Source organism: Solibacillus sp. FSL K6-1126 (assembly GCF_038003445.1).
In the GTDB taxonomy this organism is placed as follows: domain Bacteria; phylum Bacillota; class Bacilli; order Bacillales_A; family Planococcaceae; genus Solibacillus; species Solibacillus silvestris.
The window spans coordinates 508,015-565,685 of record NZ_JBBOPD010000001.1 but is presented as its reverse complement, the minus strand read 5'-3'; the positions used below and the strand labels follow the sequence as shown (position 1 = coordinate 565,685).

Annotated in this window: 61 protein-coding genes (1 of these 61 running past the window's edge); 18 read left to right on the top strand and 43 right to left on the bottom strand. The window is 37.3% G+C overall.

Going from position 1 to position 57,671, the window contains the following annotated elements; translation table 11 throughout:
- Positions 1–173 carry the 3' portion of a YwbE family protein gene (locus tag MHH44_RS02755; protein ID WP_014824828.1) on the top strand. 25 nt of this gene lie to the left of the window's left edge, so the window shows 173 of its 198 coding nt (coding positions 26–198); its start codon lies off the left edge, out of view; it ends in the stop codon at positions 171–173.
- Between the two features lie 176 nt (positions 174–349).
- On the opposite strand, the gene MHH44_RS02750 is transcribed toward MHH44_RS02755, so the two are convergent.
- From MHH44_RS02750 to MHH44_RS02735, 4 genes are all read right to left on the bottom strand, one after another.
- Entirely contained in the window at positions 350–703 is a 354-nt protein-coding gene (locus MHH44_RS02750) for a VOC family protein (RefSeq protein ID WP_340797738.1), read from the bottom strand.
- 187 nt (positions 704–890) lie between these two features.
- Positions 891–1,955, bottom strand: a complete 1,065-nt coding sequence (locus MHH44_RS02745) for an anti-sigma factor domain-containing protein (RefSeq protein WP_340797737.1) — start codon at positions 1,953–1,955, stop codon at positions 891–893.
- The gene (gene sigI, locus MHH44_RS02740; RefSeq protein ID WP_340797736.1) at positions 1,955–2,710 is read right to left on the bottom strand and encodes an RNA polymerase sigma-I factor; all 756 of its coding nucleotides are present in this window, start codon (positions 2,708–2,710) and stop codon (positions 1,955–1,957) included. The genes MHH44_RS02745 and sigI overlap by 1 nt, the downstream gene beginning before the upstream one ends.
- Positions 2,711–2,827: 117 nt before the next feature.
- Positions 2,828–3,529, bottom strand: a complete 702-nt coding sequence (locus MHH44_RS02735; protein WP_340797735.1) for a hypothetical protein — start codon at positions 3,527–3,529, stop codon at positions 2,828–2,830.
- 363 nt (positions 3,530–3,892) lie between these two features.
- On the opposite strand from MHH44_RS02735, the gene MHH44_RS02730 reads away from it, so the two are divergent.
- Positions 3,893–4,294, top strand: a complete 402-nt coding sequence (locus MHH44_RS02730; RefSeq protein WP_008406329.1) for a DoxX family protein — start codon at positions 3,893–3,895, stop codon at positions 4,292–4,294.
- 117 nt (positions 4,295–4,411) lie between these two features.
- Here MHH44_RS02730 and MHH44_RS02725 read toward each other — a convergent pair whose 3' ends face one another.
- The 8 genes from MHH44_RS02725 to MHH44_RS02690 all read right to left on the bottom strand — a co-directional run bounded on the left by MHH44_RS02725 (position 4,412) and on the right by MHH44_RS02690 (position 12,444).
- A complete protein-coding gene (locus MHH44_RS02725) occupies positions 4,412–5,437 on the bottom strand; it encodes a M14 family zinc carboxypeptidase (protein ID WP_008406327.1) in 1,026 nt (341 codons plus the stop codon).
- A 271-nt stretch (positions 5,438–5,708) separates the two neighbouring features.
- The gene (locus MHH44_RS02720; protein ID WP_008406323.1) at positions 5,709–6,341 is read right to left on the bottom strand and encodes a 3-oxoacid CoA-transferase subunit B; all 633 of its coding nucleotides are present in this window, start codon (positions 6,339–6,341) and stop codon (positions 5,709–5,711) included.
- Entirely contained in the window at positions 6,341–7,039 is a 699-nt protein-coding gene (locus tag MHH44_RS02715; protein ID WP_340797734.1) for a CoA transferase subunit A, read from the bottom strand. Before MHH44_RS02715 ends, MHH44_RS02720 begins: the two co-directional genes overlap by 1 nt.
- Positions 7,040–7,638: 599 nt before the next feature.
- On the bottom strand, positions 7,639–8,265 hold the full coding sequence (locus MHH44_RS02710; RefSeq protein ID WP_340797733.1) for a general stress protein: 627 nt from the start codon (positions 8,263–8,265) through the stop codon (positions 7,639–7,641).
- 100 nt (positions 8,266–8,365) lie between these two features.
- On the bottom strand, positions 8,366–8,893 hold the full coding sequence (locus MHH44_RS02705) for a hypothetical protein (RefSeq protein WP_340797731.1): 528 nt from the start codon (positions 8,891–8,893) through the stop codon (positions 8,366–8,368).
- A 125-nt stretch (positions 8,894–9,018) separates the two neighbouring features.
- Positions 9,019–10,992 (bottom strand): methyl-accepting chemotaxis protein, encoded by a 1,974-nt coding sequence (locus MHH44_RS02700; RefSeq protein WP_340797730.1) that lies wholly within the window; start codon positions 10,990–10,992, stop codon positions 9,019–9,021.
- Between the two features lie 210 nt (positions 10,993–11,202).
- Positions 11,203–11,766: a nitroreductase family protein gene (locus tag MHH44_RS02695; protein ID WP_014824839.1), complete on the bottom strand. Its 564-nt coding sequence runs from the start codon at positions 11,764–11,766 to the stop codon at positions 11,203–11,205.
- Between the two features lie 180 nt (positions 11,767–11,946).
- Positions 11,947–12,444 (bottom strand): amidase domain-containing protein, encoded by a 498-nt coding sequence (locus tag MHH44_RS02690; RefSeq protein WP_340797729.1) that lies wholly within the window; start codon positions 12,442–12,444, stop codon positions 11,947–11,949.
- A gap of 140 nt (positions 12,445–12,584) precedes the next feature.
- On the opposite strand from MHH44_RS02690, the gene MHH44_RS02685 reads away from it, so the two are divergent.
- Together MHH44_RS02685 and helD are read left to right on the top strand one after the other, a co-directional pair.
- Complete coding sequence (locus MHH44_RS02685; RefSeq protein ID WP_340797728.1) at positions 12,585–13,607, top strand: DUF2804 domain-containing protein; 1,023 nt, start codon at positions 12,585–12,587, stop codon at positions 13,605–13,607.
- A 19-nt stretch (positions 13,608–13,626) separates the two neighbouring features.
- Entirely contained in the window at positions 13,627–15,849 is a 2,223-nt protein-coding gene (gene helD / locus MHH44_RS02680; RefSeq protein ID WP_340797727.1) for an RNA polymerase recycling motor HelD, read from the top strand.
- 152 nt (positions 15,850–16,001) lie between these two features.
- On the opposite strand, the gene MHH44_RS02675 is transcribed toward helD, so the two are convergent.
- From MHH44_RS02675 to MHH44_RS02650, 6 genes are all read right to left on the bottom strand, one after another.
- Entirely contained in the window at positions 16,002–16,736 is a 735-nt protein-coding gene (locus tag MHH44_RS02675; RefSeq protein WP_340797726.1) for a LytR/AlgR family response regulator transcription factor, read from the bottom strand.
- A gap of 5 nt (positions 16,737–16,741) precedes the next feature.
- Positions 16,742–18,043 carry a sensor histidine kinase gene (locus tag MHH44_RS02670; RefSeq protein ID WP_340797725.1) on the bottom strand — a complete coding sequence of 434 codons (1,302 nt, stop codon included), beginning with the start codon at positions 18,041–18,043 and terminating at the stop codon, positions 16,742–16,744.
- A 137-nt stretch (positions 18,044–18,180) separates the two neighbouring features.
- Entirely contained in the window at positions 18,181–19,389 is a 1,209-nt protein-coding gene (locus MHH44_RS02665) for an ABC transporter permease (RefSeq protein WP_340797724.1), read from the bottom strand.
- A complete protein-coding gene (locus tag MHH44_RS02660; protein WP_008406307.1) occupies positions 19,376–20,275 on the bottom strand; it encodes an ABC transporter ATP-binding protein in 900 nt (299 codons plus the stop codon). Before MHH44_RS02660 ends, MHH44_RS02665 begins: the two co-directional genes overlap by 14 nt.
- A gap of 119 nt (positions 20,276–20,394) precedes the next feature.
- The gene (locus MHH44_RS02655) at positions 20,395–20,979 is read right to left on the bottom strand and encodes a glycosidase (RefSeq protein ID WP_155889494.1); all 585 of its coding nucleotides are present in this window, start codon (positions 20,977–20,979) and stop codon (positions 20,395–20,397) included.
- A gap of 169 nt (positions 20,980–21,148) precedes the next feature.
- Positions 21,149–22,024, bottom strand: a complete 876-nt coding sequence (locus MHH44_RS02650; RefSeq protein ID WP_065217455.1) for a GNAT family N-acetyltransferase — start codon at positions 22,022–22,024, stop codon at positions 21,149–21,151.
- Positions 22,025–22,334: 310 nt separating this feature from the next.
- Here MHH44_RS02650 and MHH44_RS02645 point away from each other — a divergent pair, with 310 nt between their 5' ends.
- Positions 22,335–24,338, top strand: coding sequence for a sensor domain-containing protein (locus MHH44_RS02645; protein ID WP_065217456.1), 2,004 nt, complete (start codon positions 22,335–22,337; stop codon positions 24,336–24,338).
- A gap of 35 nt (positions 24,339–24,373) precedes the next feature.
- On the opposite strand, the gene MHH44_RS02640 is transcribed toward MHH44_RS02645, so the two are convergent.
- Positions 24,374–24,859: a threonine/serine exporter family protein gene (locus tag MHH44_RS02640; RefSeq protein ID WP_008406303.1), complete on the bottom strand. Its 486-nt coding sequence runs from the start codon at positions 24,857–24,859 to the stop codon at positions 24,374–24,376.
- 64 nt (positions 24,860–24,923) lie between these two features.
- Positions 24,924–25,670 (bottom strand): threonine/serine exporter family protein, encoded by a 747-nt coding sequence (locus tag MHH44_RS02635; RefSeq protein WP_008406301.1) that lies wholly within the window; start codon positions 25,668–25,670, stop codon positions 24,924–24,926.
- 175 nt (positions 25,671–25,845) lie between these two features.
- Between MHH44_RS02635 and MHH44_RS02630 the strand changes: the two genes are divergently transcribed.
- On the top strand, positions 25,846–27,240 hold the full coding sequence (locus MHH44_RS02630) for a polysaccharide deacetylase family protein (RefSeq protein WP_340797723.1): 1,395 nt from the start codon (positions 25,846–25,848) through the stop codon (positions 27,238–27,240).
- A gap of 235 nt (positions 27,241–27,475) precedes the next feature.
- Here MHH44_RS02630 and MHH44_RS02625 read toward each other — a convergent pair whose 3' ends face one another.
- On the bottom strand, positions 27,476–27,859 hold the full coding sequence (locus tag MHH44_RS02625) for a LamB/YcsF family protein (RefSeq protein WP_340797722.1): 384 nt from the start codon (positions 27,857–27,859) through the stop codon (positions 27,476–27,478).
- A 141-nt stretch (positions 27,860–28,000) separates the two neighbouring features.
- Between MHH44_RS02625 and MHH44_RS02620 the strand changes: the two genes are divergently transcribed.
- Positions 28,001–28,255 (top strand): GlsB/YeaQ/YmgE family stress response membrane protein, encoded by a 255-nt coding sequence (locus MHH44_RS02620; protein ID WP_008406295.1) that lies wholly within the window; start codon positions 28,001–28,003, stop codon positions 28,253–28,255.
- Positions 28,256–28,417: 162 nt separating this feature from the next.
- Here MHH44_RS02620 and MHH44_RS02615 read toward each other — a convergent pair whose 3' ends face one another.
- Positions 28,418–28,945: a DUF3841 domain-containing protein gene (locus MHH44_RS02615; protein ID WP_340797721.1), complete on the bottom strand. Its 528-nt coding sequence runs from the start codon at positions 28,943–28,945 to the stop codon at positions 28,418–28,420.
- A 410-nt stretch (positions 28,946–29,355) separates the two neighbouring features.
- Between MHH44_RS02615 and MHH44_RS02610 the strand changes: the two genes are divergently transcribed.
- A complete protein-coding gene (locus MHH44_RS02610; protein WP_340797720.1) occupies positions 29,356–29,616 on the top strand; it encodes a histidine kinase in 261 nt (86 codons plus the stop codon).
- 367 nt (positions 29,617–29,983) lie between these two features.
- Positions 29,984–30,766 carry a helix-turn-helix domain-containing protein gene (locus MHH44_RS02605; protein ID WP_065217460.1) on the top strand — a complete coding sequence of 261 codons (783 nt, stop codon included), beginning with the start codon at positions 29,984–29,986 and terminating at the stop codon, positions 30,764–30,766.
- A gap of 174 nt (positions 30,767–30,940) precedes the next feature.
- Here MHH44_RS02605 and MHH44_RS02600 read toward each other — a convergent pair whose 3' ends face one another.
- The 3 genes from MHH44_RS02600 to MHH44_RS02590 form a co-directional block, all read right to left on the bottom strand.
- Positions 30,941–32,266: an ABC transporter permease gene (locus MHH44_RS02600; RefSeq protein ID WP_340797719.1), complete on the bottom strand. Its 1,326-nt coding sequence runs from the start codon at positions 32,264–32,266 to the stop codon at positions 30,941–30,943.
- On the bottom strand, positions 32,256–32,954 hold the full coding sequence (locus tag MHH44_RS02595; RefSeq protein ID WP_340799480.1) for an ABC transporter ATP-binding protein: 699 nt from the start codon (positions 32,952–32,954) through the stop codon (positions 32,256–32,258). The genes MHH44_RS02600 and MHH44_RS02595 overlap by 11 nt, the downstream gene beginning before the upstream one ends.
- A gap of 169 nt (positions 32,955–33,123) precedes the next feature.
- A complete protein-coding gene (locus MHH44_RS02590) occupies positions 33,124–35,256 on the bottom strand; it encodes a beta-propeller domain-containing protein (RefSeq protein WP_340797718.1) in 2,133 nt (710 codons plus the stop codon).
- Between the two features lie 255 nt (positions 35,257–35,511).
- On the opposite strand from MHH44_RS02590, the gene MHH44_RS02585 reads away from it, so the two are divergent.
- Positions 35,512–36,129, top strand: a complete 618-nt coding sequence (locus tag MHH44_RS02585) for a YhgE/Pip domain-containing protein (RefSeq protein WP_340797717.1) — start codon at positions 35,512–35,514, stop codon at positions 36,127–36,129.
- 408 nt (positions 36,130–36,537) lie between these two features.
- On the opposite strand, the gene MHH44_RS02580 is transcribed toward MHH44_RS02585, so the two are convergent.
- The 7 genes from MHH44_RS02580 to MHH44_RS02550 form a co-directional block, all read right to left on the bottom strand.
- Positions 36,538–36,978, bottom strand: coding sequence for a hypothetical protein (locus MHH44_RS02580; RefSeq protein WP_340797716.1), 441 nt, complete (start codon positions 36,976–36,978; stop codon positions 36,538–36,540).
- Positions 36,979–37,230: 252 nt separating this feature from the next.
- Positions 37,231–37,785 carry a hypothetical protein gene (locus MHH44_RS02575; RefSeq protein ID WP_340797715.1) on the bottom strand — a complete coding sequence of 185 codons (555 nt, stop codon included), beginning with the start codon at positions 37,783–37,785 and terminating at the stop codon, positions 37,231–37,233.
- A gap of 221 nt (positions 37,786–38,006) precedes the next feature.
- A complete protein-coding gene (locus MHH44_RS02570) occupies positions 38,007–38,330 on the bottom strand; it encodes a MazG nucleotide pyrophosphohydrolase domain-containing protein (RefSeq protein WP_340797714.1) in 324 nt (107 codons plus the stop codon).
- 184 nt (positions 38,331–38,514) lie between these two features.
- Complete coding sequence (locus tag MHH44_RS02565; protein WP_340797713.1) at positions 38,515–39,087, bottom strand: hypothetical protein; 573 nt, start codon at positions 39,085–39,087, stop codon at positions 38,515–38,517.
- Complete coding sequence (locus tag MHH44_RS02560; RefSeq protein ID WP_340797712.1) at positions 39,036–40,742, bottom strand: tyrosine-type recombinase/integrase; 1,707 nt, start codon at positions 40,740–40,742, stop codon at positions 39,036–39,038. Before MHH44_RS02560 ends, MHH44_RS02565 begins: the two co-directional genes overlap by 52 nt.
- Entirely contained in the window at positions 40,743–42,968 is a 2,226-nt protein-coding gene (locus tag MHH44_RS02555; protein ID WP_340797711.1) for a hypothetical protein, read from the bottom strand.
- On the bottom strand, positions 42,961–44,127 hold the full coding sequence (locus MHH44_RS02550) for a hypothetical protein (RefSeq protein WP_340797710.1): 1,167 nt from the start codon (positions 44,125–44,127) through the stop codon (positions 42,961–42,963). Before MHH44_RS02550 ends, MHH44_RS02555 begins: the two co-directional genes overlap by 8 nt.
- 133 nt (positions 44,128–44,260) lie before the next feature.
- Between MHH44_RS02550 and MHH44_RS02545 the strand changes: the two genes are divergently transcribed.
- From MHH44_RS02545 to MHH44_RS02530, 4 genes are all read left to right on the top strand, one after another.
- Positions 44,261–44,830: a hypothetical protein gene (locus MHH44_RS02545; RefSeq protein ID WP_340797709.1), complete on the top strand. Its 570-nt coding sequence runs from the start codon at positions 44,261–44,263 to the stop codon at positions 44,828–44,830.
- A 98-nt stretch (positions 44,831–44,928) separates the two neighbouring features.
- A complete protein-coding gene (locus tag MHH44_RS02540) occupies positions 44,929–45,468 on the top strand; it encodes a PadR family transcriptional regulator (protein WP_340797708.1) in 540 nt (179 codons plus the stop codon).
- A gap of 108 nt (positions 45,469–45,576) precedes the next feature.
- The gene (locus tag MHH44_RS02535; protein ID WP_008409062.1) at positions 45,577–45,897 is read left to right on the top strand and encodes a helix-turn-helix domain-containing protein; all 321 of its coding nucleotides are present in this window, start codon (positions 45,577–45,579) and stop codon (positions 45,895–45,897) included.
- Between the two features lie 8 nt (positions 45,898–45,905).
- Positions 45,906–46,769 carry an IS3 family transposase gene (locus MHH44_RS02530; RefSeq protein WP_340797581.1) on the top strand — a complete coding sequence of 288 codons (864 nt, stop codon included), beginning with the start codon at positions 45,906–45,908 and terminating at the stop codon, positions 46,767–46,769.
- Between the two features lie 70 nt (positions 46,770–46,839).
- On the opposite strand, the gene MHH44_RS02525 is transcribed toward MHH44_RS02530, so the two are convergent.
- A complete protein-coding gene (locus tag MHH44_RS02525; RefSeq protein ID WP_065217559.1) occupies positions 46,840–47,514 on the bottom strand; it encodes a serine/threonine protein kinase in 675 nt (224 codons plus the stop codon).
- 244 nt (positions 47,515–47,758) lie between these two features.
- A complete protein-coding gene (locus tag MHH44_RS02520) occupies positions 47,759–48,328 on the bottom strand; it encodes a YdhK family protein (protein ID WP_339263634.1) in 570 nt (189 codons plus the stop codon).
- 160 nt (positions 48,329–48,488) lie between these two features.
- Here MHH44_RS02520 and MHH44_RS02515 point away from each other — a divergent pair, with 160 nt between their 5' ends.
- Positions 48,489–48,815 carry a four-helix bundle copper-binding protein gene (locus MHH44_RS02515; protein ID WP_340797707.1) on the top strand — a complete coding sequence of 109 codons (327 nt, stop codon included), beginning with the start codon at positions 48,489–48,491 and terminating at the stop codon, positions 48,813–48,815.
- A gap of 56 nt (positions 48,816–48,871) precedes the next feature.
- Here the strand turns inward: MHH44_RS02515 and MHH44_RS02510 are convergent, their stop codons facing one another.
- Together MHH44_RS02510 and MHH44_RS02505 are read right to left on the bottom strand one after the other, a co-directional pair.
- The gene (locus MHH44_RS02510) at positions 48,872–49,045 is read right to left on the bottom strand and encodes a Fe3+ hydroxamate ABC transporter substrate-binding protein (protein WP_340797706.1); all 174 of its coding nucleotides are present in this window, start codon (positions 49,043–49,045) and stop codon (positions 48,872–48,874) included.
- A gap of 68 nt (positions 49,046–49,113) precedes the next feature.
- Positions 49,114–49,977 carry an AraC family transcriptional regulator gene (locus MHH44_RS02505; protein ID WP_340797705.1) on the bottom strand — a complete coding sequence of 288 codons (864 nt, stop codon included), beginning with the start codon at positions 49,975–49,977 and terminating at the stop codon, positions 49,114–49,116.
- A gap of 199 nt (positions 49,978–50,176) precedes the next feature.
- Between MHH44_RS02505 and MHH44_RS02500 the strand changes: the two genes are divergently transcribed.
- The 3 genes from MHH44_RS02500 to MHH44_RS02490 are packed head-to-tail and all read left to right on the top strand — an operon-like array spanning position 50,177 to position 52,417.
- Positions 50,177–50,962, top strand: a complete 786-nt coding sequence (locus MHH44_RS02500; protein WP_087617173.1) for a transporter substrate-binding domain-containing protein — start codon at positions 50,177–50,179, stop codon at positions 50,960–50,962.
- 33 nt (positions 50,963–50,995) lie between these two features.
- The gene (locus MHH44_RS02495) at positions 50,996–51,661 is read left to right on the top strand and encodes an amino acid ABC transporter permease (RefSeq protein WP_008406276.1); all 666 of its coding nucleotides are present in this window, start codon (positions 50,996–50,998) and stop codon (positions 51,659–51,661) included.
- Between the two features lie 12 nt (positions 51,662–51,673).
- A complete protein-coding gene (locus MHH44_RS02490) occupies positions 51,674–52,417 on the top strand; it encodes an amino acid ABC transporter ATP-binding protein (RefSeq protein WP_014824863.1) in 744 nt (247 codons plus the stop codon).
- Between the two features lie 48 nt (positions 52,418–52,465).
- Here MHH44_RS02490 and MHH44_RS02485 read toward each other — a convergent pair whose 3' ends face one another.
- The 7 genes from MHH44_RS02485 to MHH44_RS02455 form a co-directional block, all read right to left on the bottom strand.
- Positions 52,466–52,747: a hypothetical protein gene (locus MHH44_RS02485; protein ID WP_340797704.1), complete on the bottom strand. Its 282-nt coding sequence runs from the start codon at positions 52,745–52,747 to the stop codon at positions 52,466–52,468.
- The gene (locus MHH44_RS02480; protein WP_340797703.1) at positions 52,748–53,461 is read right to left on the bottom strand and encodes a pirin family protein; all 714 of its coding nucleotides are present in this window, start codon (positions 53,459–53,461) and stop codon (positions 52,748–52,750) included.
- A gap of 216 nt (positions 53,462–53,677) precedes the next feature.
- Positions 53,678–54,466, bottom strand: coding sequence for an FAD synthetase family protein (locus MHH44_RS02475; RefSeq protein ID WP_340797702.1), 789 nt, complete (start codon positions 54,464–54,466; stop codon positions 53,678–53,680).
- A gap of 19 nt (positions 54,467–54,485) precedes the next feature.
- On the bottom strand, positions 54,486–55,478 hold the full coding sequence (gene dmpG, locus MHH44_RS02470; protein WP_340797701.1) for a 4-hydroxy-2-oxovalerate aldolase: 993 nt from the start codon (positions 55,476–55,478) through the stop codon (positions 54,486–54,488).
- Positions 55,475–56,362 carry an acetaldehyde dehydrogenase (acetylating) gene (locus MHH44_RS02465; protein WP_340797700.1) on the bottom strand — a complete coding sequence of 296 codons (888 nt, stop codon included), beginning with the start codon at positions 56,360–56,362 and terminating at the stop codon, positions 55,475–55,477. The genes dmpG and MHH44_RS02465 overlap by 4 nt, the downstream gene beginning before the upstream one ends.
- Complete coding sequence (locus MHH44_RS02460) at positions 56,359–57,153, bottom strand: 2-keto-4-pentenoate hydratase (protein ID WP_340797699.1); 795 nt, start codon at positions 57,151–57,153, stop codon at positions 56,359–56,361. The genes MHH44_RS02465 and MHH44_RS02460 overlap by 4 nt, the downstream gene beginning before the upstream one ends.
- 14 nt (positions 57,154–57,167) lie before the next feature.
- Positions 57,168–57,641, bottom strand: coding sequence for a flavin reductase family protein (locus MHH44_RS02455; protein WP_340797698.1), 474 nt, complete (start codon positions 57,639–57,641; stop codon positions 57,168–57,170).
- Positions 57,642–57,671: the final 30 nt, after the last annotated feature.

Here is a 57,671-nt window from a genome sequence, read left to right as displayed (position 1 = left end):
TCTATCCTGGCTTGGAAGTTGATATCGTACTAAAAAAAGACCAGCGTACAGGCAAAACAACACGCGGTATCGTAAAGGATTTACTGACAAACAGCAGCTCCCATCCCCACGGCATTAAAGTGCGGTTGGCTGATGGACAAATTGGACGTGTGTGTCAGACCTATCCGAAGTAAGTTTTGAGCTTTCCTCGCCCTAGTGACATAGGTGAGGATTATGAAGTGTAAGTTGAGGATTATTTGGAACTCACTGAGGATTATGTTATTGCAAATGAGGATTAAATTGTTAAATTGAAAATTACTCCACTACTTACATTCGTAGGTAGTGGAGTTTTTTCACCAGTTATCCCCCATTAGCATTGGGAAACCATTAAGATATTCCCATCCGGGTCTTTGAAATTAAAATAGTGGTTATGTTCAATTTCTGTAATTAATTCAACGCCTTTGTTCCTCATAAAGTGAAATGCCTGTTCGATGTTTTTCGTATTTAAGTGGAACGCTGGAGTTTTAAATACCTTGTCTACTGAATAAATTTTGCTATCTAACACAATTCCTGTACCTTCCATTGGTAGAACATAAAGATGACCAAACTGAATTTCTCCATCTGCTGTCACCCCTAAAATATCACAATACCAATCGCGTGCGTTTTCAATATTGCTTACCGGGATAAAGACTGTTCCAATTTGTTTTAAGATAGGATTATTCATAGAACACCTGCCTTTTCAATTTTGGGCTCATTAATTATTCGGCATTCTAAATAAAACTCCTTTTATTTTTAGTCTCCTTATTACACTAAATGCCCATAAAATGAAAAATGAGCCCCTATCCTGTTCAAGGATAAGAGCCATTTCAGTATTTCTATATTGCCAATCTATTTATAAAACTAAAGCACACTTAAGGTGAATTAGGTTGGTCTTTGTTTTTTGAAGCAGCATTTGCTGAATTATCGTTTCCCGATTGCTTCTGTTCATTCTTATTTTCTTTAGGTTGCTGTGATGCAGGGCTTTGGTTACCTTTATCGGAATTTCCATTTCCTAGTTCAGGGTTACTTGATTTCCCCTTCTCTACAGGAGTCTCCTTGGGCTTTTCCTTTTGCTCCCTAATTGGCTTTTCAACAGTTCCGTTCGATTTCTGAACTTTATTTCCGCTTGATTCCTTCGCATTTTCATTCCCGTTAACCTTCTCATTAGCCGGCACTGAAGGGATTGGTTCCTTATTGATAGGAGTCTCCATTTCTCTTTGCTTATTTGCTGGATTGTTTTTCATATCCTCATCAATTTCCGAAGACGGCTTTATTTCCTTCGCCGGATTAAATTGTTGGCTTTCCTTGAATTTATAAACCGACATTTCCTGCATATTGGCCATCGCTCTTTCTTCCGCTGTGCTTTCGCCAATTTTCATAGTCAAATCTTTATTTGCGCTTTGTACATCACGAACTGCATTTCCAACGATTTTTTGTACCTTCTGTTGGTTTTTGCTATTTTCATAGATAATTGTAATATTTACTTGCTCACTGATACCTTTTGCCGTTAATTTCTTCAGAGCTGTGTCCAGCACTTTACTGATTGAGTCACCTATCCAATGATCAGGGCTCTTTTTAGTCTCAACAGATGTACCATTCAAATATCGTAAAACAATGACCTCTCCTGATTCATTAATACCAAGTTCCACTGCCGTGTCTGATTCCAATTGAACGTAGGCCATCACTTCATCACCCATAGGAATTAAAGATGCTACGATAGAAAGAAGAAGGACTGCCGCTATCATAACTGTTCCAAATAATCGCGGCTTCACTCTTCCGCTAAAAAGAGAAGGCGTATTTATTAGATGAAAATCGACTTCATCTCCAATATTCGGCGGTCCACCAATTGGAATTCCACGTAAAAATTCGCCTTTTTCCGTTAGAAATACAGTATATTTTTTTTCTATTTCGAAAACAACACCCCTGTATGTCCGCATCATATAAGTTCCCCTTTTATATATTCCTTTATGTACACAAAGTGACTATTAAGCAGTAATACAACTGCGATTATATATTTCCGCTGTCGTTCGATCGTCTTTCTTGAAACCTCCACAGTCGATTCAAGTTCTTTTACCGGCAATTTTTTATTTGCAATAAGGTAATGATAGAATTCAGGTGTTTCTGCGATGATTTGCGCAATATGAATAGCCGTCTTCCTTGAGTCTATATGTTTTGGAGATGACATGGCCAGCTCTTGAAATGATAGACCATAATTCTTTAAAAGTTTGGTATATTCTATGATTTCTTCACGACGTTCTTCCGCCTGTTGTTCTTTTGAATAGGAGACGATTGACGATCGATCGAATACATACTGTTGGACATCTAAGCCAGTTGTTTTATCTTCATCTTTCAATAAATGAATGACATCGTTTCTCGTTGCTTCTTTTCGAAAATAATCGATAAGCCTCCGCTTTATGATCAAATGTGAAAATGTCGTTAACGATGAATCCTCTGTCGGATTGAATTCTAATACTGCTTCATGAAATCCACTCATCGCAATACTGAATTCGTCATCATGCTCATCAATGGATCGTTTGCATACGAAAGAAGCCGTTTTTTTCATAAACGGAGTAAATTCAATGAGAAGGTCATTCATGACCCTCTCATCCCCATTCTTTGCCTTCAATACAAGCTCATTCAATGATGCATATGATTTTTTATTGAATACTTCTTGCATGAATGACAAAAACATAGATTTCCCTCCGTTCCCATTAGTATCGATTGCCCTGATTTTAATGGGTATAACTTAAATTGAAAAGTAATTTTATATTAAAAATCTGCTTTTCTTTTCATTTTCCCAATTCTTTTATTATTCTTTATTCGCTTTACTTTCTTCTTTTAAAGCTTCACGCTCTGCTTTTTGAATTGCTCTCAGCTCTTGTCTTTGTTCTCTTTGTTGTGCATTTAATTGTGCTTGAGGAGCAGGAGCCTTTTCAGTTTTTTCAGCTTTCTCCTGTTTCACTTTAGCAGGCTGTTCTTGTTTTGACGGCACTTCTTGCTTCACTGTTTCTTGTTTTACCTCTGTTTGCTCAGGAACTATTGTTTCCGGTTGTTCAGGAGCTTCCACTTTTGGCTGTTCATTAGTTTCTGACTGTTTATTCTCCCATTTTTCAATGGAACGTTCCATATTCCGTTTAATTGCTGCTTTAGCAGTTGGATTTTGAACCTTTTCATAGGCTTTTCCAAGCGCATCCAGATTTCCAGCTGTATACCCTTCCGGAGCTTCTGGAAGCACATTTTCTTCTACTTCCTTATCTTCTGTCGCTTTATCTTCAGTTACTTTTTCATCTGTTGCCTTTTCTTCTGTTGCTTTGTCTGTTTCAACCTTTTCAACAACTGGCAATTGAACAGTTTCAATTGGCTCTTTCACTAAATCCGAAGTCAATTCATTTTCTTGTTGAGTCATTTCAATAGCTTCATTCTCTTTTTCATCAGCTAACGCATAGCTTGTCCCAGTTACCGCTAACCCTGCAATAAGTAATGCTACACTTGTTTGTTTCCATTTTTGCATTGTCAATCACCTCAATATTTTTTTGCCCCAATTGTGGACATACCAGTTATTCGGATAGCATTTACTTTTTTAGGGGGTCGGTAAATAAATTTTTATAACTAACCCTTTACACATATCATTGCCCCCCTTACAAATCTAAACAATATCTCAGAATTTCGTCCTTAACCGCTATCTTCGGTCGAAAATACCTATTTTTCTTTTAGTTACGCTGATATCATTGAAACAATTAGATTACTTTATTACACTAAGTTACGAAAAGTAATCAATTAGGTGTGACCTACATTATTGTAGATCACTTTATTTTACACCTTTACACTTACTTTTAATAAGTAATTTACAAAAAGTTATCAGGGGGATTTTTTTATGACAAGACAACAATGGGTATCATTATTTGTACGAGTGGTGTTTGGTTTTATGTTCTTTTACCATGGATTTGTTAAGTTTCAAGGAGGCATCGAGAATACAGCAGGTTACTTCGAATCACTTGGTTTAATGAGTGGTCTTGCATTTGTAGTGGCAATTGTTGAATTAGTCGGTGGTTTATTATTAATTATTGGACTTGGTACTCGTGTAATCGGCGCAGTATTTGCAGTGATTATGATTGGTGCAATCTTCACAGCTAAATTATCACTTGGATTATTTGGTGACGGTACTTACGCTGGATATGAATTAGAGGTTGTTTACGTAGCTCTAGGCATTTATTTCATGTTCGCAGATCGTTCTCCATTATCACTAGATGCTAAATTAATGAACAACGCAGATTAACAGTGAATAGAGAAAAGGAGCAAAAGATGTCCATAACAAGACTCTCTTGCTCCTTTTTAAGTTCATAAGGATACAAGTACCGTAAAAGCGGTTACGGCTTTTGGACTCATTTTCCCGTTATCTTTGAGTATCCAATGTGTCCCAGAAACTGATATCTGCATTTTCAATTGAACGATCTGCTATTGCTTGAACCGCAGCATCAAGTGTTGTAATCGTTTGTTTGATTAAGTAACCATTACTTTTTTGACCGATAACTGCCGATTCATTAAAGTGATCGGACATTCCGCGCATTTCAAATAGCAGTGTAGCAATATCATATTGAACTGCGGCACCATTACGGCCGATATTCTCACCATTACCGCCATTATATTTAGCTAAATGTCCCCATCCAGTAGAATCAACGGCATTAAATACAACGGCCCCCAATTTTTTCGACTTCTCTAGTACTTCCGGTTTTACTTTGTCATTTGTAGGATAAAGCATAGAACCTGATACTAATTTCCCGTCTCGTCTCGCTTGAGTGCCTTGGTGATGCAGGTCAATCATGTAATCAATTTTATACTTTTGTAAAACATTTTTATGAAGAGCCTGAGTTTCCGGGTGCACTTTATCAACATGATCACGATTTAAGTCTGCCCCTACTGCATTGTAGCGTGTTAAATTTCGTCCACCATCAGCGATGTAATCATCAAGTGAAAAATCGACATCTCCCATCGCACCATCTGCATTTAACATTGGCACAATAAGTATATTGACATTATCCAGTACGCCTTTTGTTTTACCTGTTCCAAGATGCTTGATAAATTCTAGTGCACCTTCTGTCGTTAATTGTTCATTACCATGCTGTTGTGTCAAAAATAGGATTGTCGGGTTATTTGGATTTTTAATATATTTCGCCATGTAAATATCTCGTTTTTTTACCGTTTGACCAATCACCTCAAGTTGCATAGCATCTTGTTTCGCATCTTGCTTTTTAAGATAATTAACCATTTCATCGTACGTATATAGGATTGACGTTTGAATCGATTCATTTCCACCATAGTTCGGTCCTTCACCTACAGCATAGGCAGTTAATGAAGCTGGTGTAACAGCTCCCAGTGCCAAAATACTGGTTAAGGATAGTGCTAACGCTTTCTTTTTCATAAGACCCCTCCATTACTTTAATTTTCAAAATTATTAAAATAATAATTCATACTATAAGAATATCCACCAATTCGATAATCGTATATAGAGGGAATCTATCAATTTAATTGCATCAAACATAGAACATTTGTTTTAATTTACCAATAATGGTGTATATTATTTTACTTACTATTTCGCTGTTCTTTTCAAGTTTTTATAGAGTAAAAGTCACTAAACTGTTGTATGGAAATTAAAAATGCGCAAAAAGCTGATCTGCTTTTTGCGCATGATTTTACAGTTTCACTTCAAACATAGCCTCTGTTTTTTCTTCCACATCCTCTAATGTCACACCATCCTGAAGCTCCACTAGCTGCATCTTGCCATCTTGAAAATTAAATACCGCCAGATCAGTAATTAACTGGTGAACAACGCTTTTTCCTGTCAATGGCAATGAGCATTCACGTTTTACTTTCGACTCACCGTATTTGTTCGTATGTTCCATAATGACGATGACCTTTTTCGCGCCGACAACTAAGTCCATCGCTCCGCCCATCCCTTTTACTACCTTTCCTGGAATCATCCAGTTAGCCAAGTCTCCTGCTTCCGACACTTCCATTCCGCCGAGAATAGCCAAATCAATATGTCCGCCACGAATCATCGCAAAGCTTTCCGCGCTATCAAAAAATGTCGCGCCCACTTTTGCTGTGACCGTTTCCTTCCCGGCATTGATCAGGTCGGCATCGACTTCCGCTTCTGTCGGGTATGGTCCAATTCCAAGCAGTCCATTTTCCGACTGTAGCATCACATTATAATGCTCCGGGATTTCATTTGCGATCAAAGTTGGCATCCCAATACCTAAATTCACATATGTTCCGTCCTGTATTTCCTTCACCGCGCGTCGGATAATTTTCATGCGTGCATCCATTATGCTTCCTCCCTTACAGTACGGCGTTCAATGCGCTTTTCAAATGACTCGCTATGGACAATATGTTGCACATAAATTCCCGGCAGATGGATTTCATCCGGATCCAGTTCGCCTGTTTCGACAAGCTGCTCCACTTCGACAATTGTCACTTTACCTGCTGTCGCACAAAGCGGGTTAAAGTTGCGTGATGCTTTACGGAACACAAGATTTCCGGAGCGATCGGCTTTCCATGCTTTCACAAGCGCAAAATCCCCTGTAATCGCGCGTTCTAACAAGTATGTTTTGCCGTCGAATTCCTTCGTCTCTTTCCCCTCTGCGATTGGCGTACCAACACCTGTTGCCGTATAAAATCCTGGTATGCCTGCACCACCAGCACGAATGCGTTCCGCCAATGTGCCTTGTGGAGTTAATTCCACTTCAAGCTCACCATTTAAAAATTGTTGTTCAAATGTTTTATTTTCCCCTACATAAGAAGCAATGATTTTCGTAATCTGCTTGTCTTGTAACAGAATGCCGAGCCCGAAATCATCGACACCGCAGTTATTGCTGACAACCGTCAGATTTTTTGTTCCTTTATCTTTTACCGCCTGAATTAGATTTTCCGGAATACCGCATAACCCGAAGCCCCCCACTAATAATACAGCTCCATCGTCTATTGCCTGAATCGCCTGTTGTACAGAAGCTACTACTTTGTCCATGTCCTTATCCCCTTTCACATCCATACAAAATATTCTACAAAAAGACTGGATTCCCTCTAAAAATCTGTTTTTCTATTGGGAGTGTCTGGCGTGCATGTTCTAATAAACTTCGAAATGTTCTAATATATTTTTATTTGTTCTAATAAACTGACGATTTTCAAATATATTCCCGAGATGTTCTAATAAGTCCGCGCTTTATTCTAATATCCTCGCTGCATTTTCGAATATCCCCCACCGTTGTTCTAATAACCCGCAACATTGTTCTAATAAAATCAGCTCCCGACTCCCCCTAGCACCTTTTCCGAACATAAATACAGTCTACACTGCCACGAATACAACCAATCTTCTAATAACCTCCCCGGACTTTCTAATAACACTCCCACTTCTTCTAATATTCCGGCCCATTGTTCTAATAAAATCAGTCCCGGCCTTCCTGAGCACCTTTCCCAATTAAAAATACAGTCTACGCTGACTCATTTTCTAATACTCTCCCCCAACTTTCTAATAACCCCTTCAATTGTTCTAATAAATTCCTGCTCCTGCTCCCGCCCCCACACAAAAAAGCCAAACCGCCCTAACGAACAGTCTGACTCTCCATTTTAATTTTGTTTTTCATGCGGTGCCTGATAAATTCCAATTTCTTTTGTATTCGGGTCGCGAACAATGCGCTGATCGTCTTGTAACGGAATAATATTCGGATCATCCACATCACCGCTGCGGCCAAAATCTCCTGCAACACTTGTATTCGGTAATGCTTCATATTTTTTCTCAGGCTCAAATGGTACAGGACGTTCATCCATTACCTCTTTGTTAATGAGGTTCGATGGATTAGAACGGTTTGTAATCCAGTCATCGAGTGTATGGCCTGTCCAATCTTCTTCATCAAATGGGTCGGTACCTGTTATGAGCAGTTTCCCGCCTTCTTCAATTATTTTTTCGTATTCAAGCCGCTTGTTTTCCGGTAAACCGAGGCGGCGAATTTTCTCTTCAATTGGCGATTCCTTCGTCAATGCTGTTTTCACTATACTGCGGACACCATTTGTTGTAATAAGTGACACTTGCTGATCGCGTGCGATGGAGTGAAATTCGTCCACATCTTTTGTTAAAACGTAAATATGTGTACCTTCCAATTCATTGTCCGGTCTACGTAATTCCTGGAGTTTTTCTAGCAATTCCTGTTTCGTATAGGCAACATCAATCTTCTGTTTCGGCTCATCAAAAAACATTTGCATCCCTCCATTAAATTATTCGTAAGTACCTTTTCCCCATCTCCCTCATACAAAACCTTTTCCAAAAAATGCATAAAGGATTTTTGCCCCAATCAATTCAAGTTAGCGTTTCAATTTTTTCATAAATTTCTTTCAGCATAATATCATAACGGTCTCCGTTTAAGTAAAAATTGAATACGTCGACATCACATTTGATTTCTGACAATTCCTCTCCCACTAGTATTTCATTATGTAAATAAAGCGTTGAATGTGAACCATTTATCAGATTTTGAAAGTGCAGTGTATCGTAAGTTATGTTTTCTTTCGTAAAAGCAAAATGCCCTTTCGCTGCACCATAATAGATGATTGGAATCAGTGCATCCTTATATATCTTAATATATTCATCCTGGGAAGCTTGTTCAAAAACAGTAGGCGTAATAAAAAGTGCATCATATTCCAAAGCCGGATTCGTAACCGCTTCTTCAAGTGTTTCAAATGTAATTTCTACAATATCTATATTTGTATTGTAACTGTCGTTGAACTCCCCTAAAACGGCAATTTTTAACGGCACCCCTTCATACGCGACTATTTCCTCCGAACACCCTGCCAATAATAGAAGCCCGAGCAGAAATAATACTTTTTTCATTTATATCTCACCCTTTCTTAGAAGAATTGTATACTACGTTACCATCAAACCTTCCAAATTATTCGGAAGAGAATAATTAAAGGAGCTGCCAGCACGATGTGGCAACTCCTTTTGCTTTTTACACTTTATACTTTATATTCTTTCACAATAGCGTCCAACTTCTCGGCCAGTTCAGCGAGTTGCTCTGTCGTTGACGCAACATTTCCCATAGTGGCACTTGTTTGAACAATTGTAGCCGTTGTTTCTTCTACGCTAGCTGTAGTTTCTTCTGTAATCGCTGAAATTTCCTGCATGGAATCATTGATATTCTGCCCTTCCTTGTTCATCGCTTGTAGCTGAACAAGCACTTGCTTCATAAACTGATCCATTTGAAGTACAGAGTGTTCGATTTCCCTGAACGTTTCGGCAGTACCTGCAAGCTGCGATGAACCTGCTTCAACTGTCGTAAAGCCTTGCTGTAATGAATTGCTCAATTCTTTCGTCCCATACTGAACTGTACCGACAATCGTTGTAATTTCCGTTACCGATTTGGCTACTTGCTCGGCAAGTTTGCGCACTTCTTCGGCTACAACGGCAAACCCTTTACCATGTTCGCCGGCACGAGCTGCCTCGATTGACGCATTTAATGCAAGCAGATTCGTCTGGTTTGCGACATCTTCAATAATTTTCACAAATGATGAAATCTGCCCAACCCGTTGTCCTAAATCCCCCATTTTTTCAATGGCTGTCTGCATCATGTCATGAATTTGTTCCATCTGGCCATTTGAAGTTTCCATCATTTTTGTACCTTCCGATGAAAGGGAAAGAACGTTATGCGATAGCGTTTCAAGTTTTGTTCCTTGCTCGGTTGTTTCCTTCAATGTTTGAGAAAAATCTGTTACCGCGTCATATACTTCGGTGATTTCATTTGTTTGAGTCTCAATCCTTCGCGACAGGGCTTCCATCGTTTCGGCAATCGCCAGTGCACCAGTAGATACTTCATTTGTCGATTGAGCAAGCATTGTACTTTGCGCTTTGACACTACTTGATGCAAAAGAAACTTCCGAAATTGTCCCATGCAACTGTTCCTGCATCACTTTCATATCCGTCATTAACCGGCCTATTTCATCGTGACGATTATGTTCGTCCAAACGCTGCGTCAAATCGCCTCTACTTAGTACATGCATCAGTTGTGATGTATGCATGATCGGCTTTGTTATTGAGCGACTAAAGAAAAATGCAACAAGGACAGCAAGAATGATTGTGATGATTAAAATTGCGACACTAATGTTGATCATGCTGGCCATTGCGGATTGCGTTTCTTCTATATTTTGTATGAGATGAATGCCGCCAATTACCGAGACTGCAGCCGGGTCTTCCATTGGTAAAAAGCTTTCGATTATATGGTCGCCATCATTTTTATACTGACTTGATTTTCCGGCAAGAACATCCGAAACTGCCTGACCGTTTAGCTTTGTGCCAATATTTGCTTGTTCGGATGATTCAACAATTTCACCCTCTCCATTAAGAAGTTGAAGTGACATACCCGGGAATAAATTTTGAACTTCTGCAATAAACTCATTGCCAAGGCCTATTTGCAATGTCCCGACGATTTGCTCATTCACCTCTATCGGGGCAAATGCTCGTACAGCCAATCCGCTTGAACCATACTCAAATCCGCTGTAAGCATTTCCTTCTAGTGCGCCTTGAATTGCGGGAATATCTGACTTGTCATCACCGAATTTTGTAGGGTTATGACCTCTTAAATATACCTTGCCTTTTTCATCGCCAATTTCCATGACGGCCAGTTTATGTTGCGCATTTAATTTATTAAACAGTGCTTCACCAGCAGATTGAACAGCAGCACGATCAGTATTCATGAGCAATTGCTGAATTTCCGGATCTTTGGCATACAGCTCTGCTAAATATTGCAAGTCGGCTGCGGTGTTCTCAAAATATTGTGAAACACCTTGTTCTATTTCATTTTGCTTATCAAATTGAATGTCTTCGAAGCTGTTTGATGTTGCAAAATAATTGTACGTAACCGTCGTAAACACAGGAATAATTCCAACTAACAACAAGATTATCATTAGCCGGGTCTTTAAACTTTTAAATTGCATAGTATCTCCTTTGGTGAAATCTCTCCGTATCCCCGAATGAATTTCTCATCTATTATTTTTATATACAACATTCAATTTTATAATGTAACTATCTCGATTCCCAATTAAGTATAAGTAAATAATGTTGCATAAATATAATATTTAAGTATTTGAGTAGGTTCCATAAAAAAATGCATCAGGAAGTCACCGCTTCCTCATGCATTCAATCCATTATTGGCCAAACTCCGTTACGAATTCAGAAAGGTCTTTTCGTGTTCTTACATTTGGAACATTATCGTAATAACCGAACTGGAACATCGAAATGACACGCTCATGTGGCTGTGCATTTAATGCTTCACGGAATTTCGGATTGTCTAAAAAGCCCGGAGTTTTCCAGCACGTGCCGATCCCTTTTTCCCACGCCAGCAGTTGCACATTTTGTAAATAGCAAGCGGCTGCCGCGTAGTCTTCCAACCGTTCTTTTTGACGAACATCTTCTGTCACAAGCACAAATGCATAAGCCCCTGCCAATGTGAATTTCTTCATTTGAATAGCAAGCGCATCTTCTGAAAGCTCCTGCCATTTAGGAACTGCAAGGTCTCGAAGCAGTTCATGTACTTTTGGCAGCTGCTCCTCTGCACCTACTACAATGCGCCATGGCTGACGGTTGCCGTGATTCGGTGCCCATTTTGCATCATCCAAAATTTCCATTACTGCCTTTTTGTCAACTTGCTGTCCGTTAAACAGTTTAATCGAACGGCGTTGTAATACTGCGTCTCTTACTGATAAAGTCATCGCCAAATCCTCCTTCAATTACTACTCTTACATTAGCATGAATGATCTCTATTTAACATATTACATTGAGGGAATTCTATTAAAAAGGTTCATTATAAGGCAGGTTTCCACAATTCGGTTAAGCCACGTATTAAACAGGCGGGGAAATTCCGCTTATTCCTTTCCCCTCCCTATAGCCCTTCAAAACTCATCTTCAATATGGTAATAGTAGTACTGCATGTTCGGAGTATAGGCGGTGGAGTCTTCATACGTATAGATGCGGTCGCTGCTGTTGGATGTATGGGCATTTACATACGGGACCCCCTGCTCAATTCGCGTCACAATTGTACTATGATCTATCCGACCATCCCCGGTAAAATCGTAAAAAATTAGATCCCCAAGCTGCAGTTCACTTGCAGAGCTTACCCTTGTCGCGCGTAAGCCTTGCGTCGACGTTTCCAAATACCAGCGAAGGGAGTGTGCAACAGACCAGCTATAACTCCAGCGCTCCGGTTGTCCGATCATCCACCAGCCTTGCCCACGATTCGGTGCCCCCCGCATTGGAGCCCCTCCAGCACGTAAACATTGGGAGATAAAGTTCGTACAGTCATCCCGAAATACCGGATATTCAGGATTAAAGCTGTCCCACCATCTATTTGCATAAGCCACAGCAGCCATCCGATTATAAGTAGGCAACAATCTTCTCCTTTTTTCACAGCGTATGTCGAGTACTTTCTAATTATGAAAGTGTTGTGAATGTAGAGCAAAAATCCCCTGTTTTTGTAAATCTTTGATACAATTATTTTATTGAAATTATGAAACGGTTAGGGGGAATTATGATGACACAACATGCAGAAAGGGAAATTTTTCTTCCTATAGCCCTTTGCGATAAAAAAGGTAATTTAAATCCGGAAGCAATCGGTTTTGCACGTAGACCTATTATCGACAGTAATTTGTCAGGGCATTTTATGCGCAAGAAAAAATGGAATTACTGGTGTGTATATGGTGAGGAAATTTTATTTTCCGCGACAATCAGTCATATGGATTATGCGGCTGTATGCTTTGTTTATTTCCTCGAATACGAGACACAACGTTACTTTGAAAAAACAATCTTAATTCCACTTGGGGCAAAAGTAAAAATGCCGACGCAAGTGCTGGAAACAATTCAATATAAAAATACGGAAATGTCCATCCAACTTACATACTTCAATCGCGAGACCCATTTAACAGTGACCGCGCCTGATTTTGATGGTGACCCTTTGCATGCAGAGCTCACAATTGCACATCCGAAAGGCGATGACTCCCTCAATGTGGTCATTCCATGGAATCGCCGTACATTCCAATTTACGGCGAAACATCACACGTTACCAACTTCGGGTTCTGTAAAAATCGGGAACCGCACCTTTACGTTTACACCGGAAGAAAGCTTTGCTGTACTCGATTATGGCCGCGGTGTTTGGCCTCGTGAAGCAACATGGAATTGGGGCATGGCATCACAAAGAGTTCGTGGTCAGCGGATTGGTTTGAACTTTGGCGGTAAATGGACGGATGGAACAGGCATGACCGAAAATGCCATTTTTATCGACGGGCATATGACGAAAATTCATGAAGATGTTCTGTTTCACTATGATCGCACCAATTTCATGCATCCGTGGACGATCAAAACGAAATTCAGCGGACGCGTCAACTTAACTTTCACACCATTTTTTGAACGTGTAGCAGAAACGAATGCTAAACTCATCGTTTCCTCTGTCCACCAAATGGTCGGTTATTATGATGGATTTATTCAGCTTGATGATGGCAAAACACTGCATATCCAGCAAATGCTTGGCTGCATTGAAGAACATGTTGCAAAGTGGTAACGCGTGAGGGGGAAATTTAATGACAGCTCAAGATTTTAAACAGGAACAACAGCGCCTGCACGAAACGATCCATTATATGGACCGGATATTAAATAGCTCAAAAAGAGATATTGAGACGGCACAGGAAAATATTCGTACTGCGATGGCCAATGTGGAATATTTGGATTCCAGTGACAGCTTCCTGAACATTTTAATGAATACCCGTTTTTTCGAGCTTGCCCGTAATCAAAAAGAAGGGTTGGAAGCGATTCGTCAAAAACCGTATTTTGCACGAATCCATTTTCAGCGTGAAAACGAAGATGAGGAATTTCTTTATATCGGAAAAACCTCGCTTTTCCACAGCGAAACACATGAACCAATCATTGTTGATTGGCGCTCCCCTGTCGCAAACGTCTACTACGATGGCCGGCTTGGCGATATTACATACGATGTCCGGGATGAAACACATTCCGGTCATTTGTTTGCCAAGCGCCAATATAAAATTGAAAATGGCGAGCTGATCAATTACCGTGATGTCGATTTAACAACAAATGATGAGCTCCTCCAGGAAGCGCTCGAAGGAAAAGCCGATGTCCGGTTAACGGAAATCGTCTCCACTATCCAAAAAGAACAAAATGAAATTATTCGCGCACATTTACGCCAGCCGATTCTTGTACAAGGTGCGGCAGGTTCAGGTAAAACAACAATTGCCCTCCACCGGATTTCGTATTTCCTTTATACGATGGGCGAGCATTTCAATCCAGAACAGTTAATGATTCTCGCACCGAACCGGTTATTTATCGATTATATTGCCGATGTATTACCGGAGCTTGGCGTCGATAAAATTTGCCAGACAACATATGCGCAATATGTGCTTGATGCACTGAACCTAAAATTAAAACTTCAAAATCCGAATGAACAACTCGAGCAGCTCATCGCAAACCCTTCCGTACAGCAAGAGTATGCCATGATTTCGAAAACAAAAGGCAGTGCATTTTACGAGCTCATGATGAACCGCTATATAGAGCACCATGAACAGCAGCTTGCTTCCTTGTTTGATGATGTATTCATTGAAAAATACCGGATTATGAAAGGCGAGCATTTACGAAAGCTGTTTTTGGTTGAATTCCATTATATGCCTGTGGAAAAGCGGCTTGAACGTATTAAAAAGGTGATTCAAACAGAGGTAAAGCGGAAAACTGCAGCAGTGCTCGCTACATTGAATACGCGCTATGAAGATGCAATCGGTCGTGCGCTAAATGGGATGCGTGACGCAGAGAAACGCCGTCGTACAGTGACAAAACTGATTGATGAAAGGGATGCCCGTGTTCCAAAAATTAAGCAGGAAGCAAAATCCGTTGCAACAGTTTATATGAAGAAGTTCCAAAAAGTGAAAGTGAAGCAGTTGTACCGAGAGCTTTTGACGAACCGTGAATTATTGGGTGAAGTGGCTCCGGAATGGCCCTTGGAAGATGTTGCTCATTTTATAAAGGCTCACCAGAAAGAACGGTGGGTGCTGGAAGATTTGGCTGCCCTTTACTTTTTGCAGGCAAAGATCAAAGGTATTGATGATAAGTGGAAAATGCGCGTCGTGTTTATCGATGAAGTACAGGATTACAGCTATTTTCAGCTTGCTGCCTTAAAAGCGGGGCTTGAGACGGATATGTTTACAATGGTTGGCGATCTCGCTCAAGGAATCCATAGCTACCGGTCCCTGACAGAGTGGCAGCCTGTACTTTCTCTTTTCCCGCGCGCAACGTATGCAACACTTCAAAAAAGCTACCGAACAACAATTGAAATTATGGATGTTGCCAATGAAATCCTGATGCAGATGGATGAGGATTTACCTCTAGTTGAACCTGTTGTCCGTCATGGAAAAGAGCCTGAATTTATTGTCGCGGAAGGGTTTGATCCCGCTATTATTCAAGACGTGCTTGTAAAAATCCGCGACAATCAGCATCAATCCATTGCGCTTATTTGTAAGACAACACATGAAGCCGTTCAGTTAATCGGACAGCTTCAAAACTCCGATGTTCCGGCTCAGTTACTCGATGAGAATTCAGCAATCGATCAGCAAAAACTTCTCGTCATCCCAAGTCACTTGGCAAAAGGGTTAGAGTTTGATGCGGTCATTCTCACGTCATTTGACACACCATATGATGACAACCCTCTTGACCGGAAACTGCTGTATGTAGCCTTAACCCGCGCCATGCACGAGCTTTATTTGATTGGCCCTTCGAAAGAGGCTTTTTTAATGAAGTGAACGTAGGTATGCGTTTATTAACCTAACAAATTAAAGAGTGTTCTCATATAGCTCTTTAGTTAATTCCGCTGTTCTTTGTGCCCGCCTTTATACCGTTACGCTAAAGAGGCGGGCTTACAGTGGAAAGCGCTGTATCCAATCCCCTTCACCCTTCAAGTAAAAGTAGTTTCCTTTAACAAACCTTTAATAAGCCTTGCTGATGCATAGCAAAGTTCACCATTATCTAAATTAATAGATCTTTCTTTTGAATCAATGTTTTTTATCTTACTTTTATTCACTATAAAAGATTTATGACAGCGGTAAAAATCAGGATGTAACCCTTCATAATTTTTTAACCGTCCGTAAAATTCAATATGTTCATTTTCCAAATGTAAGATAATTTTATGGGAGTCTGGAGAAGCTTCAAAAAAATAAATGTTTTGAAAATCGATATTATGCGTACGTCCCGTTGTTTTGATTTGCAGTTTTTGAATGTTGTCTTGTTCACCCAACTTTAAATAACGTCGATGAGCCTCTTTTAAAGTTGACAATAACTTTTCCTTTAACGAATCCGGATTATCTTTAATAATAAAATCTAGTGCAGCCAATTTATAAATAAACGTAAGAAAGCTCATTTCTGCATGTGTTGTAATATACACTAAGTTGGCAATAGGATCCTCTTCCCGAATTTTGCTTCCTAATGTAATACCTGTAATTTCGTCTTTTAAATTGATATCCAAAAAATAACAGTCCGCCTTGTCTTCTTGTAAAAATGATAAAACATCATGAGGGTTAGCTGTAGCAAGTACTACTTTTATTCCGTTATCTTCCATCATAGCGTAGTTCTCGATTATTTCTTTCGTTTTCTCCAATTGAACTCGATCATCTTCACAAATAACAATATTCATATAATCTACCCCTTTTTAAACTCCATTTCCTGAATAAAATAAGGAGGGCTAATTTTTGTATTTAAACTAACATTTTGTAATTTATTTTTCATTTGACGTAAATTAGCTAAGCCTATACCTCGACTCTCTCCCTTAGTTGAAAAACCCTCTTGGTAAATTTCATGTACTTTTATATTTGTAGATTCATCAAATTTGTTAGTTACGACTAATAAAATGGCTTCATTTATTTGAATAAAGGCAACGCGTACTTGGCCATTCTCGATTTCCCGTGCTGCTTCAATTGCATTGTCCAGCACAATACCTACCATACGATTTAAAATAATCGGATCTACCGGTATATCATTGATTTCTTCCACAATTTCAATATGAAAGGGAACGTGATGGGATTGTGCCTGTAAGATTTTTGTCGTTAATAACCCTTTCAAACTATTTATTTTTAGATTATTCAACACCATCATCGCTTGCTGATTTAATTGTTCCTGATGATTCGTTTCTAATATATGGCCATAAAAGTATGTATGGAGACCCTCATAATTTTTGTCATCAATAAATGTACGTAAAGAAGATAAGATATTAACGTAATCATGTTTAAACTTACGCATATCCTGATTAATTTGTTCAAGTGAGGCAACATAGGATTCGAAATTATTTATTTCTTGTTCCCGTTGTTCCATTTTAAATTGTTTAATTGCTAAAAAGACAATGACAAAAATACTGATTGTCAGTAATGCTAGATAAATCAAAAACATTGCCAAATTATTCTGGACGCTCTCATTAAAATTTTTATGGTCAATATTCATGATGTTGATATACATAAACACTACTGTAATTACACTGAGAAACACTAGTATATAGGATACGTAATGATGGAATACCCATCGATTAATCAAATATTTAGCAATGCGTTTATAACAAAAAGCAAAAAGTAAGCCCAATAAAATGAACAATATCGTAAAGCTGAAAAATGTTAGTTGTTCATTGTTGATTCCACCAAGCAAATAGAAAATCACTATACTTGAAATATTATCCGAAATAACTAAAAAAATAAGGGCCATAAATACATGAAAAATATGAATAACGACACGGGTTTTGCGATAAATCATTATTGCCAATATAGCTAAATAATATAAAATCGAGATTGCATCAAAAAATTGAAACAATATAAAAGTTGGTAAAAATATAATTAGTAAAATCGTTAGTAATTGTTTTTTTGACCATGACAGGTCCAATACATATGTGCTAAAAAATAGTAACATTATATATTGAATTATGAACAATAAAATGAATTCAATTGTAAGTCCATCCACTCATTACCACTCCGTTATAATTTTACTTTATATCCATTATATACTAATTAATAAAATTAAAAAGTTTTTCCAAAAGCTGCTATAGCTCTTGAAAAAACTCTTATAACCTTCTGTGATAAAGGAAAACCGAATACCTATTATTTAAATTGAAATAATTGTTTTATTGTTAAACTATCGGATTTCAGAACGCCTTTTGGATAAATTTTTGCAGCTACACCGGCAAATAAGGCAATAAATAAAATCATGATCATCAATGAAACGATAATTTCAACCGGAGCAATTGTATTATAGACAATACGAATCAATACGCTCATTGGTGCTGTAAATGGAATGTACGAGGTTACTTTTGTCAACGTCCCTTCCGGATAATCCATGACAAACAATATTTCTACTGTCAAACTGGCCATTAATAAAATCACGATTGGCATTGTTGCACTCGATAAATCATCCGGACGGCTTACCATCGATCCTACGATTGCAAACAAAGTCGCATAGATGAAATATCCAATGATGAAGAAAATGAGAATATATGCTGCTGTTTCCCAAGTAATTGTCTCTATTACAGCCTGGACAAATGAACCTTCAGGAATATTAAAAACCCCTAAGTTTGCCCATAACAGAAGGCCTCCGATAAAGATAAATAATTGAGCTAAGCTTGCTATTCCAATACCTAAAATTTTGCCGTACATCATCGGTACTGGCGCTACCTTTGTAATCATGACCTCCATCACTCGGGAAGATTTTTCAGAGGCAATTGCTGTTGCGACATTATTCCCGTATGTGGAAATGGCTAAAAACATAATCGCAATCAATCCATAGACAATAAGTAAGGCATTTGGCTCTGTTTCATATAATGATTCAAAGTTAGTCTGCAATGGTGCGTTTAATGCCTGAACAACTGTCGGATGAATGGATTGAGCTTCCACAATAGACGCCACTCTCTTTTGTTCAATATAAGATTCTAACGTGAGCAGTAGTTCATTGTTCACTTTTGGCATAAAAATATTTAGCTGCATTAAGTCCAATCGATCTTCCAATACAAAAAAGCCTGCGAGTTCTTCTGTTTTAATCTCTTCTTTTAGGCTCTCTACCCTTCCATCGTTTACAATCTGCCAATTCCCAACCACCCCAGATAGCTCTTGTTCGGATAATTCTAAAGATGTTCGATTCACAAGTTTATATGTTTCTTCTGAACTGTCCTTCGTGAAGCTGTTAAGAATCGACGGGGAGGCAAATAGCAATACACTTAATACGAGCATGCCGAGCGTAATATATATATATGCTTTTGTCTTCACAGCTTCTTTGAAAACGGTGCTGAATACAATATTGAAATTACGCAATGACATCGCCTCCCGTCCGTTCAATAAAGATTTCATGCAAGCTTGGATCTTTTAACGAAATCCCCTGAAGTTCGAATTTCTCGCCAAACTCCTGAATGAGCTGATATATTTTTTCGCTTCTTGGAATTCGTAACTTATAACGGTTGTTTTCCTCGGTGAAATCATATTGTTTAAGCGTAAGATAGTCCTTCAAGTCGGCAGCTGAAGTTTCCAGCTCCAAGTAACGGTAGTCATAGGAGCTCTTTACATTTGCCAACTTGTCAGAAACAATCATATTCCCATCCTTTAAAATACAGATTTGGCTGCAGAATGATTCAACTTGTTCCATTTGGTGGCTGCAAAAAATGATTGTTTTCTTTTTAGCGATTAATTCTTTTACGACTCTTTTTAACATATCTGCATTAACGGGATCTAACCCGCTAAACGGCTCATCTAAAATGATAAAATTCGGGTCATGTATTATCGCAGTAATTAATTGTACTTTTTGCTGGTTCCCTTTCGACAATTGTTCGGTACGCTTTTTCGCCGCATAAGAGATTTCAAGCTTTTCCAACCACTTTAGTGCCTCGCTTTTCGCCTCTTTTTTGCTCATACCTTCCAACATACCAAAGTAAATAATTTGATCTAAAACATTCATTTTAGCGTAAAGTCCACGTTCCTCAGGTAAGTAACCTATTTTCAAGTTTTTCTTTGAGAAAGGCTTTCCTTTCCATAAGATTTGACCACTATCCTTAGGAATCAGCTCTAGCATCATACGTATGGTTGTTGTTTTTCCTGCACCATTTCTGCCTAGCATACCAAGGATTTGTCCTTCTTCTAATTGAATGGAAATATTGTTCACTGCTTTTTTATTGCCAAAGCTTTTATTTAAATTTTTAATTTGAAAGGTCATTTGCACCGTTCCTCCCTTAGCTGAACATTTTAATAATAGAAATAACGACGACTCCAATACCAACTCCAACTACAGTTCTTAAAATATTTTTCATTTTTTTTGCCTCCTTTTATGTTTAACTACGTAATGATTTTCTGTTCAAATGCCTTACTGATCGACTCGATATAATTCGGTACTTTAAAATAGGTATTAATCCGATAAAGTGACTGATCAATTTCTTCTGCTGACATCCCCCGTTTATGCTGGATGAACTCAAATGTATGACCAACCGCTAAATCTCTTAGAATTTTTTTATCCAACTCTTTTAATGAAACCTCAAGTAAATTTGATATATTACTCTTAAACGATTCCATCAGTAGTACAAATTCGTCCAACCTTGTATTTTTTGTCACACTTGCCCAGCGTTCTTCATCTTTTAATAGATGGTAAACCTCCCCCATTCTTGAATCTACAAGAAGCATAATGTCTACTTCGGGGCCCTTCACTTTTTTTAAACTTTCAATAATCAGCGCAAAATGCTGGTTTGTTGTTTCAATTACCACTACATCAATACACTGTTCTTTAATCTTTTTCCGTAATGCCTGATTAAAAAGAGGAGCTTGAATGGCATAAGTATCTACTTGCCAAGCCGGGCGCTTATCACGAATCGCTATTTGTAATGCTTCGATAAACAAAGTAGACATTGAAACAATCAATACTTTCAAAATATCCCCCCTTTGGTAATTGCCTGATTTCACTATAATTTTGTTTGTCTGATTAATGTTTAAAGGATCTTCAAAACCAAGAAACCAATCATTATCGTTCTTTTTTCGCATAAAAAAAACGTTCATATAATCATGAACGTTTGCTTCGTAAGCACTTAAATCTACTGGCTTACAATCCAATATAAATATAATAATCAAGCTGGGATGACTTCATAAAACCGGCTTTTTCATATACATGAAGGGCTGCCATGTTTTCGACTTCCACATCGAGTAAAATTGTCTTGTCACCTGACCGAAGCGCATAATCTTTCACGAAGTTTAAAATTTGTGTACCGATTCCTTGGCGCTGTCTTTTAGGGGAAACAGCAAATGCCGTAATCCATTGTACTTCGCCTTCTTTACGAGTCGTCACTGTTCCCACAACTTCACCTTCAATTTCGGCTGTCCACATGACTAGGCCTTCAGTCGTTGTATTAAACTCGATCAATTCCAATGACTCCTCACGCATATCGCCAAACGCATCACTGAAAATCGTGACAAGTGCTTCGGTATCCTTTTGCATAAATGGGCGTAAGGTAACAGCTCCATCTGTTTGCAGAACTTCTGCACGGGCTTCCAATGTCGCTTCAGAAAAGCTGTATAAATACCCATTCTTTTGAAGAAATTCTTTGCCGTAATGAGAACCTTCCATGATTAATGCAAGTTCTCCTTCACTTTCACGCATCGCCATGCCATCTTTCAGCACATTCAAAATTGCCGTACCAATTCCAAGGTGACGGTACATTGGTGCAACGAGCATTGACCATTCATACGTATTTAATCCCATCATATCGACAGCAGTACCTGCTCCGACCAATAAATTCTTTTCATCATCATATACAAGAACATAAAATCCCCGTATTTCATAGCTTTTCGCTATCGGTAAATTCATTACTTGATTTAATACTACGCCATCACAGACGGCCGCTGTTTTACATAATTTCTGTAATTCTTCATATGTTTCTTCATCTAACGGAAACGACACTGTTATTGCCGATAAATTCATTCTTTCTACTCCAATTCTAACTACTATAATTTCTTTATTTTAGTAAAGCTATCGAAGTAACGCAATACTCACGCATGAATCCCTTCAAATTTATCTTTTCACAAATATTCTTTTCATTAAAAACAAAAAAACTTCATGATACAATTATTCTAGTAAAGATGCATAAATTTAACTACTTATTACCCAATAATAAGGTATAATAATCCTATGCATGATTAATTTTTACAAATAAAAATTCATCTTAAATGACTAAACTATGTTATTTAATTATAATTGCAATATGAATTAATTAATTAAGGAGACTTAACTTATGACAAAAGAACAAATCTATTCTACTAGTACTGAGCCACTACTAGATACCCCTTTCCCTTCTTTTGTACTCTCACCTAATGGCACACTCGTCCATGAAAATATCAGTCATTTGGACTATATATCAAAAGAGACAAAAGAACTAATAGGTAAGTCCATACACGACACGCTTTTTTCAGAAGTAGGTGACGATGTCATTGAAACCATTTTAACCGGTTCGGTAGCGTTATGTTTGCACAACATCCCTCTTTCATTAAAAGGACAATCTTCCAAAATATGTACCCTTTATACGAAGCCGACAGTTTTCTTAAATGAACAAGCGATTTCTGTTCTTTGTATTCCAAATGAAGAAGTTCGTTTAATGGATGAAGAACAGCAACATTTAGTGGACCTTAAAAATGGGATCCACCAATCATTCATGACTGTTACACTTGACCAGGACGGCTTTATCACTCAAACAAATCAGCAATTTTTAACAGCAAGCCACTGGACACCAAAACGGGTCATCGGTAAAACATTGTGGCAATTGTTCCCGCAAAATCCCGAATCAGAAAAAGTTGTTTTAGAAATTTGGAAAACATTGCAAAACGGACAAGTTTGGCAAGGTGAAGTCGAGCAATTGACAAAAGATGAGCAACTTTACTGGGTACATTTAACGGCCATTCCAATGATGGGTCAAACATCTGAAAAGAACGAGTATTTGCTGATTGAGCGAAATATTACAAAAGAGAAAAAAATTCAGTTTCAGCTGGAGAAAATCGCATATATTGATACAGAAACAGGAATGATGAATGTTCATCGTCTGGAACAAATTATCGGGGAAATGATTGAAGAAGACCGGCATTTTTCATTTGTTTACTTAAGTATTGATAAGTTTTACACAATTAAGGATTTGCATGATGGCGTAGCCGGAAATTCCCTTATCGTAGAATTTACGAAACGCATGAAAATGTATTTCCAAGATAGTACGATGGCTCGTATTAATGAAAGTGAATTTGTCGTAATTACACCATTGCCAGAATGGTTTACACAAGGTTTCCTGAATTATTTACAGCAAAATCCAATCTACAGCGGAAATGTGGCAGTTCCCCTATCATTAAGCGGCGGGATTACACGCTTCCCGGAAGATCAAATGACTTTCTCTCAATTAATGAAGGCATCATTGGCTACGATAGCTTCTGTACGCAGTGCGGGCGGTGACAGCATCGTCTCTTTATCAAAATCTTCACATGCTGCATTAAACCGCAGATCGATTGTTGAAAAGCGATTACTACTTGCATTAGATCAGAAAAATCTTCATGTTCTATACCAGCCTCAAGTTGATTTAAAAAGTGGTAATATTACAGCTGTTGAGGCATTAGTGCGTTGGGATGATGAGGAAATCGGCGCAGTATCACCTGATGAACTGATCCCTATCGCGGAAGAGACAGGTCTAATAAATAATATCGGTTCGTTTATGCTGGAAAAAGCATGTGAACAGGCGGTCCTATGGAAAAATGCGGGCCATGCAATTAAAGTGAGCATCAACTCTTCTGTACGCGAATTCCGTGATAAAAATATGGCCAAGTCAATTTTGGAAACACTTGAACGTACTGGCTGTCCGGCAAATTTACTGCAAATCGAAATTACCGAAAAGTTTGCATTGGAAGCTGAGGCCGAAACAGGAATTATTAAGCAAATGCGTGCACTTGAAAAAGAAGGCATCGTCTTTGTGCTTGATGACTTTGGAACAGGTTATGGCTCATTCCGTTACATGCAGCTTTTACCTATTTCCATTTTAAAAATCGACCAGACATTTATCCACTCGCTGAAATCGAAAAAAAACCAGCAGCTCGTAAACGGTATGGTACAACTAGGAAAATCAATGAATCTGACGGTCGTTGCTGAAGGTGTGGAAACAGAAGAACAAATGCAATTCCTGACAAGCATCGGCTGTGATTTCATCCAAGGTTACTTTGTAAGCAAACCAAGCTCTACAGAAGAAATTTCTTCGTTATTACTGTAATCAAAAAGCTCGTAAGGCAACTGACGATCAGTGCTTTACGAGCTTTTCTTTTTTATTTTAGTAAAGGATTGAATCGAAGTCCTTCCTTTTCTCATTAAACGCAAAATGATCTGCATTATTACCTCAGCAAATACAAGTCCCATCGCAATCGCTCCGGAAATCATAAATGCACGCATTCCATTTTCCAAACCTGCAATATAGTCGAGCTCCATCACATTTCGCATCGTGCTGTATGCAATGCCACCAGGGACAAGCGGAATAATACCAGACACACTAAATATGATCATCGGCATCCTAAACTTGCGTGCAAAGAAATATGCTACTAATGAGACGACAAATGCCCCAACAAAGGATGCTCGAACATCATCCAGTCCGCCTTCAAACAGAACATAATATACTGCCCAGCCTACAGCACCGACGAAGCCACATGCCGGGATCGTTTTGATCGGGGCATTAAAAATGACACCAAAACAGGCGGTCGCTATAAAACTGATAACGATTTGAGCTAAAACATGCTCCACCAACGAACGCTCCTTCCATTCGATCATACCTTGGAATGATCGCACTCCGAAATTGATTCACTAACTAGAGAGAAAGCACAAGTGCAACACCTGAACCAATCGCAAAAGCTGTTAAAAAGGCTTCGGCACCCTTTGCCATTCCTGCAGTGAAATGTCCTGCCATTAAATCACGGACTGCATTCGTAATGAGCAGACCAGGCACAAGAGGCATGACCGATCCGATTATAATCTTGTCGATTTCCGTACCGACATTAAAATGCACTGCTAGGGATGCAATAACACCTACCCCTACCGATGCTAAAAACTCGGAGAAAAATTTCACGCGGGTCATATTATGAAGAATCGTCACAATATATAAACCGACGCCCCCTGCAACAAAGGCAGCTGGGATATCCGATAATGTTCCTTTAAAGAGCAATAAAAAAGCACTGCTTGCTAAACATGCAGCCAAAACTTGAATGGAAATAGGGAGGAAATAATTTGTTTTTTCGATCTTCTTTAACTCGTCATACGCCTGCTCTAGTGTTATCATTTGAGATGTAAGCTTACGTGAAACATTGTTTACGAGCACAATTCGATGTAAATCCGTAATTCGTGTTGGAATCGATGTAATTTGAGTTGGCTGTGTTTTACCTAGAGAGAAAATAATACCTGTTGGCGTAACATAGCTTTGTGCATTCATCATATTTTGAGAACGGGCCATTCGTAGCATCGTGTCTTCCACTCGATATGTTTCAGCACCGCTTTCAATCATAATACGACCTGCAAGCAAAAAGCAGTCAAGCGCCAGTTCAGTATTTTCAGCATTCATTTAAGGGACCCCCTTCCACTTCTTAGCTCATATTACTTGAAGCACTCGGAAAATAACAGTCTTTTTTCATGCAATTTATGCTGACAGAACAGCGTATTTCCTTAATATTTACAGTGACCATCGTTTTGGTCAATATGATATAGATTACCCCATTTAGAAAGGAACCCGATGCATCATGACAAACCCTTACAGAAAACGGCGTGGTCCTTGGATTGATTTAACTCTTATTGGTGCTATCGGTTTTTTAGGTGCCATTATCGTTTTTTTAACTTTTTTAAGCGATGATCCGATTTTTCCGCACAGTGACAAAACATCCGCTAAAGAGCATACCATTACGGAGGAAGCATCAAAATTCCCGGGAATAAAAATTGTCACAGATCGTTCAGACAACAAAAAAATGCCTTATACCGTTCAATATCCATTAACGGAATATGAAGCTTTTAATAAAGAGATTACGACTTATATAGAACGATCAAAACAATATTACATAAACATGATGCGCCTGCAGCAAGAAACTAAGAAGTTAACAGGCGATCTGACGATTACTGTTGAAACATTCGAGCACGATCATTATTACTCCTTTGTTTTAACGAATAATATGATTTTAAATGCCGACGAGAAGCAAACAACGGTTGAAACATTTTTAATTGATTATGAAACAGGCGGGCTGATTGATATTCGCGCTCTATTAAATAAGGATTTAGAAAGTCTAAAAACATTTGCAGCACACATCCAATCGGAAATGCTTAAAAATCCGGCTTACAAAGAGTATGTATTAGAAAAAGAGCTTGCATTCGCGACAGAGCCGAAATGGCGTTTATTTAAACATTTTGCATTGAAAAATGACTCTCTATTCATTTATTTTAATGAAGGGAAAGTGACAAAACCGGAAGCAGGTATACCAGTAGTTGAAATTCCTTTATCATTCATCAACCCGCTTTTAGCATCTGATTTCCAAATAGCAATGCAATCCGAAAATACGATTATTCCTAAAAGTGATAAGGGCTCATCTAAGAAACGGATCGCCCTTACATTTGATGATGGTCCACACCCGGAAGTAACAAAACAGATTTTAGCGCTTCTGGAAAAGTACAATGCAAAAGCAACGTTCTTTATGCTTGGCAGCCGAGCACAATATTATCCTGGCTTAGTACGGCAAGTGCGTGATAGCGGTCATGAAATCGGCAATCATACGTGGACACATCCCGTTTTAACGAAAATGTCTATTACTGATATTGAAAAGGAGTACAATTCCACAGAGGAAGCAATTATTCATGCGATCGGTGAAAATTCTACAGTATTCCGTCCTCCTTACGGTGCCATTAACGATGATGTTCGTAACGCAATCCCATGTAAATCTGTCAACTGGACGATTGATACTCTTGACTGGAAATATCGAGATTCTGAAAAGTTGTTCCCGATGGTAAAAGAAGCATTGCATAATAACGCGATTGTGTTAATGCATGACATCCACCAATCGACAGCAGATGGACTGGAGCCAGTCCTTGCCTACTTACAAAAAGAAGGTTATGAGTTTTTAACGGTTTCTGAGATTTTGCCATATCATTAATTGAAAGTGAATTTTAAGAAGAGTGGGGGTTTATATTCGCCACTCTTTTTTGCGTTAATCCTCACTATTTCGGGAAAATCCTCAGATGCCCGCATTTAATCCTCACTTGAGGGCAACTAACCCTCATTTCCATCAAGATAATCCTCACATTTCACCTAATAATCCTCAATCCAACATTTGAACAAGCAAGTCCTCACTTAAATGAACGAAATGCCTGAACCGTTACCCCCTGCTGTTAAAATTCCTGACGTGCGTGTTTTGCGAATTGCACTGCATGCGCTCCGTCTCCATGCACACAAATACTATGTGCCTGGAGCGCTACTTTCGTTTGCTGGACAGAGGTCACTGTCCCCTCTTTCACCATTTCGATAATTTGTGTAATCGCTTTTGATTCATCAGTAATGAGTGCATTTGGCATAGTGCGGGTTGTTAATGTACCATCCGCCTGATATGTACGGTCCGCAAACACTTCATGTACTGTAAGTAAGCCCAATTTTTCACCGGCAGCAGTTAATTTACTTGATGCCAAACCATATAAAAGTAAATCCAGGCGGAGCAGGCTATTTTCAGCTGGAGCAGCAGCTGCGCTTGTTGGAAACCCTTTTGCAAAACTAGACATTTCTCAACTGTTTATTGGTACAAACGCTAGCTCCTTTAAAATTTTCGAAAATTTTTTCCTCTGAAATGTTTGAAGAAAGCTAATAAAGGTTATAAACCACTATCGCGAAATAATTAAAATAAGAAATAGGAGATGGACAGTATGAGTTTTCTTTGGTTTTTAATAATTGGTGGAGTTATCGGTTGGCTTGCAGGAGTCATTTTGGGTAAAGATATCCCAGGTGGAATTATTGGTAATATTATTGCAGGTATTATTGGTGCATGGATTGGCGGTATGCTTCTAGGAAGTTGGGGACCTAAAGTTTCTGATTTCTATATCTTCCCTGCTATCATAGGTGCCATTATACTTGTGTTCGTTGTAAGCTTTATTATGAAATCTATGCGTAGAGCTTCGTAAGCTTCATACATCTTTTAATTTATCTTTATGCGATTAAGTGAATTAGATGTAAGCATTAAAGCGGCCCTCCTCAATTTGGGGAGGGCCGCTTTTACTTTGTTCTTACTATACTTAACAATCCCCCACTCCGTGAAATCAATAAGTATCAATATAAAGAACCTATTACTTAGCTATAAATCGTTCCACTTTGACAATCTGATTCATTGTAATTTTTGGAGTAACACCCTGCATCCACTCATCATCAAAATTGCCTGCCCATTCTTTAGGACGACTCTCAAGCCAATCCAAATCAAATAACCTCTCCCATGTTTCTTCTATCTCATGTAATAAGTATCCACGTTTATCAAACTCATTATATTCTAATTCATCAAAAGTAATTGGACCTTCATTTAATATAGAATGCCACTCTTCAAACGGAGACCAAAGAACGTTCTCTTTCGGGATATCTAACTTTAAAATGACTCCTTTTGTTCCCTTTTTAAAAAGTCCCTGTTCATTGCGATTAACCCTTCGTTCCCATACCCAGATTGGCGGTACCTCACTTTTATAATTAGGAAGCCGCTTTTCCATTTGATCCATCATCCACTTATAGGCTTCTGGGAACATAGCGTATTTAAAATTTCCTGTTAAGTATCCCTGTTCTCGCATTAATTTATAGGTTGTTAGTTTTTGTACAGTATAAACAATCATAACTATCTCCTCTTATGTAGTCCTGTTAAATTTAATGTCACCTGCTCTATAGTTAATTTACCATAGTTTAAATAGAATACTATTTAACAATCCAGCCCGATTGTTGAAGTTATAATTCCCCTTTAATTTATATTAGTAGTCAATCTATTTTTAATCCTTTAACCTCCTGATTTTAATATTTGAGCAATGGATAATTATTTTGGTCTGTGAAAATAAAAAGATTTCAGGTTGTAATCTCTTTTTACTTAACGGAATAATTCCATCCTATCCCCAGTAAAACGGAATCCTTTTACTACAACTCTTAGTTCTGTTGATGGAGAGAAAAACCTTAAAAAGGTGTTATGAATATTTGTAGAAATAGCACCTAAAAAATATGGTAGAATTATACATTACGGAGGGGTGATGAATAGTTGAGAAAATATTTAAGTATGATTTCATTGTTGATGATCATATTATTTATTGTTTTTGGTTTTATTATCCCACAAGTATTGCATCCATTACCTGATTCATGGGATATATTGATACTAATATCAATGTTAATCGTTTCATTTTTCACTGCAATATTTAGTGTTAAAGGACGTTTAAAAACAATTACTGTACTTTTATCTTCACTAGGAATTTTAAGTTTAATAGCTATCACTATTAGAGGTTTTATTATCATGACTGGGTAGCTTATTCGCACCAGTTTTAGCATTTAATTAGCAAGGCTACATAAATTTGTGGTCTTGCTAAAAAGTGTATAAGTGCTCTGCTCTGTTAATTCAAAGATAACTCATAATTTGTTTAAATTATTAATAATAAAAATTTCCATTTTTTTAAATTAATTCCTCAATATGCCCTGTTATGAAAAATGAAAGGATCATTAATTAATCATCTTTTGTTGTAAAACGCTTTCTAAAGATATGTAGAGAAAAGGCTTTAAAAGCCCATTATAACAACAATGCAACCTCAAGTTGACAATTTGCATCCACCACGTGATAGAAAGAACGGCCATGTTTTTATACATTATAACTAACAAAATGAATGGAGTTGAAATAAATGGAATTTGGTGAAAAACTATTTAAGCTAAGAAAGGAAAAAGGATATTCTCAAGAAGCTTTAGCTGAAAAACTAAACACTTCAAGACAGGCAATTAGCAAATGGGAAAATGGTCAAGGATTTCCCGAGACAGAAAAGATCTTAATGATCGGAAATATCTTTGAAGTATCGATTGATTACTTATTGAAAGATTCTGTTGAGAACAATGAAGGAAATGAAGCAGGTTATTATGTAAGCAAAGAGATGGCAGAAGGTTTTTTGTTAAGCACTCAAAAAACCGCTAAACATATTGCGTTGGGTTTTGGACTTTTTGCATTGGCGTTTGAGCCGTACTTAATTATGGGGACAAATTCAATGCTTGGGGTTCTTTTAATTATTGCCATTGCGGCTCTAGGGATCATTTCTTTTGCGACATTAGGTTTTGATCAAGGGCAATATTCGATTCTCAAAAAAGAAGTTTTATTATTTGATTCCAATTATTTCAAAGAGCTATCAGGGAGATACGAGGGCTTTAAAAGGAAAAATTCCGGAATAATGGTGATTGGTGCTTGTTTACTGGCGGTGGGATTCTTAGCTTTTGCGTTAGAGAACAAATTAGAGATGGGAATTTTGGTTCCTTATTATCCGGTTTTTGTGTTTTTAATAGCTGTTGGTCTATATATATCGGTTCGTGGTCTTACAATTCTTTCCGCATATCAATTATTGGTTAAAAACGATGAGCATACAGGTCGGTTTGGTTTTAAATTAAAACAGAAAGCAAAGAAGAAATTTGAAGAGTTTTAAAGATAAAATTTCCTGTAATATCTAAAAATGAAGGTAAATAATATAAATATCCAATTTCTCATTGAAGGTTAAAAAGGACCAAACCATATAAAAATATGTTTGGTCCTTAACTTCATTTAATTATTTTCTAATTTGATCCACATAAAATTATTTCCAATAACATGCATTTCCATTTTACAATTCCTGTCTTAACGCCTGCATTACTTCAATTTTCGTTGCTTTACGTGCCGGGCGTAATCCGGAAATCATCGCTACTCCGATACTGATCGCTCCAGCAATGACTACAAGCTGCCATGGAATAGCTGAAAACTGTACATTATTGAAGCCATCTTCACCTGTTGCTGCTTTTAAAATGAGCGGCAATAGTGCATTCGCTGCAAAGCTTACAACATAAGAAATTGCAATGGCCAGAACTGTTCCAATGACTCCAATAAAGGTACTCTCCATTAGAAATAGTCGTTGAATCAGTTTCGGACTTGCACCAATTGCTTTTAATACCCCAATCTCACGTGTACGTTCCGTAACCGCCATTGTCATCGTATTAAAGATACCGATCGATGCGATCAGCACAGCAATTGTTCCAACGAAAACGAGCCCTGCTTTTAATACTAGGAAAAAGACATTCAACTCATCCAGCTGTTCTGTAACTGAATATACGCCGTAGCCTTTTTCACGTAACTCTTCTAAAATCGGCTTCACATACTCCAAGCTTTCCGCATAAATATCAAAACGCTCTGAAAACAGCTGGAAATCGCTTGCTCCCTTTTCTGTAACTACCTGGTTATAAGTATTTTCAACCACTTCCCGTTGCTCGTCCATCATATAAATTCGGTTTTCGATTGCCCATTCATAAGCCGGCTTTGGCATAACACCGACAATCGTATACGTCATACGCTCTGATAATACTTCCGGCTGTTCATGCGTACTTAAAGCAATCTCAATTTCCTTGCCGATAAGCGATTCCTTATAACCTTCATCAGCACCGTCGTAATAAGTACCTTCTGCTTCTGCTGCCTTTGATTTTTCCTCAATTATTTTGCGGTCTGCTTCATTTAATAAAGTTTGTCCAAAATGATATCCGACAACAATCTCATTCTCGTTTTCCGGATATTTCCCTTCCGCTAACGGTTTTGCTATCGATGCATAATCAGTAAAGTCCACTAAACGCAATGATGTAAATGTATCACGGTCTCCCATATAGCCCTCTACATTAGCATCCACACTCGTAGTTTTTAACACCGTCTGCACATTTTCCACCGCTTGTATATCCGCTACTTCCTCTGCTGTAAACAGCGCTTGACTACCGAGCACTTCTATTTGTGTCACCGTCTCACTTGATAGAATTTCATCTTCAATCGAATCTTGTAATCCAAATCCAATCGAGGCTAGCACAATTAAAAACGCACAGCCCATTGTTGCGGCCAATACCGTCATAAAAACACGCAGCTTATTTTTTCTAATATGCTGCATCACAAAATCCACCTGATCTTTAAATAGCATTGTGTTCACCTTCTTTCACCAATTGACCGTCATGCATACGAAAGCGCTTGTCCGCAATCATTGCCACTTCCTCATCATGCGTAATAATAATAAATGTCAAATCCAATTCGCGGTTCAGCTGCTGGATGAGCATTAAAATATCTTGCTCTGTCTCTGAATCAAGGCTTCCTGTCGGTTCATCCGCCAACAAAATCGGCGCGTTCGTCACAAGAGCACGGGCAATACTTACCCGCTGTTGCTGCCCGCCCGATAGCTCGTTCGGGTAATGGTCGGTCACTTCAGTTAAACCAACCTTTTTCATAATTACTTCAACTCGTTTTCTGCGTTCTGAAACGTTCATCCCTTGCAGCTTTAGTGGCAATTCAATGTTCTCAAATGCCGTCAAACTCGGCATCAGCTGAAAGTTTTGAAAGATGAAGCCGAAGTTTTCCAAACGAAATTTTGCACTCTGAATCTCATTAAATCCTGCAATTTCCTGTGCATTTACTACAATTGAACCGTGTTCCGGTTTCATAAAACCCGCCAAAATCTGAAGCAGTGTCGATTTACCTGATCCGCTTTTCCCGACGACCGCTACGATTTCCCCCTTTTCCACATCAAATGATACATCTTTAAGTACCGGAACCTGTCTTTCCTTTCCGCGTTTACCGATAGAAAATGTATGTTGTAAGTTCGTTACTTTAATCATCATCGCTCACTCCTTTTCACTTAACTTTAGTGTAAAGGGCAAATCTTAATATTTAGAAAGGCTAAATATGAAGAAATTCTTAAGAAATCATGAATACCCCTTTAACTTTTTTTCCGGACATGAAAAAACCACAAGCACAATTCCACCTGTGCTTGTGGTTGAGTCTAAATTAGAAACCTGCCATCTGTTGCTTTTCAAATGTTTTTCCGTTGTAGCTCGTCACTTTGGAACGAGATACAGTAAACAGCTCATCATCAATATAGAGTAGACGCTGTACGACATTATACGAATCTTCATATTGTTCACCAGGACGCGCCTTTTCGATCATGTCGGCTACAAGCTCAATCCCTTTTGGAGTTACCTTGTAAATATGAGCACCTGTTCCTTCATATTTTAGCTGCTCTTCCTCATCTGTTGGCGAGTAAATTGTAACAGGGAAGCCATAATAATTTTGGCGTGGATCTCTGAATAGAGCTTTATGGTCATATTGCACAGGAGAGTTGGTTCCGCGACCACCAATTACAACCGCCTGCTGTTCTTTCGGGTTATTGAAATCCGTCACATCAAACAGGCTCAGTTTCATGCCATTTGTATAGATAACCGGCTCTTTTGAACCTTCTTCCATCTTCACTTCCGTATCATAGCCAATACCAAGGAGGTGATTTTCGCCAATTGGATGCAAGTAATTGCTGAAGCCCGGAATTTTCAGCTCCCCTAACACTTTCGGCGCAGTTGGATTTTTCGTATCAATGACAAAAAGCGGGTCTGTTTCTTTAAATGTCACTAAATACGCTTTATTTCCCATAAAGCGAGCTGAGTATATGCGTTCTCCTTTCGCCAAATCATTGACCGCACCAACTTGTTTTAAGTTTTCATCCAAAATGAATAGATGGTTTTTCGAATTGGCCGTTGTTCCCCATGCACTGCCTTCTGTTGTAGCTATCCGTACATGCCCATCATGCTCATCCATTGAAAATTGATTCAATACTGACCCAGGCACTTTACCTTGCGCCGTCATCTTTACCGCAGTTTTATCAATTGAAATTTTGTAAATTGTCGTTTCATTATTTTGTTTCGCCGGCATTGTACTAGAAACCGTGTCATCAAGAGATGTGCGCTCGATTCCCGCCCAGAACCCGTAATGATTCATCGACGCAATATAGATTGCATTTTCAGACATATACAGTTGACCGCTGTTGCCTAGGAAGCTCTCTGTTTTCCATGCATTCGACTTCACATTGCTTACATCGATTGCAGATACGATCAAATAGTTCGGCTCATTGCTTTCAGGGAGCATACGAATTTTATCGACCGGCATAATGGTTTCCTTTTCCCCATCGTACGTGGATGGACGGAGCTCTACATCCGGTGTTTCCTGCAGCAGCCAGTAGTTCGGCATACGGCTTGATACAACGTACAAATAGTTGCCTGCTTTACGAATACTCGTAATATCCCCGTCATGCCCCACTTCGCGCACTAGCGTCGGATTTTTTGCATCCTTTACATCATAGAAAGCAATTTTCGTTACCGATTTCCCGTCATAATGCGGCTCTCTTTGTGTTTCTACATACTTTGTGTACCCTACAATTAATGTTTGGTCATGCAGCATTAAATGTGTTGGATAAATATCTTTGCCGATCTTTAAACGCTTCATCACCTGCAAATTTTTGGCATCAACAATGACTACTTTATTGTCGACAATCGTATAAATGGACTGACCGTCCGTTATTGTAATGTCCCCTTCTTCAATACCCTCCACCTGGTTGTTTGTAGTAGAATAACTCGGTCCGCCACTACTTAAATCACTTTTTTCCATCGACATTGCCGATTCCTCTTTTACCATATCATTAGAGAGACTAGATGCCGCATTTTCTTGCGCTACAAACGCCCTAAAATAATCTTTTAAATCTTCCGTTGACGTAAGTTTTTCCACTTTCCTTACAACTTCAAGTGCAACAGATTGTTCCTGCTGCGACTTTGCTTTCTTTACGTATGCTGTTTGCTTAATTTGGAGCGTATATTTCCCTACACTCAGTCCATCTACAGATATAGTAGTCCCGGCTTTATCAACCGACAATTTCGCCTTTGCGCTTTTATCATTTTCATCGACTACTAGAATGGACCCATCTGTTAAACTTTTTTCAGTAATTGGCTGCTTTAACGTAATGGAATACGTTTCCCCTTCAAATAAAATACCCGTTGCCTGCACTTCCGTGTTTTTAGCGAGCATAAAGTAACCGAGTGCTAAAACAGCAACAAGTGAAGCGACAAGCGCCATTCCAAAAAGTTTGCCTTTATTCATGTTAAATCCTCCTTTTCCATACTTTGTATTTAATTAGACTTAGGAAAAGTGTAAAAGTTACAGAATTTTTCAATTTTTATAAAGGAATCTTCTCTTTATAAATCATGTTTTGTATTTCTAACCGTTCACATTATCGTAATATTTATGACCTACTTATTACTTTACATGTAAATCACTAATAATATAGAATACTAAAAACAAAGTACTTTAATTAGAGTACTTAAACTTAAGATTGTATAAGAGAGGAAACAATACGTGAAATTTAAACAGTTTTTAAAATCAAAAGGGGCAATTGCTTCTATTTTTATGGGAATATTTTATGCGGTAGCGATGCTTGGAATCTTTTTACCTGGGTACACAGCAATCCCTGGCAATATGGATGAATTAAAAATTGCCATCGTAAATGAAGACAAAGGTGAATCAGGTAATCAGATCGCTGGGCAACTAGGCGAAAGCTTACCATTTAAGACAATCGAAACAGACTTAACAAATAAACAAGCTCTGAAAGATTTAGAGCACAATGAACTTGCATTAGTTATTCATATCCCTGAAAACTTCTCAGCGGATGCACAAAGCGGTAAAGGAACAAACATTGACTTCACAGTAAATGAAGCCTCATCTACAATGGTTTCCTCTTCTATGTCATCTGTAGTTACTCAAATTAATAATGAGTTAAGTGCAAATTTCTCACAACAAACAGCTCAAGGAATTTTAATGAACTTCAACCTTCCGAAAGAACAGGCTGCCGAAATGGCTGAGCAAATCGAAAATAGCTACACTGGTAACTATGTCATTATGAATGATGTGCCAACGGGAATGCATAATAGTATGCTGCCAATGTTTTTAACAATGGCTGGGTTTTCTCAAACATAAAAATTTTAGTGATTAACTCTAAATATTATTATACCAACGTTTTCGATGATTCTCATAGTGTGATTAATGAAAAAACATAATTTAACTGTTTTTTTTTTGCTTTTTTAGGGGTCCCGCCAGATTTATGCGGATTTACAACGATAAGATATACAACATTCTATGCAACAATGTGCCGAACGCAGCCAGCACAAAAACACGCTCAATCCATTGGCAACATTGGCTTTGTAGAAACGTGCATAAAATCCCGTATAAACAATATTCCAATGAAAAAGGCACAAACACTGTTATAACAGCGTTTGCACCTTTATGTTCCGTTTCCAAACTTTGATTTGGGAACGTTTATTAGGTTTAGTTTGTATGTTTTATAAATCCTGTTGTACTAAATCCATTAGTGAAATAAAAACTTCATTACCAATCTGGTCCATCATTTTTATCAGCTACTTTAAGATTAAAGGATTTGGAGTCTAAATTATTTATTTCAACTGCTTCAAAGAAAATCGATTTTACAGCTTCTTGTACTGATTCAGTTGCCTCTTTATTTAAGATATATTTCACCCGAATATCATCTTTTGAATAAACGGCAAGCAATATTTGAAATTCATAACCTTCTTCTTTTAATTGATTGTTTACCTGTTCAAAAAAGCCTCCCTCTTCATAGAGTAGGGTTGTAATTTCTTCTCCTTCTTTTAGTTTCTTTTCATTTTCCGCTTGTATTTCAGGATTTACTGAAGGAAGAGCTTCAGATAATTCTCCTTTAGTTGAGATGTTATAGAAACATAGAAAGGCTACAACAAATAAAATCAAAATGGTTGTTATTAAAAGGATTTTGCCCTTTTTTATTCTGTCCACTTCCTTTTTTACTTTAAATATATGACCGTATAAAAGGTTTTAAACTTACAACTAACCAGTTCCTTTCGTTGAAGAATAAACCTTCCCTAAGCGTAGTTTGGGGACTTACTGTTCATAAGCAGCCAAAACAACCCCTATTCAATTGAATGGGGTTGTTGGTTCCCTAACTTTCATTTGGGAACGTTATTTAGATTTGTTTTGTATACGTTATAAATACTTGTTTCACTAAAGCGTTAGTTAAATAAGGTTTATTTAGAAATCAATCGAATTTGCTATTTGGACGAGTATTTCAGGTGTTACTTCATCGGAAACATCTTCATCAACACTAAACACATATTGCCAATGATCTGTTTCGAATATCAACAATTTAAAACCAAGGAATAAATCTCCCGTATATATTGCATTATTCCCATTTTTTAATTTAATCTCTTTAGATTTATACTTTCCAAACGGGATTTTATGTTGAATAGGTCGCACATCAATCTTAAAGTGATTATTAGGAAAATGTTCACTTATAAATGTAACCTCAAGAGTGTCATTTGCTTCGCCATCTAAATCACTAAACCTGCCCCAGTAATGCGTAAAGCTAATTGGTGGTACTCTTATTGGTAACATAAGCTCTTGATTAAAATGTTGTTCAAAATCGTCGACTGCAACATCTACCGATTTGTAACCTATTTCAGGATATATTTCCTCAAAAGGTGGAGGAATATCGTTTGTATTTCCAGAAACATGTCCATCGTTTATTCCCAAAATTAAGAAACCTAATAAATATAAGAAAAGAGGAAAAATTTTTTTCAACTTCATCACCCTAAATTTTATTTAAGTTTATTTTGTCCAGTTTAGTTACAACAATTCTTATTCCGAGCTTATAGTTCCCAAATCGAGGTTTGGGGATTTACTGTTTATAAGCAGTCAAAATAACCCTTTATTCAATTGAATAAAGGGTGTTGGCTCCCAAAGTGGCATTTGGGAACGTTATTTTGTATAGGTATGTATAAGTAAATATTTATGATGGTACTGTTATTTTACTTTTTGGATACTAAAAATTCCTCCAAGTTTGGAGATTGTTTATATTTAATTGCAGCTTCCTTATCTTTTTCGATAATTGCCTTTGTTAAATCAATATTATTTACACTTGCAATAGCTATTGCGTAATGTATAACATCAACCAACTCTTTTTCTAAAGAAGTATCTAAGTTGATTTTCTTTCGACCTTCTAACTGGTTTAGTACTTCTGCAACTTCACCAATTTCTTCTACTAATTTCATAAATAATGCAGAAGAAGTGCGTCCTTCTTTGTATTTTAATGCTAAGTAGTTTTGTAGCTCACCAAATGTTAATTGCTCCATACTTAAACCTCACTTAAATGATATTTTCAATAAATATATCAATAAATTCCCATAATAGTAAGTTAAATCTGCTTAATAATCTTCCCAAAGCGCTGTTTGGGTGCATTTTTTCACCTTAACGTTGTAAATCCGCATAAATCTGGCGAGACCCTTTTTATAAAAAAAGGGGGAATCCCCCAGTTTTTTAATCATCATCAAACGCCCCTGTTTTACTTACTGCGTCCATAAATTTTTTAGCTTTCGCTGTTTTTATATCGAACACATTTTTAAGCCCTTGCTCCGTGCGCTGTGTTGCGTTGGTACTAGATACTAATACATCTTGGAATTTCTTTTGATAGTGTTCATTTTCTTTTTTTAAACGCTCGTTAGCTTTATTCGCCTCGTGTAATTCCATTTCTAGTTCTTCGATTCGCTTTTCTGCGTTCTCACAGATAGAAGCCTTATGCCAAAACCTTTGCATCAATAGCGTATAGGTACTTAAAGTGTCTAACAGCTCTTTTTTATTATCTATATTCTCCATTACTACTTCCCCAAGATTAGGGAGAGAAGTAAATGAACTATCAAATTTCTCCACCAAAGCCGTAGGCTCGTTAATTTCATCTAAAAACTCTTTCATTCTCTTTATCCAAACAGTGCGCTCGATACCTGTTTCTTTATGCAAAATGGTTGGTGTTACTTTTTGATAATTGTATTTAACCTTAATTTCTATAATTCGCTCTTTGAGGTAGTTATCAGTGTATTTTTGTGGTCTAGCCATTCTTTATTATCCTCCAATAGAATTTTAGCCTTAATTATAGCGTGTTGCTCTACAATTCGTTTAACTAGCTCTATCTGGCCTTTAGATTCGTTTAATTTATGTCTATTATCAATCATATTTGCTCGTTCTGTATTCGTCATTAAGGCTTTATATGTGGCTTCAAAGAGCGTTAAAGCATCTTCTTTTTGTTTTACTATTTTTTCATTGTATGCCAATAATGCTTTTTTGTGTTCCATCTTGTCTGACGAGAATAGAAAGAACTTGCAAGTTTCACAAGCCATTTGACAATTTGAAGGGAAATCTTTGTCTGTACAATAACCATTTTCAAGTTTTAAAAACGAATCAGTATCATACTTCATAAATTTACCTTTCTTTATATTTAGCTTAAACTGTGCGGGTAACCTTATATCATCCTCTGATAAAGTTAATTTCATTTTTATAATTTCTTCTCTACAAATATTGTCCGCAAGGACATTTGTAGCAGCTTCGTTAAAAATTTCAATGTGTTGGAGGTAATGATTTTGAGATCTGAGATCTGCATGACCTGCCAATCTCGCTATTGTCAAAGGGCTGAACCCTTGCATCATCATTCCGCATATTGCCAAGTGTCTAGTGTCCATGGGTCTTAACTGTTCAAGCTGGAGATTGTAGTCTTTCTCGATTATTTCCCTATAAAATTCTTTTAATAGAATTCCCATACCATGTCTAGATAAATGTTTCTTAGCCTTACTTTTTCGCGCTAAACTTCTGTTCCTTACTGATTCAACTTGAAATCCAAGATTTAGATAATACGGAAATAGGTATGAATTTTCTTCTTCACTATATAATTCCGATAACGTACTTTCTTCTTTATTTCGTATATATTCACGCATTAATTTCGCAACTTCTTCATTTATATTAAACTCCGTTTGAATAGGTAAAGAATATGCGTACGTAAATTTGCTACGCTCTAATTTTAGTACCGTTCCATGTGCTGTTTCTTTAATGTTTGCTTCTTTGATTGCAAGCAGCTCGGAGGTTCTCATAGGTATAATTTTGGATAATTTCCACCAGATAAACAAGGGTAAATAGCGCTTTCTTAAAAGACCTTCTGATTTCTCTTGAAAATCTTTGAAGCAGTGGTCAAAGTATAAAATATCTCGATAGTTTGGTAGTTCTCTTGTTTCTCCCATTACGAATGCGAATTCACTTAGAAATTCTTCATATTCTTGACACTTTGGAGGCCCTAGGAACCTCCAAAGTCGCTGACAGGAAGTTTGAATTCTTAGTTTGGCATGTTCCTTTTGTTCTTCAAACCATTTTTCAAATTCTTCAATTTTAGAGGTAGAATAATTATCTGTAAATGTAATAACTTTAAGAATAGCTGATATAGAGAGAGATAAAGTGCTAACTTTATATCCCTCTTCTAATTCCGATAATAAAAAACATTTCAGCTGTGTATTAATTTCTTTATCCTTGTGAGAAAAATGGAAATAATGATATTCATTGAAATATTCCATTTTCCATGTATCATCAGAAAAATCGCTCAATAAAACCTTATTTTCACTATGCTTCTTAGCCTTTTCTTTATAATCATTTACTTGTCCAAAATCAAAATATTGTTGAGGCGTGAATAAAATTTCAAAGTGTTCTGTATCATAAATTTTTTCTTGCAATTAGATTTCCTCCAATAGAATTTTATTTTGAATTTGGTTTAATTTCATTTGTAATTCATCTAGTTCAATGAAAGCGTTGATATACTCTTTACCAAACGTTTTACGTGCATCGCCTATTAAATTTAACCTGTTCAATACCAAATACATTGCTTTTTGCGTTATTGGCGATTCGGTAGATTCACAATTTTGCAGGGTTGTCAGTAAATCTTCGATTTCCTCTTTTAATTCTTGAAGCATGAAAACTTTCGGTAGCAGCAAAGGGCAATTTAAACAGTCAGATTTCTCGTTAATACATTTATCAGATAAACATTGTGCATTTGAAATTTTGGCGGGTTGAGTATCGTTATAAACAGCGTTTAGTTTCTCCAAAATACTTTGATTATCCATATTTATAACCAATTCAGTGATTTTATCCTGTCGCTGTCGTTGTATTTCTATGAACCGACTATTATTTTCAACTTGTATTGGTGTGAAGTATTTTTTTAATTTTTCAATTTCTTGTGTTTTTTCCTCCAAAGTGAACTCTTTGTCTGGATTGATTAAATCGACTAATAAAGAGTATAAATATCCGAAATGCCCTCGTCTAAATAAGTGTTTTGACACTTCCAGCGGGTGATTTACTTCATCCATACCAATGTATAGAGCGATTGTATTAGGGTCTTTATGTCCACGCAATCTTGAAGAAAGGACGTTACTAACACTACCTAAAGAGCTTGTATTTCTAGCTTCTCTATCGAGATTCGTTAACAAAGATTTAGTAACTTTTTTATAGGAATATTTAGGGAAATCATGGGGGAACATCGTGTTTATTTTTTTACTATAACTACCTGTACGTACTATGGGAAGTAAGTATTCTAACGATTCTTTTTGTCTATGCATTTCAGTTATACATAAGGCAGTTACGAATGTAACTAAAATATCTTGATGCACATATAAACTATTTAAAGCGCCTGTTTTGTTGATGATAAAATGGTTACTTTCAATTATCTCGTTGACTATTTTCTGAGAATCCGCAACTGTCAGTGTGTTGGTTTTAAACCATTCAAGTGTCACCTGTTCATTTAAGAGTTTTAAATTCGGGGAAGGGAACTCCCATAAATCTGTTGTTCTCCAAGCATTTGTAAAGTTCATACACAAAACAAACCAAGCTTGTGCGTAATTGTATTGCTTTATGGCTTTAGCTCTATGAACTTCTAAATTATTAACATAATCATACATATCATAAAATTCTTTTGCGGTGTACGTTTCACTTTCATTCGGATTCTGTTTCTGTCGTACCGTAGGTACATTATTGTAACTTACTTGTGGGGATGCCTGAGAAACCCACTTGAAAAATGCAGGAAGTAACCTTTTGCTTCGGTAGCTTTGACTATCACTTTTAAAAAAAAGTATAAGTTCGTTGTCACTTAATTCATTTACTTCTTTAGTGAGTGAATTAATTAGATCTTTATACATGCCAATGAAATCGTTTGCGAGATTTCTTTTCTTTTTCGCTTGAGAATTATTCACGTAAATTGTCGCGTATTGTAAATATAAATCCTTCGTAAGAGGGAATTTACTAGATAATTTGTGAGAATTAATTTTGTATTCGAGTAATTCAATTGGTGTTAATTCTTTTATTTTATTTTCTTGGTCATACATTTTTTGTATTTTAGGTATTTCGCCTTTATGGATACGAATATTACGTTTTTGTTTAATATGCTTAATTTTATCTAAACGTACGCTTATGAACTCAGGACTACATCCCACGTTATTACTAACAGCAGTTAAAGAGGAATATTCGTCTAACTTATTTAAAGGTAACTCTCCATATTTCTCTTTTAAATAAGCCTCAATATCGCTCTTATGGTATTTGAATGCCTTTGAAGTGTTAGCTTTAGGGTTAATTGTCAGATGTTTAACGCGTAAACTGTCAAAATTATTTTTACGAAAATCAGATGGTGTGATTAGGGGTTCGTATTCTTTTATCATGTCTTTTATACTCAAATAGTCTTTATTGAAATTATAATCATAATCTATGAGTAAAAAGTCGATCAGGTCACTTCCTTTAACGAATTTTTTACGTTCATGCCAATATGCGGGTACAGCAGCCTCTTGAAACGCTGTTCGTAGTGACAGAACATCTACTTTAAGTAGTTCTAATAATGAATTCACTCCATAACCTTTATCTGGACTAATTTCAAAATGTCCCATAAGAAATTGGATTTTTCCATTTGTTTCACTCATCATATTCTCCTCTATTTTCATACAGTTGTTCTATGGCTGTTTTTACTTTGTTTTTAACGTTGGTGGTGTTATCTATATATGCTAGGCTACTATCAAGAGACCTATCGCCTCTGGCTCTAGCCAATGTTAAAGGATTGTCCGTCGTGTCTGCGTACCAGTTTGAAAAAATACCTCGCCCGATATGTGTACTCCATTTAACGCTAGCTAGTTGCCCACCATAAGCGACCAGATTTGTGTTTTTGTGATTCAGCAAGAATTGGATAAACTCTTTTTTTAATTTATTAAAATAATACGAGTAGGTTGTGCCTGTCATTGCCAAACCGTTTTTACCAACAAATAAAGCGTCATTACCTGATTCGTTTGAATATGTTTTTAAATGATTCTCATATAAACCTTGTAAGATCGGAGAAGGGTGGATTACGGCATCTCTAAAATTTTTACTAGTTTTAACTGAACTTGAACCTGCTGAATCTTTAATGTCACTTCGCATTATATCCTGTGTTATTTTTACTCTATGTCCATTCTCACCTAGAACACCTAGTAATTGAACATTCTGTCGCTTAATATTCACAATCTCTCCACGCCTTAAACCACCGAAAATTTGATAGTAAACACCTAATGCGATAGGGTTTGCTACTTTTACAGCAAACTCAATAAAAGGGAATATTAATTCTCTCCGTAAGTCGTGTAGAACCTCGCTAGTGTCGTTATTGTACAGAACAATTTCAAAGAACGTAGTTCTGTCTTCGTGTTCTGTTACTCGTTTCCTTACATCATCGCTAGCTATATCATGCTCGACCAAAAACTCACAGAACATTATTAATGTTCTTTCGTATGTTTTCATCGTTGTCCTTGTTAATCCTTCATTATTCTTTTCATTTAAAAACATGCTCAAATGATTAATAGTTAAATTACTTAGTTTAACTTCTTTCATCCCTAATTTAATTTGATTATCTAGTAACCAATTAAGCAAACTTACAATCATTCCTGCATACTTTCTTTGTGTATTATATTCTAGCCTTTTCCATTTCTTAAATATCACCGAACTTATCAGATGGTAGTCTTTCAATCCTTCATGATTTTCTACTAGAATAAGTGGATATTTTACTTTTCTGTTAGCCACAATTGTAGTTCCCATACCTAAAATAAACTTGTGCATAGTTACCTCCATAATGTAAAATATTAATCACAATATAATATCTATTTATCGTTATTATATAATACTCAATTAATATTTTTAATCACAAAAATATTAATCACAAAATACGTTTGAGAATTGTTATGTAGGTGCAATGATTGCAGGAATGCAGTTAGTCGGTTCATTTAAAGCGAGCCGTGGTAAGGCGAGTAAAACAAAATTATTTTTTTATGTACAGTTGACTGCTTTAATAATTGCGATACTTTCAACTATCGCTTCATTAACTGTTGCCTTTCTAATTGCAGATGTCGACACATCGGTATTGTTACCTGTTGCCGGACAGCAGATTTTATTATATATGGCTGCATTTAATGTGTGTGCAATTCCAATCTTTATCCTTGGTGAAGGCGGTATGATTCTTAACATTCCGATTCTGCTTATGCAAACATTGGCGAACGGTGCTACGATTCCACGTGATATGATGTACGCACCATATGAATGGTTTAGCTATATTACGCCGATGTACCATTCTGTTCAATCGTATTTAGCGATTATGTTTGGTTCGATCAGCCCTGCCCCATACCTATGGGGATTAGCTGCAGTGGGAGTCGGAGCAATGCTTATTAATATTATCATTGTTTGGGTTTTCCATAAGCCGCTTCCAGTTGATGCACCAGCTGAACAACCAGCTTCTTTAAAAAAAGCGGATGAAGTTATGGCATAACTTTGTTAAACTAAGGAAAAATACAACTCGTGCTATTTTTAGCACGAGTTGTATTTATATAAGCGGAGATTAAAATGTATAAAGTATAGGAGAATACTATGTCCATCCAAATTTATATATTGAGCAAGTTAGCGAAAGAAAGCAGCTATCCATATAAACTAAAAAAAGAGCTGTCAGAACCGATTCCTTTTGATAAATTGGCGCACCTGACGGAAAGCAAGCTCTATTATCATTTTGAATCTTTGACAAAGCAGGGCCTTATCGAACCAACAGAGATCATTAAAGAAGAGAATCGGCCCGATAAGCAAGTTTTCACTATTACCGAACAGGGCCTAGCATTACTTCCACAAAAAATTTATCAGCTTTTTGAAAAAGCTGATTCTCTCTCAGATACAATTGTTGGATTAATGAATCTGGACTTTGTAGATCGTGCAAAAATCATTATGATTCTTGAAGAGAAATTAAAAAAGCTTGAAAAGAAAATAGATTATATTACAAGCTTGAATATGCAAGTTAAGCTGGAAGGTTCTAAAAAAGAAGGTGGGGATTTTTTAACCGGCTATTTTACAAGTCGTTTTAATAATGAAGGTGAATGGATTTCTTCACTGATCGAAAAAGTACGAAATGGATCTATTTAAAAAAGCCACGCATTCAGATGAATATTGATATTATCCCCTTTAAGTAGACAATGTTAAAAAACCTACAGTACGCTGTAGGTAAACATTTTACTTAAAGGGGATTTTTCTGTGTCGAGAAAAAATAGTATTTATTCAAACGAGTTGAAGTTAGAGATTGTACAAGCTTATTTAACAGGCAATGAAAGTATGCAAAAAATTGCGGATCGATATGAGATTCGTAATGTTTCTCAAGTAAAAGCTTGGGTGAAGAAATATAAAGAAGTCGGATCCATCGAAGCTTTTAATCGTATCGCATCTACAGGTTCTGGTGCGAAAGGTGAGAAGAATCCTTTAAAAGGAAAACGGGTCCACTTTAAAAATGTAGAAGAAGAACGTGATTACTATAAGGCACAGGTCGAATACTTAAAAAAGCAGTATCCAAATCTGTAAATGGAGGAATGCCTACTTATTCAGATCGTTATCAAATTATTGAAGAAATGAAAGATCGCTATCCCATTACATGGCTTACTAAAATGGCAAAATTGGAACGTTCAGGCTACTATAAGTGGCTTAAAAATGGCAAAGTATCGTTACGCAAACATAATGATATTGTTTTAAAGGAGCAAATTTTGGCAATTCATCAAACGCACAAAATGTATGGATATCCACGCATGAAAATCGCTTTACGAGACAAAGGCTTTCTTGTGAATCATAAGAAAGTCTATCGACTAATGAGTGAGTTGGGTATTCAATCGATTATCCGTAAAAAGCGTCGCGTATGGGGCAACCGTCTCTCACGTGTATTTGATAATGTGTTGGAGCGTCAATTTAAAGAACGTGTAGAAAATGAGGTGCTCGTAACAGATATTACGTATCTGCCAACGAAAAATGGATTTCTCTACTTGTCAGCTGTACAGGATTTATATAACAACGAAATTGTCGCTTGGCGTATTAGCAAGCGTAATGATTTAGAATTAGTCATGGATACCCTCCAGGAATTGACCGCAAAAAGAAATGTGTATCGAAGCATCATTCACTCAGATCAAGGCTACCAATACACATCCATAAAGTATCATCAAACAGTAGAGCAGCTTGGCATGATTGGCAGTCATTCTCGCAAAGGAAACTGCCATGACAACGCTTGTATTGAGTCCTTTTTCTCGCACTTTAAAAGCGAGTGCTTGTATCTGTTACATGATTATTCAGAGGAAACGGTAAGACAAGCTGTTGAGCAATATATCTACTTTTATAATTACCAGCGCTTCCAAAAACGACTCAACCATCTGGCACCGATAGAATATCGTCACCAGATGGCTGCTTAGTCTTTTTATAGGCTGTCTACTTGACAGGGGTAAGTCCATATATCATCAAAATGCGAGGCTTTTTAACTTATCAATTTTTAAAGAAAAGTTTTAATATAGGTGTTGTAATTTCTTCAAATGACAATGATTTCTTCCCTCGCCTGTTATACCACTTTCGAACGGTTTCAACTACCCCAATCGGCACGGATTTCCCGTCTATTAAATGATAGTATTGCTCATACCCTTTTTTTAAATGTTCCCATCGACAATCATTTCCTGACATCGTATATTCGGAAACATCGATTATTTTAGCTCTGCCGTTTTGCAGCAGTATATTTTTCAAATGAATATCACGCGGATTCAGGCCCTTACTGCGCGCATATTCTCTTGCTTCTTCGACATCATTTATCGCCTGTTCCGGAATATGGATGCCTTCAAGGATACACTCAAATAGCGTCTTCCCTTCCTCGTAACTTAATACGAGGCAATTGTCGTTCGAACCAAAACAGGTTGAAAAGAAAGGCGAATTGCCTAACTTCCGATAAACACTTTCTTCCACCATTACTTTAGCTGATTTGTCTTTCGCATATAGTTTGAATGCATAAGCCGGGGTGTGTTCGGACCAAAAAACTGCCGCGTCCGTCCCGATTCCTACACATTTCAAATTCTCTGCTTCACCAATAATCGTAACTGGCTCATTATTCGGATTGGATAATACATTTATTTTTGAGAGAGTTTCCATTACTTTTTCGAAGTCTTTTACCATATCATCTTTCCCTTCATCAGTGTTAAAAGAAAAATACATGATCCAATTACTTTTAAAGGGATTCTATATCGCTCATAATAAAATTCGTCTTTTTATATTCACTATATGTTTATTTATTGAGTTTAACATTAAATACACTAGTTCATGTAATTTACAGCTTTATTCAATATGTAAAAAGCCCTTCACTCCATTATGTGAAGGACCTTACCTATTTATTAACTAAGGCTTAATTATTTTTTGGGCTTTATTCCACAGGGGAAAGTTCACTTTCTGTAACCCATTTATGATGCGTTACTTCCTCACCTGTTTCAGTATCTTTATAGCTCACCATATATACGGTCGTTTGCTCAGCCGAATCAATTGTAGCGGCCGCGCCATCCATCCCGTCCATATGTTCCGCATTTAATACGACCTCTTCACCGGAATTGAATGGTGCTTCTCCAGCGTCTTCAAGCTCTTCATGAATAACCCATTTGTGATCTTCAACTGGCTCGCCACCCGTTGTTGGAGTATACGTAACCATATAAACAGTTGTATCAAATGCTCCGGTAATGGTTGCCTTTGCGCCATTCATACCGCCCATATGATCGGCATTAATTATTGCTTCGCTGCCAACTGGATATGTAGGGCTTTCCGCATTCGCCAATCCTTCAGGTACTTCACCTGAACTTGAATGGTCCATTTGGGCGTGTTCCATATTTGAATGATCCATTTCTTCTGTAGAGTTTGACTCTTCTTCATTTCCACCACAAGCCGCTAAAACGAGCGCTGTACTTAAAACGAGCGCACCTGTTACTAATCTCTTTTTTTTCATCGCTGCATTTCTCCTTTTTTTAAATTTGTTCCCCAACTTATTATACCCCTGCATGGTATTTTCATAACCTTACATTTTTTTAAGGATTATTTTATATTAGTTTACCCGACAAAATAACGGGAAAATTAGAGTGTACAAACTTAACGAGGAGGAATGGGAAATGTCACATGAACAACATCAACAATTGCTGCAAGCTTTACATGAGTGTATGGCAGCATGCAACCACTGTTTTGACGCCTGCTTAAAAGAAGATCACGTTCAGATGATGACGGAATGTATCCGTTTGGACAGAGAGTGCGCAGATATTTGCAACTACTTGGAACAGGCGATTTCTAGAGGTACACCATTTATTTCCGAACTGGCTGCCGTTTGTGCCAAAATTTGTGAAGCGTGTGGAAATGAATGCAAAAAGCACGATCATGACCATTGCCAAAAATGTGCGGAAGCGTGCTTTAAATGTGCAGAAGCATGTAAAAATGTTGCCTAAACATACGAAAAGTTGCTCCATTGGTTCCTTCACCAATGGAGCAACTTTTTATATGATTAAATTTTAATTTCCGCTGAACACTCTTCACAAATAAATTTGCCTTCCACATTCAAAAAAGCTTTGATTTCTGTAAATCCTTTTCGCTTCGGGTAACGCATTTGAACCAATACTTTTTCATCGTCTTTAATTTCATTATTACATTTCATACATTTTGGAATGATTAGGGCCACTCTATCCCCTCCCGTTATTTATACTTCAGTTACACTTGTTCTACCTTAGTATAAGGATATCCTGCCTTTTATTTTTTCCTAACAGGGAGCCAAATTTCACAGTAAGCATAATCCTTTTTATTTTCGTCCATTTTAGTAAACGAAAACGTAGGTGCTTGGATAATTTCATAATCGGAAGTAGGAAGCCATTCCGAGTATGTTTTGGCCATTGTTTCTTGTAACGTAGATGGAAACGGACCTTCATTTGGAAATACCGCCCACATACATGCTTCAACTTGCACTTTCTCTAATTGATCACTAACCTCATTTTTAGTCGTTAAGACACCGATCAAGTGCGTTAACTCCCCTTCTTCTTTCAGGAAATTCGCATCAGCATGATAAGATGCATTCACAATTTCAAAAGGCTCTATATTTTTAAGTGCACGCATTTCTTTTCTCTGCTCTTCCGTTATACTTTTGGCCAGCTCTACGATTTCCTGATTAACACCTTCAAATTGCATAGGCACACGTTTACTTACCCCTGCTAAACTGAACGCTTGTTTATCTTCTATTCTCCATTCCATCGAAACTCCTCCTTTTACAGTTATTACAAATGTGAGTTTAGGAAATGATTTGCTTATTTTCTTTTTGATGACATCTGAAGGTAAGCAATCACACCATTTTTTAAATGCTCTTGTAAAACCGTCGACGGACTGGTAACCATATTTAAATGCTACATCCGTTACCTTTTCGCCATTCAATAATTCCTTATTCGCTTCCGATAGTTTTCTGTTCTTTACATATTCATTTAACGTCATCCCAGAAAGATGAAAAAATACGGTTCTAAAGTGATAGTCGGAACACCCGGCATAATGTGCAATGCTTTCAAGAGACAAGTCATCGGTTAAATGATCTTCAATATATTCAATCACTTGATTTAATTCTTTTAACAACATATCCCTCCTTCATGGATACATATTAGCAAAGCAATTATAAAAATACTCGACATTTACAACCCCAAAAAATCGTATTAATATGGTTCATCCCCTGGCACATTTTGTTTATATAACGCGTAAAAGGGGTATTCACTTTTTTAGTAAGATATTTAACCAAACAGATTGTAGAAATACACGAGAGGAGTTGATACGTAATATGCGGTTGGAAAAGAAGTTAATATTGATTTTCAGTTTTATCGCGGCTTGCTTCTTATCTGCTTGTGCGGAAAAGGAAAAGCTTGCCGACGGATCAGAATTGATACATAAAGATCAGTTTGTTTTTGCTGCTTCTGGCGAGTTTAAGCCATTTAGCTATGTAAATAATGAGGATCTTACGATGTCAGGATTTGACATCGAAGTTGGCGAAGCGATCGCAAAAGAACTCGGTCTGGAACCGGTTCAAAAGCGGATTAAATTTAAAGGAATTGTAGAAGGAGTCAAAACTGGCCGTGCAGATGTAGCTGTTGCCAGCCACACGATTAATCCACAGCGAAGCAAACATGTTGCTTTCTCTACCCCCTATTATTATTCCGGACCGCAAATTTTTACCCGACCTGATAGTGATATTAAAACTGTCGATGATTTAGCCGGAAAAGAAGTAGCTGTAGCAAAAGGGTCAACCTATGCTGATACAGCCTCCAGATATACCGACAATGTTAAAACCTATGACAGCGACATCACAGCTTTACAGGCGTTAAACAGTGGTCGTCATGATGCGGTCATCACCGATTTTGTTACCGGAAAAAACGCTGCAAAAGAAGGATTTAAAGTAGAAGGGCAGCAATTAATCGAACGCAGTGAACAAGCAATTGTACTGCCTAAAGATAACCCTAACCTATTGAAGCGAGTTAACGAGGCGCTGGAAAAACTCCGGGAAGATGGAACACTTTCTCGGATTAGCATGGAGTATTTTGGTGAGGACATCACAAAAAAACCTGAATAATTCAATCCTCTAATAAGAAAGGAAGTAGGTACAGTGCCAAGTTTTTCACATTTTATAGAAGTATTAATCGATACAAAAGATGTTTTTCTTAAAGCCATGCTCTTAACATTGGAGCTGACGGTTGTATCCATCTTAATAGGTATTGTAATCGGGCTTTTCTTTGCCCTGATGAAAATTTCTAAAATAAAAGTATTAGAACTCATTTCAGATATATATGTCTTTTTAGTTCGCGGAACACCGCTAATTGTTCAAATCTTTATCCTCTACTTCGGACTTAGCGGGCTTTTCCTTCTTCCCGATTTTTGGGCTGCTTCACTTGCTTTGGCGCTTCATAATGGCGCATACATTTCTGAAATTCTTCGAGGTACTATCCAAGGAGTCGATAAAGGTCAGATGGAGGCTGGACGCTCTTTAGGGATGACTAAAGTTCTGACATTAAGAAGAATTATTCTTCCGCAGGCATTCCGCCGTGCGCTCCCTCCATTGGGTAACCAATTTATTATCGGTTTGAAAGATTCTTCGTTAGCCGCATTTATTTCGATGAATGAACTCTTTAATGTAGCGACAACGCTAGGATCTAATAACTTTGACGAAATGACCTATTTACTGATTGTTGCAATCTACTACTTAGTATTAGTGGCGTTGTTAACATTGATAGTAAACCGTTTCGAAAAGAGATTAGCAATTAGCGACAGGTAGGAGGCGTAAGCAATGGAAGCAAAAGAAATGATTAAAATTAATCAATTGAATAAGTCATTTGGCGACTTGCATGTATTAAAAAATATCGATATGACCGTTTACGAAAGCGATGTTGTTTGTTTAATAGGATCGAGTGGCTCAGGGAAAAGTACTCTCCTTCGATGTCTGAATTTTTTAGAAAGAAAAGATAGCGGTAGTATTACTATAGGTGGAAAAGAAGTCGACCCTAAAAATGATAACCTTAACAACATAAGGGAAAAGGTAGGAATGGTGTTTCAACATTTCAATTTATTCCCTCACAAAACTGTTTTGGAAAATATTATTGAGGCCCCAGTTATGGTTAAGGGCATTGACAAAAAGGAGGCAATCTCCAAAGCAAAACAACTTCTGGAAAAAGTCGGCTTGGAAGATAAGGCCGATGTCTACCCTAATAAACTATCCGGCGGGCAAAAGCAACGGGTAGCAATTGCTAGAGCACTTGCAATGGAACCGGACATTATGCTATTTGATGAACCGACATCTGCACTTGATCCAGAGCTTGTGGGAGAGGTTTTAACAACGATGAAAGAATTGGCTCAAGAAGGAATGACAATGGTTGTTGTAACCCATGAAATGGGATTTGCCAGAGAAGTGGCTGACTGGATCGTGTATATGCATGATGGGAAAATTATCGAGCGCGGCAACCCTGATCAATTTTTCAACCATCCGAAACAAGAGCGAACTCAAGAATTTTTAAAAACAACAATGCTGAAATAAACGAACGAGGGTCCTGTCTAAATATTAGGCAGGACCCTCTTTTTATAATTATACCGGGTAAACAGTCTTGTGATCACAAATAATTATACATTTACTTTCATCCTCCAAGAAATGGACATCCCCTTCTGATGAATAGAACCATGTTTTTTGATTTTGGTTATCTTCTTCTACATAAAAAATATTGAGTTCATCTCGGAATTTTAATAACGTATTGGCTGTTTCTTTATTAGTTTTAAAAGAAATTTCCCAACTGTTTTTTACGGGATTAATTTCATGTTCTGTAGTTTCGCAGAATAGTCTGCTGCCGACAGTGTGACGAACATATAGCATTTATCCTTCACCTCCAGGAAGATCAATTAAAAGGATAAATGCATCCTGTTTTGCTTTTAATGTTAACGAATGAAGTTCGGTGATTCGTGCATCATCACGTCTTTGTAATGTAACATCACCGTTAAGAGAAACTTCTCCTTCGATGACAAATACATATATTTTACGTCCTTCTTCTTGCTGGAACTGAATTTCTTTTTCCGCATCTATTTTTGAAAGATACAGCGTAACATCCTGATGGATCATCGCTACATTTTCCTCTGCATTATGAGATACAACCGGTAGCAGTTCATTTTTCAATTTTTCCGGGTTAAACGTAATGTCTTCATAAGATGGCGTTAATTGCTTTTGATTTGGCAAAATCCATAATTGTAAAAAGTGAGTATCCTCATCTTCTGTTGGATTCACTTCCGAATGAAGTACCCCCGTACCAGCTGTCATTCTTTGTACATTGCCGTACTGAAGTGTTCCCACATTCCCTAAATTATCTTCATGCATTAACTGCCCTTTTAAAACAATCGATACAATTTCTGCATCCCTATGTGGATGAATGCCAAACCCTTTGTTCGGTTTAACGATGTCATCATTTAAAACACGCAATGGACCAAATTGAATATTTTCTTCATCATAATACGGACCAAATGAAAAACTAAAGTGGGTTTCTTGCCATTCATTCTTTGCTGTAAATCGCTTAGTAGAAGGATTATGTACAATCACTTTGAATCACCTTTCCATCGTTGAAATATTTTATCTTGAATTCAAGATAATTATACAGTAAATAAAAGGAATCCGCTATATGTAGGCCATATTTATACGCTTAATATAGAAAATAAAAAAGCAGAACTATTATAAAGGTTCTGCGGAGTTTTCTAATTTATCTAGGCAAATATATGAGGATATGTGTATTACTTCTATTATATAAGGGGGAAATAATCAGCTTGGTACAGAACTGAAATGATCAATCCACTGTATCGTTAATAAATTCGGCAAGGTTGATATTTCATGGTGAATCTGAATATATTTTTTACACTTTACCGTTGCGACACATTCAATATAAGAATGGCTATCTTCAATCAATACTCTATAATTACCTATATCAGGCAGTGAATAATTCGGTAATAAACCATTATTTTTACAATACTTAGTTTGATAAAAGTCTCCTAAAAGGCTTGGCATTTCGTTTAGTTTCCGTTCTTTTAAGTGCTTTCGTATTAAAGATGAACTGATTTTTTGATTATTCCATTTCAGTTCTTCTACAACAGTCAGTCCTACTTGCTGTTCGGCCGCATACACTGCTAACGTTTCAACCGTACCACTGGCTTTTATTCCATATGTGTAATCAAAACCGCAAATAATCTCTATTGCATTTAAACCTATAATATAATCATTTAAAAAATCGCTGGCTTCTACTTTTGCTAATTTTTTTGTAAACTCTACGATATAAAAAATGTCTACTTCAAGATTTTTAAGTTTTTCAATCTTTTGATCTAGTGGTTCCAGATAGGCAACCTCTGCGTCAGAAAATATCACACTTTTGGGATGCGGAAAAAAAGAAAGAACCGCCAATGATAAATTCTGTGCATTTGCTTTTTCTTTAGCTGTTTGTATTACTTTTTGGTGTCCTAAATGCACACCATCAAAATAACCAAGTGCCATTGCAACATGGGGAGCTGATTGTTTAATCTCTTGTAAGTTATTAGCATTCACATAGACTACCTTCATCGCGATTCTCTCCTTTTCCTTATCGTGTTAGATTTTGTGCTACTTCATAAATTAAATCTTCTTGACCACCGACTGCTTTCATTTGTCCAATTCTCATTAAAAGATCCCGCTCATCGACACCGAACTGTTTTGCAGCTTTTTGTGCATGTAACAGGAAGCTTGAATAAACACCTGCATACCCTAAGGTTAAACTGCTACTAGTTATTTCTTGCGGTTGTTGCATGAGCGGTGCAATTACATCATTTGCTAAATCCATTAATTTATACAAATCAATACCAGTCTCATAACCTAGTCGTTCTAAAACCGCTACTATCACTTCTGTTTGCGTATTACCTGCACCAGCACCTAATGCACGCAAACTTCCATCAACATAAGTCGCTCCTGCTTCTACCGCTGCAACTGTATTCGCCATTGCCATCGATAAATTATTATGGGCATGAAAACCAATATCACACTGTAAATTTTGCTTAAGCGCCTCTATTTTAACCTTTACATCATTTGGTAACATTGCTCCCGCAGAATCCGTTACATATACAATTTCTGCTCCATAGCTTTCAAATAACTTTGCTTGCTCTACAACTTTTTCAATACTTGCCATATGGCTCATCATTAAAAAACCGGCAGTTTTCAATCCAAGGTTCCGAGCTAGTTCAATATGTTGTGCCGCCACATCTGCTTCGGTTACATGAGTTGCTACTCGAACCATTTTTGCCCCTAATTTTGAGGCGTTTTCCAAATCTTTCTTTGTACCGATTCCTGGAATTAATAACACAGCAACTTCCGATGTCGTACATTCTGATACAGCAACTTCAATAAGCTTCAGTTCATCTGTTTTAGATAAACCGTACTGTAATGAAGAACCCCCTAGTCCGTCTCCATGAGAAACCTCAAAGTAGCGAACACCCGCTGCATTTAAACCTTTTGCTGCAGCCCGGACTTGTTCTTCTGTAAATGTATGACGTACCGAATGGCTTCCGTCTCGTAAAGATACATCTAATATATTTAAGGTCATAAAGTGACCTCCTTTTCACGTTGTAGGTGACGTGCCATTTCATTGCCAACTTGTACCGCAGCTGCCGTCATAATGTCCAAGTTACCAGCGTATGCAGGCAAATAGTCCGCCGCACCATTTACTTCAACAAATACAGATACTTTTTTGCCTTCAAAAATTGGTAATGCTTTTAATGTATATCCAGGTACATAAGACTGTACTTCCTTTACCATCTCAAGAATCGATTTTTGAATTGCTTCTTCTTGACCTTCTTTCTCTACTAACACGTGAATTGCATCACGCATAATAATCGGTGGTTCTGCAGGGTTTAATATGATAATGGCTTTTCCTTTTTTGGCACCGCCAACTACTTCGATTGCTTTAGATGTTGTACTTGTGAATTCATCAATATTTGCTCTTGTACCAGGACCTGCAGAAAGACTTGCAATCGTTGCGACAATTTCCGCATAATCTACCGGCACAATACGGCTGATAGCATGAATTATCGGAATAGTGGCCTGTCCGCCGCACGTAACCATATTCACATTTGATTTTTCAATATGTTCTTTTAAATTTACTGGCGGAACAGTAAAAGGCCCAATTGCAGCTGGCGTTAAATCAATTACTTTCTTACCTTCAGCCATTAATAAATCACTATTATGTTTATGCGCATATGCACTTGTTGCATCATATACAATATCAACTAAATCAAGGCGTTCCATTAAGCCTTCAATTCCATTTGAAATTATTTCATAACCAAGGTTTTTCGCGCGTTTTAGCCCATCAGAACCTGGATCGATTCCTACCATAACACTCATTTCCAAAAATGGACTACGCTCAACCTTATACATCAAATCTGTCCCGATATTTCCAGATCCCAGAATTCCTACTTTGAGTTTTTTCATTTTTTCACCACTTCCTTCGAAATGATAGCGTTTACTTTTCCAAGTACACCGAAATCAGCCTCGAATTCATCGCCTGCTTCAAAGGGAACAGCTTTAGATAAAGCTCCTGACAAAACAAACATGCCTGGCTTAACAGAAATGTCATATGCACTCAGTTCATTTGCTAGCCACACAACTGCATTGAGCGGATTTCCTAATACAGCTGCACTTGTAGCCTCATCTAAAAACTCACCATTTTTCTTAACAATCATTGATATATTTGCAAGATCCTCTATATCTTCAAGCAACGTATGTTTTTTTCCTAAAATTGCACCTGCCGATGAGCCATTGTCTGCTACTGTATCTTCAAATTTTATTTTCCAATCCACAATACGACTATCGATTACTTCTATCGCTGGTACAACATAAGCAGTTGCATCAATTACATCCTGCACCGTCACATCTGGTCCTTTTAATTCGCTATTAAAAATAAAAGCAATTTCAAACTCTACTTTTGGTTGGATAAATGATTCAGTGGACAAACCTTCGAGCTCATCGTATAGCATCGTATCTAAAATAAAACCGTAATCTGGTGTATAGACATTTAACATTTCTTGCATTGCTTTACTTGTTAAACCAATTTTCAGTCCTTCTATTTTCGCCCCGGCTTCGACCTTTTGACGGATTTGCAATAATTGTACTGAATACGCATCAGCAACCGTAATATCTCCATAAGTTTCAGTTAATGGTGCAATTGGCTGTTTTGTTTGTTCAGCCTCCAGCAAAGCTTTAGCAACTGTTTGAATATTCATAGACTACTCCCCTTTTATGACTCTACTGTTTCCAATTCCGTTAATTTACGATACTTACCACCAAAGAACAGCAAAGGATTTTTTTCTTCAAGATGCAAATCTACTACTTTTCCAATGAATAATGTATGATCCCCTTCAACGTGCTCCGATACAACTTCACATGTGAGTTGAGCTATAGCTCCTTTTAATACCGGTTGCCCAGCTAATGTTTCAAATTCGACAGCTTCCCCCGGTCTGCCAGCAAAATGGCGTGAATAATGCTCTTGGTCTTCCGCTAAAATATTTACCGTATATTTTTGAGATTGAGAAACTTTCTCTAAAAATTTCGCTTTCTCACCAATTGAAATTAAGACAAGCTTTGGATTCAATGAAACTGACATGAAACCGTTCGCGGTCATTCCATGAATTTCTCCCTCATTTTCTGTTAAAAGAACTGTTACCCCCGTCGCAAAATTTCCCATTGCATTTCTAAATAAACGATCATCCATCTCCATTCCTCCATCTTTTTTTGAATTAAT

Bases quoted from the DNA above. Each gene is read 5' to 3' on its own strand.
- MHH44_RS02750 (WP_340797738.1), bottom strand. From the start codon at position 703: ATGAATAATCCTATCTTAAAACAAATTGGAACAGTCTTTATCCCGGTA.
- MHH44_RS02745 (WP_340797737.1), bottom strand. From the start codon at position 1,955: ATGCGGACATACAGGGGTGTTGTTTTCGAAATAGAAAAAAAATATACT.
- sigI (WP_340797736.1), bottom strand. From the start codon at position 2,710: ATGTTTTTGTCATTCATGCAAGAAGTATTCAATAAAAAATCATATGCA.
- MHH44_RS02735 (WP_340797735.1), bottom strand. From the start codon at position 3,529: ATGCAAAAATGGAAACAAACAAGTGTAGCATTACTTATTGCAGGGTTA.
- MHH44_RS02730 (WP_008406329.1), top strand. From the start codon at position 3,893: ATGACAAGACAACAATGGGTATCATTATTTGTACGAGTGGTGTTTGGT.
- MHH44_RS02725 (WP_008406327.1), bottom strand. From the start codon at position 5,437: ATGAAAAAGAAAGCGTTAGCACTATCCTTAACCAGTATTTTGGCACTG.
- MHH44_RS02720 (WP_008406323.1), bottom strand. From the start codon at position 6,341: ATGGATGCACGCATGAAAATTATCCGACGCGCGGTGAAGGAAATACAG.
- MHH44_RS02715 (WP_340797734.1), bottom strand. From the start codon at position 7,039: ATGGACAAAGTAGTAGCTTCTGTACAACAGGCGATTCAGGCAATAGAC.
- MHH44_RS02710 (WP_340797733.1), bottom strand. From the start codon at position 8,265: ATGTTTTTTGATGAGCCGAAACAGAAGATTGATGTTGCCTATACGAAA.
- MHH44_RS02705 (WP_340797731.1), bottom strand. From the start codon at position 8,893: ATGAAAAAAGTATTATTTCTGCTCGGGCTTCTATTATTGGCAGGGTGT.
- MHH44_RS02700 (WP_340797730.1), bottom strand. From the start codon at position 10,992: ATGCAATTTAAAAGTTTAAAGACCCGGCTAATGATAATCTTGTTGTTA.
- MHH44_RS02695 (WP_014824839.1), bottom strand. From the start codon at position 11,766: ATGACTTTATCAGTAAGAGACGCAGTATTACAACGCCGTTCGATTAAA.
- MHH44_RS02685 (WP_340797728.1), top strand. From the start codon at position 12,585: ATGACACAACATGCAGAAAGGGAAATTTTTCTTCCTATAGCCCTTTGC.
- helD (WP_340797727.1), top strand. From the start codon at position 13,627: ATGACAGCTCAAGATTTTAAACAGGAACAACAGCGCCTGCACGAAACG.
- MHH44_RS02675 (WP_340797726.1), bottom strand. From the start codon at position 16,736: ATGAATATTGTTATTTGTGAAGATGATCGAGTTCAATTGGAGAAAACG.
- MHH44_RS02665 (WP_340797724.1), bottom strand. From the start codon at position 19,389: ATGTCATTGCGTAATTTCAATATTGTATTCAGCACCGTTTTCAAAGAA.
- MHH44_RS02660 (WP_008406307.1), bottom strand. From the start codon at position 20,275: ATGACCTTTCAAATTAAAAATTTAAATAAAAGCTTTGGCAATAAAAAA.
- MHH44_RS02650 (WP_065217455.1), bottom strand. From the start codon at position 22,024: ATGAATTTATCGGCAATAACAGTGTCGTTTCCGTTAGATGAAGAAACA.
- MHH44_RS02645 (WP_065217456.1), top strand. From the start codon at position 22,335: ATGACAAAAGAACAAATCTATTCTACTAGTACTGAGCCACTACTAGAT.
- MHH44_RS02635 (WP_008406301.1), bottom strand. From the start codon at position 25,670: ATGAATGCTGAAAATACTGAACTGGCGCTTGACTGCTTTTTGCTTGCA.
- MHH44_RS02630 (WP_340797723.1), top strand. From the start codon at position 25,846: ATGACAAACCCTTACAGAAAACGGCGTGGTCCTTGGATTGATTTAACT.
- MHH44_RS02625 (WP_340797722.1), bottom strand. From the start codon at position 27,859: ATGTCTAGTTTTGCAAAAGGGTTTCCAACAAGCGCAGCTGCTGCTCCA.
- MHH44_RS02620 (WP_008406295.1), top strand. From the start codon at position 28,001: ATGAGTTTTCTTTGGTTTTTAATAATTGGTGGAGTTATCGGTTGGCTT.
- MHH44_RS02615 (WP_340797721.1), bottom strand. From the start codon at position 28,945: ATGATTGTTTATACTGTACAAAAACTAACAACCTATAAATTAATGCGA.
- MHH44_RS02605 (WP_065217460.1), top strand. From the start codon at position 29,984: ATGGAATTTGGTGAAAAACTATTTAAGCTAAGAAAGGAAAAAGGATAT.
- MHH44_RS02600 (WP_340797719.1), bottom strand. From the start codon at position 32,266: ATGCTATTTAAAGATCAGGTGGATTTTGTGATGCAGCATATTAGAAAA.
- MHH44_RS02595 (WP_340799480.1), bottom strand. From the start codon at position 32,954: ATGATTAAAGTAACGAACTTACAACATACATTTTCTATCGGTAAACGC.
- MHH44_RS02590 (WP_340797718.1), bottom strand. From the start codon at position 35,256: ATGAATAAAGGCAAACTTTTTGGAATGGCGCTTGTCGCTTCACTTGTT.
- MHH44_RS02575 (WP_340797715.1), bottom strand. From the start codon at position 37,785: ATGAAGTTGAAAAAAATTTTTCCTCTTTTCTTATATTTATTAGGTTTC.
- MHH44_RS02570 (WP_340797714.1), bottom strand. From the start codon at position 38,330: ATGGAGCAATTAACATTTGGTGAGCTACAAAACTACTTAGCATTAAAA.
- MHH44_RS02565 (WP_340797713.1), bottom strand. From the start codon at position 39,087: ATGGCTAGACCACAAAAATACACTGATAACTACCTCAAAGAGCGAATT.
- MHH44_RS02555 (WP_340797711.1), bottom strand. From the start codon at position 42,968: ATGAGTGAAACAAATGGAAAAATCCAATTTCTTATGGGACATTTTGAA.
- MHH44_RS02550 (WP_340797710.1), bottom strand. From the start codon at position 44,127: ATGCACAAGTTTATTTTAGGTATGGGAACTACAATTGTGGCTAACAGA.
- MHH44_RS02545 (WP_340797709.1), top strand. From the start codon at position 44,261: ATGATTGCAGGAATGCAGTTAGTCGGTTCATTTAAAGCGAGCCGTGGT.
- MHH44_RS02540 (WP_340797708.1), top strand. From the start codon at position 44,929: ATGTCCATCCAAATTTATATATTGAGCAAGTTAGCGAAAGAAAGCAGC.
- MHH44_RS02530 (WP_340797581.1), top strand. From the start codon at position 45,906: ATGCCTACTTATTCAGATCGTTATCAAATTATTGAAGAAATGAAAGAT.
- MHH44_RS02525 (WP_065217559.1), bottom strand. From the start codon at position 47,514: ATGGTAAAAGACTTCGAAAAAGTAATGGAAACTCTCTCAAAAATAAAT.
- MHH44_RS02520 (WP_339263634.1), bottom strand. From the start codon at position 48,328: ATGAAAAAAAAGAGATTAGTAACAGGTGCGCTCGTTTTAAGTACAGCG.
- MHH44_RS02515 (WP_340797707.1), top strand. From the start codon at position 48,489: ATGTCACATGAACAACATCAACAATTGCTGCAAGCTTTACATGAGTGT.
- MHH44_RS02500 (WP_087617173.1), top strand. From the start codon at position 50,177: ATGCGGTTGGAAAAGAAGTTAATATTGATTTTCAGTTTTATCGCGGCT.
- MHH44_RS02490 (WP_014824863.1), top strand. From the start codon at position 51,674: ATGGAAGCAAAAGAAATGATTAAAATTAATCAATTGAATAAGTCATTT.
- MHH44_RS02485 (WP_340797704.1), bottom strand. From the start codon at position 52,747: ATGCTATATGTTCGTCACACTGTCGGCAGCAGACTATTCTGCGAAACT.
- MHH44_RS02475 (WP_340797702.1), bottom strand. From the start codon at position 54,466: ATGAAGGTAGTCTATGTGAATGCTAATAACTTACAAGAGATTAAACAA.
- dmpG (WP_340797701.1), bottom strand. From the start codon at position 55,478: ATGACCTTAAATATATTAGATGTATCTTTACGAGACGGAAGCCATTCG.
- MHH44_RS02465 (WP_340797700.1), bottom strand. From the start codon at position 56,362: ATGAAAAAACTCAAAGTAGGAATTCTGGGATCTGGAAATATCGGGACA.
- MHH44_RS02460 (WP_340797699.1), bottom strand. From the start codon at position 57,153: ATGAATATTCAAACAGTTGCTAAAGCTTTGCTGGAGGCTGAACAAACA.
- MHH44_RS02455 (WP_340797698.1), bottom strand. From the start codon at position 57,641: ATGGATGATCGTTTATTTAGAAATGCAATGGGAAATTTTGCGACGGGG.